Genomic DNA, 57,671 nt, shown 5'->3' with positions numbered 1-57,671 from the left:
GGTCATGCGGTTGCGAACACCGTCCACTTCCACCGCCTCGCCATCAATCACCCGAGGTTTGTATTTAAACTTCAGTACGGCATCCATCGCGGCCTGATCGAAAATTCCTTCGGGGTCAGCTTCGACCACGATAGGATCACGTACCGAGCCCTGTTTTGTTACGGTAAACTCCACCACCACGTAACCTTCTATACCACGCTGCAATGCCCGGCGAGGATACGCAGCCTGAACTTTCACAATAGGCAGATACTCGCCGTCGCTTGCCTGCAACGACATGCCACTGCCAATGTCGGCACCGCTGTCCATATTCGCTGAAAAGTCATAACCCGCCCCAGCATCAGTTTCCGCAATATCATTGTTCATCTGCGGCTGAGGTAAGTCCTCCGGTGGCTGCTCGGGTTCCGGAGGGCGTTCAGGTTTGCGCTCCTTTTCCTGCACTTCTTCAGGCTCAGGCGTGCGCACAAAGTCCAGCACGCTGCCTCGCGGCGGTTCGTTCATTGCCCCTTCGCCACCACTGATCAAAGACTGCATCAGGTAAAACAAACCAATGGTGACAAAAGCTGCAACCAGTAATGCTGCCAGGAATCTCATCATTTACTCTTCATCCGTTGCTACAGAAACGTCGTAAACCCCTGCCGAGCGGGCTGCATCCATTACCTTAATTAACACCCGGGTGTTTGACTCCTGATCCGCCTGAATCACCACCGACCCCTGCGGGTTTTCCGCGTACAGACGTTCGATATTAGCCTGCACAGCCCGTACATCGACCTGGCGCTTATCAATCCAAATTTCGTTGTTTTCACTTATCGCGATTAAGATATTGGCGCGGTCTTTCTGCACTGCGGTGGCCGCATCAGGGCGGTTCACATCAATACCCGCTTCTTTGACGAAAGAAGCCGTGACAATGAAGAAAATCAACATAATGAACACCACGTCCAGCATCGGTGTCATATCGATAGCACTTTCTTCTTCTTCAACTAAATTGGCAAAATGCTGCTTCATAATCCTGTCCTCGACATCACCTTAGTGACGTTCCAATAAAATTTTATCTTCCAGCTTCATGCGTTCACGACGTGTGGTGCGTTGTAGCCAGGTTGCGGCAAACACTCCCGACAAGGCACCAACCATACCCGCCATAGTCGGAATGGTGGCTTTAGAAACACCCGACGCCATGGAGCGGGCACTGCCAGTTCCGGTCACAGCCATCACATCAAACACTTCGATCATGCCGGTTACGGTACCCATCAGACCCAGCAGAGGGCACAGTGCAACTAACGCTTTTATCACCGGTAGGTTTCCACCTAATGCCAGACTCACGCGGGAAATCATTGCCTGCCGAATTTGCTCTGCGTTCCAGGACGACTTGTCTTCACGCTGCTGCCAACGTTGCCGCGTTTCTTTTACATTTGTACGGTGCCCGTTGAGATAATAAAAAATGCGTTCAAGAATCATCAGCCACATAGTAAAAATGAGGATTCCGATGACCAGCAGAACTTGTCCGCCGGCCTCGATGAAGTCTCTAATTGCATTACTGAATTCAATGAGGAATAACACGGTTACTCTCCTCGCTCAGACCGCTCCGCGATAATGCCGGATGCTTGTTCCTGCAGTATATGAATCAGGTTTTTGCTACGCGTATGCAAAGTCGCGAACAGTAACGTCATTGGAATCGCAACCACCAGACCCAGCACCGTTGTTACCAATGCCTGCGAAATACCGCCAGCCATTAGTTTCGGGTCGCCCGTACCAAATAAGGTAATAGCCTGGAAGGTATTGATCATACCGGTTACGGTTCCCAGCAGACCCATCAGCGGTGCGACTACTGAAATAATCTTAATAAACGTCAGGTTGCGGGTGATTTTAGGCACTTCGCGTAAAATACCTTCGCTAAGCTTCAATTCCAGGGTTTCAGTGTCAGCCTGCGGATACTTGTCTTTCAGCAACATCACCCGGCCCAGCGGGTTATCATCGCTCGGCTTATCTTTTTTCAACTGACGCTTCACTTTATTACCCAGCAGCATCAGCGAGACAAAGCGTTCCAGTGCAAACAGCAGACCAATAGCACCCAGAGCTAAAATGATGTAACCAACGGTTCCACCCTGATCAATACGTTCACCCAAACTTGGCGCCTGAACTAACAGACTCAGAATTGAACCACCGGTGGGGTCAAGACCAAAAGTCACAACGCCGCTGTCAGTTTGCTGAATTTCTTCTGCGGTACTGAGGTAACGTCCTGATGGCTGACGAACCAGCTCAGCAACAGAGCCGGTAGAACTCATGCGCTCCAGGTATTTGCCGTCTGACACTAAGTTAAACGAACCAACACGAACCACTTGTTGCTCTTCTTTGTCACCATCGGCCTCAGTTACCTGAGTGGTAAATTCCGCAATTTTACCTGACTCGGTCATTTCCTGTTGCAACGCGAACCAGACACTTTCAATGTCTTCAATAGAGGCCAGCTTAGACGAAGACCCCATACGTTCAGCAAGTTCGGATAACCGCTCGGCACGGTTAGGGAACTGAGCAGAAATAACTGAGTTTTCAAAGTTACTGGAGGCATCGTTAGCTACCTGCTGCAGCACACCGAATAGCTCTTTTAGTGAGCCCATACGCTGCGTTAAAGTATCGCTCAGGTTGCCCAAATCAACTTCGTTCTGCTCGAACTGAGTTTCCAGTTGTTCCGCTCGTTGTTCCAGACGATTGCGCTCGGCAATAGCGGCCTCAAGCATGGCCTTTTGTTCTTGCTCTCTTTCACGAAAACGCTGTTCACGTTCTTTATTGTTCTGCGACTGAGAAAACTTTCCCTGTTGCAGTTGCTGCAAAAGCTCATCCAGGTTAATTGGGTCTTGCGGAGCTGGTGCTGCTAAGGCGGTAACAGAAGTGACTGCCAATACCGTCGCTGAAAACCATTTTGCAATATGCTTACTTAATCTCATGGCTATCACCCCTTATTGCCCGGCGCTGTTGTTAGTGGAACTGGTCGATTTATTTGCGAACAAAGGCATCATCAGTAAATCTGGTGCCAGTTGTTTTCTGGCAATACGAATAGCTTCTTCAACTGCAGGTAAGTGCTTACTATCAAGCTCTTCCCAACTGCGCGTTTCCTGATTCCACAATCCAAGATGTTCACCGTCGCGGGTTTTATAAATTAACGCGACACGACCCACACGCAGGAAGGTGACGTCTTGTTGCTGACCATCAATTTCGTGCTCGGCGGTATAAGCTTCAATGTTGCGACCGTAGTCAGCCTCTATCTGGTAAGCTTCCATAACCCGACGAAACTTCTCAGAAACGTCAACGTTAGCTCTTTCCATCAGGTCGTTCAGCTGCTGTAAGCGTTCACTTCGCTCTATCTGCAAAAACGGCACATCCAATTCAACAAAAGACTCAAGCGAGTCAATCATACGTAACATCAAGGGAGTAATTTGACGCTCAACATAACTGACCTGATCAATAGAGTTATTGATGTCGCTTTTTTCGCTTTCCTGACTATCGATTTGCTGCTCGACTTGTGCGGTATAAACCTTTAACCCATCAATTTCTTTCATGATGCGTTTATACTGTTGCAGTCGTTCCTGCATATCATCGGAAATTTGGTCTATAGTCAGCTGCGACTGACGAGCAGATTCATTGATAGAGGAAGCCTGCTCAACCACAGGTTCCAGTGTGTCCTGTTGCGAATAAGCCGGAGCCGCGACTAAGGCTGCAACAGCTAAAGCGCCAGCAGAAGTAATTAACTTCATAAGTTATGACCTTTGTGAATTAATTTGTGGCGACTTTAGTGACTTTTCGTGACAGCTTAATGACTGTAATATGTCATTTTTGTGTCAGTGCTTTTTATTGGCCGGATTGCTTTATTGCGTTATTTCAGTCAATGAATTAGTTTATCCCTATCTGTACAACTCGTTGACCTCAGTCTATGGCAATCAAAAGTATTTCATCCTCCTTATTAACTCGTGTGCTTTCCGTCTACTTTTTGTTGACGTTAATTGTGACCGCGATACAAATTGGAGCCGAATACTTTGATACTAAACGGGTACTGATTGCCGAACTGCAAAACCAGCAAAGCACCTTTAATGGCTCTCTTACTCGTTCGCTTTGGGAGTTTAACAGCAATCAAATTGATACCATTGCCGACGGCCTTATTAGTATTCCCGCTATTGCCGGGGTTCTTATCCGCGACGATGCCGGTAATATTTTGGTGCAGCTGGGCGAAACCACAACTATGAGTGACTTGCCTGACGACAATAGCGAAGGTGCTCTTCTGCCGGAACGTAACGGTATTTTTGGCTACTACGATTCACTCATATTTGAATTTTCGGGCCACTCCACCAAAGTGGGTGATGTCAGCCTGTTTTCGACCCGCGACATTGCCATTGACCGTATTAAAGTGAGCCTTGGCTTTATTATCGGTAACGCCATTATTAAAAGTATCTTCCTTATTGTGCTTTTCACTATTGCCTTTAACCGCATGCTGAACCGGCCACTAAGTGACTTAACTCAGCAAATTAAAGGGTTCCGGCTGGATAACTTAGAGCGCTCCAGAATTCGCTTAGACGACCAGCACAACAATGAACTGGTGCTGGTCGAGCAGGCCTATAACCAGCTGCTGGACAATATTGAAGAATATCAGTCGGATCTGGACCGTACCCAAAAGAAACTTAAAGCCGCTAACCGCCAGCTGGATGAACAAAATGCCATACTTGAACAGGAAGTGGCGCGCAAAACATCCAGTTTAAGTCAGGTTATGCTTGACCTTGAGCAACGCAAGAACGAGCTGGAAATGCGCCAGGAAAAACTGGAGCGCGAAGTTGGCCAGCGCCGTGCAATTGAAAACACATTGCGCCAGTCTAACCAGCGGCTGGAGTCCTCCCTTAATAACCTGCGGGAAACTCAGCAACAACTTATTGAATCGGAAAAAATGGCTTCGCTGGGTGGGCTGGTTGCCGGTATTACGCACGACGTGAATACGCCCATAGGTATTAGCGTTACGGCGTCTTCTTACTTACGCGAAAAACTCGACACTCTGGATCAGTCGCTGCTTAATAAAGAACTGACGCAAACGCAACTGAAGAAGTTTATAGAAGAAGGCCGCGAAAGCCTTAACTTACTGGACAGCAACCTGCACCGCGCGTCCGATCTTATTAGCAGCTTTAAACAAGTGGCTGTCGACCAGGCGTCGGACGCTATCCGCGACATTAACCTGAAAAGTTATATCGAAGACTTAGTTCAGTCTTTGCAGCCTCATCTTAAAAAGACCAACCATCAGGTGCGTCTTGAATGTGCCGATGACATTTTCATACGCTGCCCGGCCGGCGCTTTATCGCAAATTTTCACGAATCTGATTCTTAACTCGCTACGCCACGCCTTTGACGGGATTAGTGAAGGCCTTATGATCATTTCTATCCGGCTTGATGGCGAAACTCTTCAGGTGCACTATTCTGACAATGGTAATGGTTTATCCGAAGCTCAACTTAAGCGGTTATTCGACCCCTTCTTTACCACGAAAAGAGACCAGGGTGGCAGCGGCCTGGGTACGCATATTGTCAGAAACCTGGTCACTCAGACACTGTCTGGTGAAATCAGCGCTGAGAGCGAACCCGGTAAAGGTTTAAGCTATTTCTTTTCATTTTCTGTACAGGTTTTAAACTGACAGCTCAGCCCTAACGGGCTACAATCTCTGCCCTTATTTTTGTTTTATTTGTTGCGACAGGAACAGCTTACCTATGTGGTTTAAAAATCTTCGTTTTTATCAATTCAGCGAAACCTTTTCCCTGCCTGATGATTTCTCTGAGCAATTATCTGAGCACAGCTTTCACCCCTGTTCGCGCTCGGACCAAAGCTCATTTGGCTGGTCTTCGCCTTTTGGCGCAGACAATGAAGTACTGACTCACAGCCTGGGTAATTGCTGGTTGCTGTGTGCCAAACGAGAAGAAAAAGTACTTCCCAGCACGGTTGTTAACGCCCAGCTAGATGAAAAGGTACGCCAGATCAGTGAAGCTGAAGGCCGTTCGGTGCCGCGCAAAGAAAAACAAAACTTAAAAGAAGATTTAATACACCAGCTTCTGCCACAGGCATTCAGCCGTTTTCGCCAAAGCTGGGGTTACATCGACCTCGACCGCCAAATTATTGCTATTGATGAATCAGCAGCCAATAAAGCCGAAGACTTTTTAGGTTTGTTGCGTGGTTCGGTCGGCTCGTTACCTGTGCGCCCGGTAAGCCCTAGTGACGCAGTTGAAACTTACCTGACGGCCTGGTTACAAAGTGCTGAATTACCAAACCCATTCGAGTTTGGCGATGAAGCCGAACTGCGTTCGCCACAAGCTGACGGTGGCATTATTCGTTGCAAGCAGGAAGACTTAACCCGTGAGGACATTCAGGCACACTTAGCCGGTGGCAAGCAAGTCACTCGTTTAGGTCTGGTATGGCAGGAAAATTTAGAATTCATTATTGAGTCGGATATGGCGTTGAAACGAGTTAAGCCGACAGACCGTCTGCTCGACGCCAAAGATGATTTGGTTGACCCTAGTCCGGAAGAAAAAATCGACGCCGACTTTGCACTGGTTAGTGCCGAAGTCGGGCTTCTATTTGACGATTTAAAGAGAGCTTTTGGCTAAGAGAGCAAGTCCAGCATTTGGCGGTAGGATTTCTGCACAGACTCCTGCTGCCAAAAATCGTCGGTCTTAATTACCCCCAGCATTTGATACTCAACCAAAGTCACACTGTCCTTATTAGGTTTCACGTTTCCGGTTAACAAGCCAGCCAAATGCACAATGTCACAATAGTTCACGGTTATCGCATCGTTTAAGGTCATTCTGCCGTTGTAATAGCACAGCGGTACCTGCACCAGATTTGGCGTAAATTGCCAGTAGCTGAGAATATTACTGCCTAAAGTCGAGCTAAACTGGGTAATACACTCTTTAATAAAAGAAGGGTTGGCGAAACTGTCTTCAAATTCATTCGCCATATGCAAAATTGGGGCAACGCCAATGCGCGACACCATACCAGCTAACAATGCAACGTCCTGATGCAGCCGGTGCCCAATTCCTCTGTGTTGTAAGTCTTCGGTTATAACAACGGCTGCCGCCGCAATTTCTCTGCTTTCAACAATAAACTGCTGAGAAAACATCTGTACTATGTCATTGTCCGGCTTAAACACCTGCTCCATTGCCATTGCCAATGCCAGTGTCCGAATGCGCCGCATACCAATACGAGTTAACGCCTGCATTAAGCTCTCGGCTTTGTTTCTGCCGCCAAGGTACGCACTATTCGCCAGGCGAATAAGCCGTGCTGTCAACGCGGTATCTTGCTGAATAATATGACAGAGATCGTGCAGGTTGCAGTCCGGATCCATGGCTGCGTTGCGCACTTGCTCTGCCGTTTCAGGTAAGCCGGGAAGTTTTAATTCATCACGTCTGAGTCGCTCGTCAATTAGCATGTATAGTGCATTTTGCGATGACATTTTATTTCCTTATTATTATGGTTTTCTTGCTTCTGAAAAAGCTTGGAAGTAGATTAACAGAACTTTACAACAACTCAATTTCTAGAAACGTCATATTATGAAAAAAACACTTTTTAGCTTAGCACCACTAGCACTGGTTTTAATGGGTTGCAGCGAGCCACAAACCACCACACAAAACCCTGATAGCGGACAACAAAATAACTACGAATTAGTTGAGGGGGCAGAACAAAGACTTGATATCTACACACCCTACCAACTAAAAACGGACCTGTCGCATTTATCAAACGAGCAGAAAAAAATGGTCGGTTTACTCATAGACGCGTCAAAAATTATGGACAACCTATTTTGGCAGCAAGCGTTTCCGGGTGATAAACAAAAACTTTTAAACCAGGTTGAAGAAAAAGCCCGGGAGTTTACTGTTATTAACTACGGACCATGGGATAGGCTAAACAATAACCAGCCCTTCTTAACCGGTTTTGAAGACAAACCTGCAGGCGCTAACTTTTACCCTGCCGACATGACCAAAACGGAATTTGAAAACGCCGAGCTTGCGAACAAAGACAGTTTATATACGTTGTTGCGTCGCAACGATGAAGGCGAATTGAAAACAGTAGCCTACTCAGAGGCTTATAAAGAGTCTTTAACTAAAGCCGCTGATTTACTCCGCCAGGCTGCCGATTTAGCAGAAAACAAAGATTTTTCAGAGTACCTGCGTTTGCGCGCCGATGCTTTTTTAAGCAATGAATACCAACCTTCCGATATGGCCTGGATGGACATGACAGGTAACGATATTGATGTGGTTATCGGTCCTATTGAAAATTATGAGGACCATTTATTTGGTTACAAAACCGCTTTTGAGTCTTACGTGTTAATAAAAGATAAGGCCTGGAGCCAGCGTCTGGAAAAGTATGCGGAGTATCTGCCGCAGTTACAGGAAGGTTTACCGGTTGAGCCCGCTTACAAAGCAGAAAAACCCGGCGCTAACGCTCAGCTAAACGCATACGATGTTGTTTACTACGCAGGCCATTCAAATGCTGGCAGCAAAACCATTGCCATTAACCTGCCTAATGACGAAGAAGTTCAGTTAGAAAAAGGCACACGTCGTTTGCAGCTTAAAAATGCCATGCAAGCTAAGTTCGATAAAATACTAGTACCAATTGCCGCGCAACTCATTGTGCCAGAGCAACGTGAAGACATTACCTTTAACGCCTTTTTCGCTAACACCATGTTCCACGAAGTGGCTCACGGCTTAGGCATTAAAAATACCCTGAATGACAAAGGCACCGTACGTTCAGCATTAAAAGAGCACGCTTCTGCTTTAGAAGAAGGAAAAGCGGATATTCTGGGCCTGTACATGGTGACTCAGTTATTTGAGCAAGGCGTTTTAGCCGAAGGCGAACTGAAAGACTACTACACCACCTTTATGGCCAGTATTTTCCGCTCAGTTCGTTTTGGTGCCTCAAGTGCACACGGCAAAGCCAACATGATCCGCTTTAATTACTTCGCCGACGCAGGCGCTTTCGATCGTAACGCCAGCGGTCAATACGCCATTAATATGGACAAAATGCGCGAAGCCATGAACAGCCTGTCAGAAAAAATACTGACACTGCAGGGCGACGGCGACTACAACGGCGTAGCTGAACTGGTTGCAACGCTAGGCGTTGTCAGCCCGCAACTAAAAGCCGACCTGGACAAACTAACCGACGCCGGCATACCGGTTGACGTCACCTTTGACCAGGGCAAAGAGGTGCTTGGGCTTTAACTGGCATCGCGATACGTAGCCTGACATTTATGTCAGGTGGGATGTTGAACCAAGAGCGCTGAGGCTACAGGAGCTACTGTGGAGGACGCCCGTGAATACATCCCTGTAGGGCTTGGGCAGCGCCATCCATGGCGCTGCACACCTCCACAGTAGCTCCCGTAGCCGTCGGGCGCGCTCGTGGCTCAACATCCCACCCAACACCAGTGGCAGATAGGGCCGGTTGCTCACTTGTAAGCGTTATGAGTGTTGAATCTCCTGTGTAGTAGCCTGATGCTATTGCATCAGGTGAGATAGTTGAACACCTCACCTGACGTAAAACGTCAGGCTACTTAGTCTCCGCCACAGGAGGTTCAATGCTCAAGCGAAACAAGTGACAACCGGCCCCTTCTCACTGTTGCACCTTCTACATATTCGATCTACCATATATATGAAATATCGAATATGTGATGATGCCCATGACCAAGAAGGTTCTGTTTCTCTGTACCGCCAACTCGGCTCGCTCTTTAATGGCCGAAGCCATTTTGCGACAGTTTGGTAATGATGAGCTGGAAGTTTACAGTGCAGGCACTGAACCAACCCAGCCTGAACCTAAAGCTCTTGAAGCGCTGCAAGCCCTCGGGGTTAGTACCGAAGGGTTAAGCTCAAAGGCCGTTTCAGATTTAAGCATCGATGAATTTGATTACGTTATCAGCTTATGCGACCGCGCCCGCTCTGAATGCCAGCTACAATACAAAGAGAACCACTTTATAGCCTGGGACTTTCCCGACCCGGTAAGCAGCAAAAAAAACAATGCCTTTAAGAAGACCGCTCATGAGTTAAGTGACCGCATTAAGATGTTTTTGCTCATTTTGCGCAAGAACAGTGACAAGCCACATTTATTTAATGCACCGGAAGACTTCTTCAAGATCATGGCAGACCCGCTACGCTTAACCATGATAAGCCTGTTAGCAAAACACAAAGAGCTTTGTGTATGCGAGTTTGTTGATGCTACCGCCATGTCGCAGCCTAAAGTGTCGCGCCACCTGGCACAGCTGCGCGAATATGGGCTGCTGATTGACCGCAAAGACCAGCGCTGGGTTTACTACCAGCTGAATCCGGCACTACCTGACTGGATGCGTAAAATCATTATTACCACCGCCGACTATAACCCCCAACTGATAAAGGATATCGATAATGGGTGTGTTTGAACGTTTTCTCTCTGCCTGGGTAGCCTTAGCTATTATTGCAGGAACGGCTCTGGGGAGCTTCTTTCCAAGCGCTTTCGAATGGCTTTCAGCTTTTGAGTTTGCTCAGGTTAATTTAATTATCGCAGTACTTATCTGGCTGATGATTTACCCCGTCATGGTGCAGGTTAACTTTGCTGCTATCACGCAAATAGCGAAAGAGCCCAAAGGTTTAATTCTGACGGTTGTCATTAACTGGCTAGTGAAACCTTTTACCATGGCGTTGGTAGGCTGGTTATTCTTCAAAGGTATATTTGCCGACTTTATTGAACCCGAAACCGCAAACGAATACCTGGCCGGAGTCATTTTATTAGGCGTTGCACCCTGTACTGCCATGGTTTTTATCTGGAGCCAGCTGACCAAAGGCGATGCTAACTACACGCTGGTGCAGGTGTCGGTTAACGATATTATTATGATTTTCGCGTTCGCACCCATTGCAGCCTTGTTACTTGGTGTTACCGATATCATTGTGCCCTGGCAAACCCTGCTATTAAGCGTTGGCCTTTACGTTATTGCTCCGCTTATTGCCGGATTTATAACGCGCCGGTACATCACCCGCTCAAATTCAGACAATAATAGTGCACTCGCGAACTTTGATCAGAACATGAAACCCTGGTCAATTGTGGGCCTGCTTCTTACTGTAGTGCTGTTATTTGGTTTTCAGGCTGAGGTTTTGCTGACCCGTCCGCTGGATATCGCCATGATTGCTACGCCATTATTGGTACAGACATACGGCATTTTTGCTATTACCTTTATTATTGCGTTACTAATTAAGCTGCCTCACCGCATAGCGGCTCCGGCCTGCTTAATTGGTACCTCAAACTTTTTCGAGTTAGCAGTAGCCGTAGCTATTTCACTATTTGGTTTGCAGTCCGGCGCAGCGTTAGCCACGGTTGTTGGCGTGCTGGTAGAAGTACCGGTAATGCTCTCATTAGTCTGGTTCGCGAATAAAACCAAACACTGGTTTGCCAGTAATGAGTAATGGCGTAGCCTGACATTTATGTCAGATGAGATGGCTAGAGATCGCACCTGACGTAGTAACAGCAAGTTGAACGCCAGAGGGGATGTTAAACCTTGAGCGCCCTGACGGTTACGGGAGCTACTGCAGAGGTGTGCAGCGCCATGGATGGCGCTGCCCAAGCCCTACAGGGATGTATTCACGGGCGTCCTCCGCAGTAGCTCCCGTAACCTCAGCGCTCTTGGTTCAATATCTCACCTGACGCAATAGCGTCAGGCTACGTCAGAAATACAAAAAGGAGTCTTTTATGACGATTAAGGTTGGAATTAACGGTTTGGGTCGTATTGGTCGTTTGGCGCTTCGCGTGGCATGGGAAAACCCTGACCTGGAAATTGTTCAGGTGAATGACCCGGGTGCTGATGCGGCTACTTTTGCACACTTGCTGAATTTTGACTCGGTGCATGGTCGCTGGGGCTATGAAGCCGAAGGTCAGGACAACGCCATTCAAATTGGTGATGAACGCATAGCTTTCACTCAACACAAAACCATTGCCGAGAACGACTGGAGTGGTTGTGATGTGGTTTTAGAAGCCTCCGGCAAGATGAAAACCGTGAAGGTGCTTAACGACTACCTGTCGCAGGGCGTTAAACGTGTGGTGGTATCAGCTCCGGTCAAAGAGTCCGGCGCGCTGAACATTGTTTTGGGCGTTAATGATCACCTTTACGATCCTGAAAAACATCAAATACTCACCGCCGCGTCCTGCACCACCAACTGTCTGGCACCTGTGGTCAAAGTACTGCAGGACAAAATTGGTATTAAGCATGCGTCTATTACCACCATTCACGATTTAACCAACACACAGACCATTCTGGACGCGCCTCATAAAGACTTACGCCGAGCCCGTGCCTGCGGCATGAGCTTAATTCCTACATCCACCGGTTCAGCAACGGCCATTGTGGAGATTTTCCCAGAGCTGAAGGACAAAATTGACGGCCACGCAGTACGTGTACCTTTAGCCAACGCGTCATTAACCGACTGCGTGTTCGAAGTGAAGAAACCCACCAGCGTGGAGGAAATTAATGGCTGGATGAAAGAGGCCGCCGAAGGCGAACTCAAAGGCATTCTGGGATATGAAGAGCGTCCGTTAGTATCAATAGATTACAAAACCGACCCTCGCTCCAGCATTGTCGATGCCCTCTCCACCAAAGTCATTAACGGCACGCACGTGAAAATTTATGCCTGGTACGACAATGAATGGGGTTATGCAAACCGCGCAGTTGAACTGGTGGAAAAAGTCGGCTAATGCTCAGTCAGCTGTCGCCGGCTATACGCCAATACTTAATTGTTACGGGTAACTACTGGGCTTTTACCCTGACTGATGGCGCGCTGCGCATGCTGGTGGTGCTGCACTTCCACCAGTTGGGTTACAGTGCGCTGGAAGTGGCTATGCTGTTTCTGTTCTACGAGTTTTTCGGCATAGTCACTAACTTATTTGGTGGCTGGCTGGGCGCTCGTTGGGGGCTCAACAGAACCATGAATATTGGGCTTGGCATACAGATTGTGGCGCTTGCCATGCTGCTGGTACCGGGTTCTATGCTCACCGTCATTTGGGTGATGGCCGCCCAGGCGTTGTCCGGTATTGCCAAAGATCTCAATAAAATGAGCGCCAAAAGCACCATTAAGCTACTGGTGCCTGACGACAAACAAGGTCAGCTATATAAGTGGGTCGCCATACTCACTGGCTCAAAAAACACCTTAAAAGGCGTTGGCTTTTTCCTTGGTGGTTTACTGCTCACGTTAATTGGCTTCCAGGGTGCGGTGCTGGCCATGGCGGTTATGCTTAGCCTGGTCTGGGTAGTCAGTTTAATTTTCCTGAAAAAAGAGTCAGGCAAAGCAAAGTTCAAGCCTAAGTTTAAGGACATTTTATCCAAAAGCCGGCCTATCAATATTTTATCGGGGGCTCGTTTCTTACTCTTTGGCGCACGCGACGTCTGGTTTGTGGTGGCCTTACCTGTGTTCTTAGCCAGCCAGCTGGACTGGAACCACTGGCAAGTCGGCAGCTTTTTAGCCTTGTGGGTTATTGGCTATGGCTTTGTACAAAGTGTTGCGCCTAAATTCACAAAAACGGGCAATGACGTACCTAAAACTCAGGCCGTGGTATGGAATGCGTTACTGACTCTGAGTCCACTCGCGCTTGCTCTGGCCCTGTGGCAGGGCTTACCTGTTACCCAGAGCATTATTATTGGTTTAGGCTTGTTCGGCATTCTGTTTGCCATTAATTCGTCGCTGCACAGTTACCTTATTGTCTCTTACTCACGCGCCGACGGGGTGTCTTTGGACGTAGGCTTTTACTACATGGCCAACGCAGCCGGGCGTCTAATGGGTACCGTTTTATCCGGCTGGGTGTATCAGCAATGGGGGCTGGTTGCTTGCCTAATGATATCAACACTGTTATTGCTATTATCCACGGCAGCAATTAGCTTTTTGCCCGAGCGGGAGCAGCATCGCGTCTGATATGTCGTAGCCTGACATTTATGTCAGGTGCGATATCTGACCTGACGTAAATGTCAGGCTACGCCGATGTGGAAATCACTTGTAGTTGGCACATTTTATGCTAAAATTCGCGCTCTTTTTTTGACCAGCCTCAAACCATAAGGAGCCACCTACGTGCTGACGCGTATTACGCCACCCTAGCCGTCACTTTCCTGTCACAGGTGCGCAGTAGGCTGTTCTCTGCTTTTCTGGCCATTCCGGCCGCTTTATATTTACGATTAAAATTTGGTGTTATCTATCTATGTTGAAGTCTATCCAGCAGAACTGGTTTTCTAATATACGTGGTGATTTGTTGTCAGGTATTGTGGTCGCTTTAGCGCTTATTCCTGAAGCCATCGCATTCTCTATCATCGCCGGCGTTGACCCTAAAGTGGGCCTGTATGCCTCTTTCTGTATTGCCGTTGTTATTGCTTTTACCGGCGGTCGTCCGGGGATGATATCTGCCGCAACCGGTGCTATGGCGTTACTTATGGCGTCGCTGGTCAAAGAGCATGGACTTGAGTACTTGCTAGCGGCCACCTTACTGACCGGGTTGCTACAAATTGCTGCCGGCTACCTTAAACTGGACGAGCTGATGCGCTTTGTCTCGCGCTCGGTGGTCACCGGTTTCGTAAATGCTCTGGCCATTCTGATTTTTATGGCGCAGTTGCCCGAGCTAACTGACGTAACCTGGCATGTATACGCAATGACAGCTGCTGGCCTAGCCATTATTTACGGCTTCCCTTACATACCTTTCATTGGGAGAATACTGCCCTCTCCGCTGATTTGTATTGTATCCCTAACTATCGTCGCCGTATTCTTAGGTTTGGATATTCGTACCGTTGGTGATATGGGTAAATTGCCGGACACCCTGCCTATTTTCCTGTGGCCTGACGTTCCGTTAAACTTCGAAACCTTAGCTATTATCTTCCCTTACTCGGCAGCGCTTGCGGTAGTGGGCTTACTTGAGTCCATGATGACAGCGACTATTGTCGACGACCTAACCGATACCCCCAGCGATAAAAACCGCGAATGTAAAGGTCAGGGCGTTGCGAATATCGGCGCAGGTCTGTTAGGCGGAATGGCTGGTTGCGCCATGATTGGTCAGTCTATTATTAATGTGAAATCGGGCGGTCGTACACGGTTGTCTACATTAACTGCCGGTATCTTCCTGCTGATTATGGTTCTGGTTCTGGACAAACTGCTGGTGCAAATTCCTATGGCCGCACTGGTTGCCGTAATGATCATGGTCTCTATTGGTACCTTCAGTTGGAGTTCCATTAAGAACTTAAAGAAACATCCGCTGTCCACCAATATTGTCATGGTTGCAACAGTTGCGGTCGTTGTCGCAACACATAACCTGGCTTATGGTGTATTGGTTGGTGTGCTGTTGGCCGCTATGTTCTTTGCGAACAAAATTGGGCATTACCTGTACATTAAGTCAGAGATTGACTCTGACGGCATAAAACGCACTTATCGGGTCATTGGTCAGGTATTTTTCAGCTCATCTGAAAAGTTTCTTGGCGCATTTGATTTCAAAGAAGGGGTTGAGCAGGTTGTCATCGACCTCAGTCAGGCCCATTTCTGGGATATCACCGCCGTCGATGCACTTGACCGTGCTGTAGTAAAATTCCGCCGTGAAGGTGCTGAAGTGGAAGTTATAGGGCTTAATGAAGCCAGCGCGACCATCGTTGATCGCTTTGGCGTACATGACAAACCCGACGCTGTCGATAAGCTGATGGGCGGGCACTAATGGAAAAGGATTTAATAATGAAACATGTTGTTGCTTGTATTGATGGTTCTGCGTCAACTCAATCTGTCTGTGATTACGCCAGTTGGGCAGCATTACGCTTACAAACGCCATTAACGCTTTTTCATGTTCTGGACGAAGCGCGTTACCCCACCGAGACTAATATGACAGGTAACATCGGCTTAGGTAGCAGAGAGGCTCTGCTCGAGCAGTTAGCCGAGCTTGATCAGCAGCGCAGCAAGTTAGCCTTAGAGCAAGGCCACCACATGCTGGAAAGTGCCAAATTACGCGCGACACAAAGTGGCGTCGAACATATCAACTTACGCCAACGACACGGCGACCTGGCAGAATCCTTATTAGAAGTTGAGGATTCAATGAGACTGCTTGTTATGGGTCTCCACGGCGAAGAGACGACCCGTACGAACCGCGTTGGCAGCCAACTGGAAACCGTTGTAAGAACAATGCACAGACCTATTCTGATTGCGCCTGAAGAGTTTACAGAACCTAAAAATGTGATGTTAGCATTCGACGGCAGTGATTCTTCCCGTAAAGGTATTCGCATGCTTGCGGAAAGCCCTATTTTCAGAGGCCTTCCGTTACATTTGGTTATGGTCGGAGCTGATACCAACGACAGTCGCGCGTCCATCGAAGCAGCATCTAACCACTTGCGGGAGCTGGGACATAATGCGCGATTTGAAATACGCTCAGGCGAAGTTGAGCCTGCACTTCATGCGTACCAGGAAGAGCACAATATTGACCTTCTGGTGATGGGAGCTTATGGTCACTCGCGTATTCGTCAGTTTTTAGTAGGCAGCACCACAACTAGCCTGCTACAGACAACTAACTCCGCTTTATTGCTGCTACGTTAATTGCAGCAAACAAGACGATTTCAAGGAAAATAACATGACGCCAGACTGGGAAGAGTTTGATCTCGATGACCGCTTAATTGCGGTTCTTCGCGATGCTGAACTGAACAAACCAGCAAAAGTACAACAACAGAGTATTCCTGCCGCCCTGGATGGTCGCGACTTACTTATTAGTGCACCGACCGGAACAGGTAAAACTTTGGCTTTCCTGCTGCCGGCACTGCAACATTTGCTGGATTTCCCGCGTCAACAACCGGGACCAGCTCGTATACTGGTGTTGGCTCCAACCCGCGAACTGGCTGAACAAATCCATGAACAGGCTAAACAGTTTGAGGCCAAAACCGGGTTAACCTCTGTGGTTGTCACCGGAGGCATCAACTATGGTTCGCAGCTGTCGGTATTAGAGAAGACACACGACATACTGGTTGCGACACCGGGTCGACTAATGGACTTACTTGAAGCCGAACAGTACAACCTGGAAGGCATTGAGTGGCTGATTATTGATGAAGCCGACCGAATGCTGGATATGGGTTTTGCCGCAACGGTAAAAGAAATGGCTCTGCAGGCACGTCATCGTCAGCAGTCCTTGCTACTGTCAGCAACGCTGAATAGCTCCGGCGTGATTATGTTTTCCCGCGAGTTATTAACCGAACCCGAGTACATTGATGTGCAGCCTCCCAAACGTGAGCGCGGTAAAATTCTTCAGTGGGTTCATTTAGCGGATACCGACGAACATAAGCGTAAACTGTTAATGAGCGTGCTTCAGGCGCACCCCGGGCGGCAGTTTGTCTTTGTCAGAACACGTGAACGCGTAGAGCTTATTGCAAACTTTCTGCGCAGCCAGTTTGGTACCGGCCGTAAAATTGTGACACTGCGGGGCGATATGCCGCAAAGTGATCGTCAGCGCATTATGAACGAGCTTAAACAAACGACGGAAATTACCTTAGTTGCTACTGATATTGCAGCGCGAGGGCTGGATGTAGACGACATCACTTTGGTGGTTAATTATGACCTTCCTAAGCAAGCTGATGTTTATCTGCACCGAATTGGGCGCACAGCCCGCGGCGGACAAAAAGGAACGGCCGTATCGCTGGTAGAAGCACATGATGCTTTATTACTGGGGCGTGTCGAGCGTTACCTGGACGCCAAACTAGACAGACGAACTATTGAAGGGTTAAAACCTCAATATAAGTTTCCGTCGACAGAAAAGTCCCGCTCGAAGAAAAAAGTGAAGAAGAAAACGGATAAAAAGAAGAAGTCGCGTTAACGCGACTTCTTGCTTAGTAAATGGTGCAAAATAAAATAAGCTACAACGCCACTGGCATCCGCTAACCAATCGTAAACATCGGCACTACGGCCAGGCGCATAAGACTGGGCTATTTCTATTAAAAAGCCGTAGCAAACTAAAATCAGTAACGACAGTTTAGCCGACAACGCAAAAGCTCTGTGAAACGTCAGTGCTAAGACAAAAAAGATTCCAAAGTGAACCAACTTATCCAGATGCGGAATGCTCTGAGCTCCGGTACTTGGAAACTGCCACAAAAACAGAAAGGTGGCTGTCGATAACACAACAAAAAATAGGGCTCTTGCCAGCATAGTTTACTTCTCTCTAAATTAGGGCTTATAAACCGATACGTTGTTATAACCATTTTCGTGCAATAACAAAGCCTGCATCCGGCTCATAATTCCTTGATCACAGTACAGCAAGTATTCCCGGCTTTGATCCAGTTCAGCAAACTGAGAGGCTAACTTGAAAAATGGAATTTCAATAACCTCAACTTCTACTGACAAGGGTGCTGCTTCAATTTCTTCATCGTTTCGAATATCTATGATGGTTGTGTCGGTACTGAGTTCCGTCGTGGTATCCGGCAGTGCCAGTTCTGCGTCTGTTTGCGTCGCTATATCCTGCATGCTCAGTACATTTGACGCCCGCACCACCTGATCGAGTAAATCTTTGTTAAGCTTCGCTTCTTCGGCTTCGATAACCGCCGGAATGGCTTTAACTGTGGGCTTATTAGAAATAACGCCACAATATTCAGGAATGGATTTAGCCAATGGTTCGGTGCCAATGCGCTTTGCCTCGTCCACAATTTCCTGTTTGTCTTTGGTTATTAGCGGGCGTAAAACTAATGCCGATGTAGCTTGATCGATCACCCTCAGATTAGACAGGGTCTGACTGGATACCTGCCCCATAGCTTCACCCGTTACCAGCGCCTGCGCTTTCACATAACGAGCGACTTTATCCGCAGCCCGCAGCATTTGCCGTTTTAGCACAACACCCATCTGGCCGTTATCGACGTTTGTCAGAATGTCATCAACAATAGGGGCAAAATCAACACTAATAAACTTAATGGGGTGCGAGGAGCTGTAGCGCTTCCACAAATAATAGGCTATTTGACGCACAGCCACTTCATGGGCGTCGCCGCCTAAATTAAAAAAGCAAAAGTGAGTCCGCGCGCCGCGCCGGATAAAATCATAGGTTGCAACACCAGAATCAAAACCACCACTTAACAATGACAGCACGGTTTCCTGAGTAGGAATAGGAAAACCACCTAAGCCATTCACTCGCTCCCCAACCAAATGAACAATCTGATTAGTAATTTGCAGCGCAATGTCCAGGTCCGGATTAGAAAGGTTTACAGAAGTATCCGGAACACGCTCCAGCAAATAACCACCAACATAGCGTTCTAACTGCTGTGAATTAAATTCGTGGTTACCTTTACGTTTAACCCGCATAGCAAAACTTTTTCCCGGTAAACGCTTTAACCAGTGCTCACCAACTAACTCGGCAATAGCATCAAAATCGGTTAGCGGCCGCTCTATAACTTCGGCAAACCAGGAAATACCGGGGGTGTTTTGCAGAATCTCTTTGATTTCACTACGCACCTGAGAGTCGTCGCCATCAGCAGAAACTTCGATGCGATCCCACAGCCATTTGACGTATATCGAGTCATCGACCGGAGCCAGAATTTTACGCAGGTTATTGGTCAGTACTTTACCGTAACGCTTACGAACAGAACGGCTTTTAATGGTAATTTCAGCGTGCAGGCGAACAACAAACTTCATAGCTAAATCGTCAAGTCTTTAGGAAAGTGGGCAATTATACGTGTCCTGCCCGGCAGAAACCAGCGCTCAGTCTATTACATCAACCGGGTCAGATTCTGCCGCTTTACCCTGCATGACCGATATTTCAACACGACGGTTTCGCTTACGGTTCTCTTCCGAGTTATTCGGCACCAACGGTTTAGTGTCGGAGTAACCCATAACCACCAGCCGATCTTCGCTAAAGCCATCCACTTTCAGCATTTCTTCCGCAACAGCAACGGCACGCTTACTGGAGAGATCCCAGTCTGATGAGTAGATTTCCGATACCAGCTTTTCATTATCACTATGGCCAGAAATAGTGACCTCACCCGGAATATCTTTCAGCGCCCCGGCGACTTGCTGAATAATAGGCCGGAACTGTGGCTGCAAAAATGCAGACCCCTCTGGGAATGAACCTTGTTCACGTATGCGAATAATAATTTGCTGACCGTGTTGCTCAAGCTCAATCGTACCGGCTTTAATCTCATTCTCAAGCTGCTGTTCGATACGACGCATAAGCTCCTTAGATACCTGCGTCATAGCTTCCGTATTTTCTGCCTTCGCCTCTTTTGCGTCTTCTGCGCTGTCAGATTCCTGACCGCCACGCTCGGTTTGCTGGCCACCGGCAAAATCGGACTCACCTTCCTGGAACTCCAGCATCTGCTGTGTCATTTCCACGGTCTGCTGCTGAATAGTTTCAATTGGCGTTGGTTCAGGCCGCCCGGGGCGGAATTCCTGGGCAATAACACTGGTACCCTTAGGAATGTCTTTCACTTCAATTTTATTCTGCACGCCCAAAGCGTACTTCATTGAACCGGCTATTTGCTTAAACTTCAGCACGTCCATTTCGGAGAAAGCCAACAACAGCACGAAGAAGCACATGAGCAAAGTCATGAGGTCGGCAAAGGTTGCCATCCACATGGGCAATCCCGCTGGCGGACAGTTGCAGTCCTCTTCTTCTTCGTCTCTGACTTTCTCTGAGGCCATAACTACTCGTCCTCATCCTCGTTACCAATACGCTTAGATTCAGCTAAGTAATTACGTAAAATACCTTCAATAACGCGAGGGTTCTGACCGTCCTGAATACCTAAAATGGCATCCAGTATCAATTGCCGGTTCAGCTTTTCCTGTTCGGCCCGTAGCACTAACTTATTAGCAATAGGAATGGCAATAACGTTGGCTAAAAAGGCACCATAAAGGGTGGTTAACAAAGCGACGGCCATGGCAGGGCCTATAGCTTTGGGGTCATCCATATTAGATAACATAGCAACCAGGCCAATTAGGGTACCAATCATACCCATAGCCGGTGCTACATCGCTCAGTATTTTGAATACCCGGGCGCCCTCTTCATGGCGGGCAAAGCTCATTTTTATGTCTTTCGACAAGGTTTGGCGGACAACTTCAGCATCGTGACCGTCAACCAGCATGTCTACGCCTTTACGAAAGAATTTGTTCGGAATTTCCGCTTCTTCAAGCGCCAGAAAACCACCTTTACGCGCAGAGTCGGCCATCTCAACAGCAGTATCGATAAGCTCTTGTGGATGTTCAATTTTAAAGAAAAACGCTTTAACGACCACTTTCCCCGTGCCCAGAAACTGGCCCAGAGAAAAGTTCGCTAAGGTTATAAATAATGAACCGCCGAATACGATAAAGAACGATTGGGTATCTAAAAACAGGGTTATGTCCCCACCCAGAACCATAGCAACGACGACAAAGCCGATGGCCCCTATAATTCCTAAGAGCGTTGCTATATCCACTCAGCCTTCCTCCCCGATTTGAGTTTTCATTTATGCTGTTGTGCTCATTCTTAAACAATCGCGTCGCGCTTACAAGCGACATCTGTTCATCTTACACAGGAATAATGAGATCATCGGCTGACATTCCGGATTCTTTATCGGATAATTAACTTTCATTCTATTAGCAATGCGGCTCATCAAAGATTTTAAGGCAGACTTAGCTATGGCAGACGAACAGAAACAGCAATCTTTCGAACAGGCTCTGGAGCAGCTAGAGCAACTGGTTAATGAACTGGAACAAGGCGACTTACCGCTTGAGCAATCGCTGAAAAAATTCGAACAAGCCATTGCCTTGTCACGTTCCAGCCAGCAACAATTGCAGCAGGCTGAGCAAAAAGTGACAACTTTGTTGGCTGAACAGCAATCTGGAAATGATGAAAGCAATGGAGAACTGATGTGACGATTAACTCGTTAACAGCAGCAACACGAGAACAAGTCGATTCATTCTTAAAGCAAGCGCTCGCGCAGTTAACCCTGAACCCGCGTCTGAACCAGGCCATGCAGCACGGAGTGTTAATGGGCGGAAAACGTATTCGCCCCTATCTGCTGGTGACCGTTGCCGATATTTGTGGCGCCAATAAGAATGACGCTCTGCAAGCCGCTGCCGCTGTTGAGTTGATACATGCTTATTCTTTAATTCATGACGACTTGCCAGCAATGGATGATGACGATTTACGCCGTGGTCAGCCGACTTGCCACATTGCTTACGACGAGGCGACAGCGATTTTAGCCGGAGATGCGCTACAGACACTGGCTTTCGAAGTCTTAACCGAAAACCGTATGGAACAATTACCCAGTGAACGACAGCTGCAATTAGTTCAGGTACTGGCTAAAGCCAGCGGTGCCCGCGGCATGTGTGCAGGTCAGGCAATAGACTTACAGGCAACAGCTAAAATCGTCACTGAAGACGCACTAGAGCAAATGCATTTAAGTAAAACCGGCGCGTTGATAACCGCCGCCGCCACTATGGGTGTATTGTGTGGTAATGACAATGCGCAACAATGGCGGGAAAAGTTTGAGCAGTTCGCTCATTATCTGGGGCTGGCATTTCAAGTACAGGATGATATCCTCGACGTAACAGGTAATACTGAAGCTCTGGGCAAACCTCAGGGGTCAGATACCGCGTCTGAAAAATCAACTTACGTGCGTTTGCTCGGTATTGAAGGTGCTCAGCAACGCCTGCAAAACTTACACCATAAAGCACTACAGTCGTTAAGCGATATCCCTTACAATACAGACAGACTTGAACAATTTTCCGACTTGCTGTTAAAGCGGGACCACTAACTGAATGACTCAACAATATCCGTTACTTGATAAAATTAACTCCCCCGCTGACCTGCGCCGTTTACCGCGGACGCAATTGCCGGAACTGTGCGCAGAAATTAGACAGTTTTTATTAACCTCAGTGAGCCAAAGCAGCGGCCACCTCGCGTCAGGTTTAGGCACCGTAGAGCTTACGGTTGCCCTGCATTATGTGTATCACACACCAGAAGATAAGCTGGTTTGGGACGTTGGCCATCAGGCTTACCCACATAAAATTCTGACCGGGCGTAAACAACGGTTGCACTCTATTCGTCAAAAAGACGGGCTTCACCCTTTTCCCTGGCGCGAAGAGAGTGAATACGATGTGCTCTCAGTCGGGCATTCAAGTACGTCTATATCAGCAGCGTTAGGCATGGCGGTAGCAGCGCAAAGGCAAAGTCTACGACAAAAAGTCGTCTCTATTATCGGCGACGGTGCAATGACCGCCGGTATGGCATTTGAAGCCATGAATCATGCTGGTGATATAAAACCAGATATGTTGGTGGTGCTGAACGACAATGACATGTCTATTTCAGAAAACGTTGGTGCTCTGAACCATCATTTCGCGCGCTTATTGTCTGGTCGTTTTTATACCTCGCTGCGGGAAGGCAGCAAAAAATTACTCAGCCCGCTGCCTCATATTCGTCATTTTGCCAGCCGTGCCGAAGAACATATGAAGGGCATGATGGCACCGGGCACTATTTTTGAAGAGCTGGGGTTCAATTACATAGGCCCGATAGACGGCCATGATGTTGATACTCTGGTTGATACGTTATCGAACATGCGCAGTTTAGGCGGCCCGCAGTTGCTGCACATTGTGACGCAAAAAGGCAAAGGTTACCGACCTGCAGAGAAAGATCCTATTGGTTACCATGGCGTGCCAAAGTTTGATCCCAAAGAGTCCAGCCTGCCTGAGAAAGCACCGGGTATTCCCAGCTATTCTGAAATTTTTGGCCAATGGCTGTGCGATACCGCAAGTAATGACAAGTCGCTAATGGCAATAACACCGGCGATGCGTGAAGGTTCCGGTATGGTGACGTTTTCACAGCAATATCCACAACAGTACTTTGACGTGGCTATAGCTGAACAGCACAGTGTGACTTACGCAGCGGGCCTGGCTATTTCAGGACTGAAACCGGTTGTCGCCATTTACTCCACCTTTTTACAGCGCGGTTATGATCAGCTCATTCACGATGTCGCTCTGCAAAACCTTGATGTGCTCTTCGCCATTGACCGTGCCGGTATTGTCGGTGCCGATGGCCCCACTCACCAGGGCGCATTTGACTTAAGTTACCTTCGTTGCATACCTAATATGGTGGTAATGGCTCCCAGTAATGAACAAGAGTGTCTGGACATGCTAACCACCGGGTATCAGTACAAAGGTCCGGCAGCAGTTCGTTATCCCCGTGGAGCCGGTGTTGGTCTGGAGCTTCGTAAGGGTAAAGTTATTGATATAGGAAAAGCTCAAACCCTTACTGAGGGGCAGAATATTGCTTTCCTTAATTTTGGTACCCTGCTGCCGGAAGTGGAAGCAGCGGCAGCCAAATTTAATGCCACCGTTGTCGATATGCGTTTCATAAAACCTCTGGACACAGCTTGTCTGGACCAGTTAATGACAACCCATTCAGTGCTGGTAACTGTAGAGGAAAATGTCATAGCAGGCGGCGCAGGCAGTGCCGTGAGCGAATACGTAGCCCAACACAAAGCAAGCCCGCAAGTGTTAACAATAGGCTTACCGGACGAGTTTATTAAACATGGTTCGCAAGGTGAAGTTCGTGCCGAACTGGGTCTGGATGCCGCAGGTATTGAGCGGCAGGTGAATGACTTTATAAAAAAAAGCTGAAGTATATGGCAAGGTCAGGTTTGCTTTAGCCCAGCAGACCTGACAACCACCAACCTAAATGCAGTAATACTGCCGAGAAAATCCCCGCCAGCACGTCATCCATCATAATACCATTGCCGCCGCTTAGCTTTTTATCTGCCCAGCCAATTGGGCCTGGTTTCCATATATCAAAAATGCGGAACAACACAAAGGCCGCCAGCAACCAAAATGGCTCTACAGGCAGTGCGAACATGGCAACGGCATAGCCAACTATTTCATCCCAGACAATTGAAGGGTGGTCGTGCTCACCCATTGCCTTAGCGGTATACTGGCATATCCAAATACCGGCCAGCGTCATTACCACCAGAGCCAGCAAATATTCCCACCAATTAAGTGGAGCTAATAAAAAAACGGCCGGAATACCAATAAGTGTTCCAAAGGTACCCGGCGCTTTAGGAGCAAGACCGGAGCCAAAACCCAACGCAAGCCAATGTATGGGGTTAAACCATGAAAGTTTCGCATGAGACATGGACTTGTGGCTCCTTAAATCTCTTATTTAGTGGCTTCGTTCTGCGGAAAGTGATTAAAGCTACTATAACCCTCAGCCAGCAACCAGTCTTCGCCATTATAGCGCAACTGAATGTCACCGGATTCACCGTTCGCTACACGACCAATACATACCGGTCGGGTCTTAAGGTGCGTGGTTAAGGTTTCCATACGCCCCCGATGTTCCTCGGGCAAGGTAAAGCAAAGCTCGTAGTCGTCTCCGGCGGTCAAAGCCAAAGCAAGTGCGTCATCCACCTGAAGTGTTTCGGTTAACGCCAGTGACAGCGGCAGCTTTTCCAGTTCCAGTTGCGCCTGAGTGCCTGCTTCTGTCATTAAATGCCGTAAATCGGCCAGCAGACCGTCAGAAATATCAATGCAGGAACTTGCTACGCCTCGCAGACTTTGCCCTAAAGCGACTCTGGGGGTGGGGTAATGCAGGCGCTCTATCACCTGCTGCAAATGTCGTCCGGTTGTGCTCACTTTATTTTGCGTAACCTGCAAGCCTAGGCCAGCATCACCTAAAGAGCCGCTGACATAAATCCAGTCGCCCGCCTTTGCCCCGGAACGCGGTATCGCGCTGCCCGAAGGCAGTTGTCCATGAGCTGTAATAGTTATTGTCAGCGGGCCTTTGGTTGTGTCGCCGCCAATTAACTGGCAATCGTAATAACTGCAAATTTCATCCAGGCCACCACTAAATTCCTGTAGCCAGTCTTCGTCCATACGAGGAAGCGTCAAAGCCAGACTGATCCAGCACGGCTGAGCGCCCATAGCCGCTAAGTCGCTTAAGTTCACGGCAACACTTTTATGACCAATAGCACGGGGTGGTGTGGTCATATCAAAATGCACACCTTCAACCAGAGTATCGGTAACAATGACCAGGTCATGCTCAGGCATTGGCCGGACAACAGCGCCGTCATCTCCAATGCCCATAGCAACATCGCCCCGTTTTGCGGAGCGATGAGTGAAGTATTCATTAATTAGCGAAAATTCATCGCGGGGCATAAGTTACTGCCTGGTTGGGCGGAAAGTGTCTACTGCTTTATCGAGTACGCCGTTGACAAAACGATGGCTTTCATCGGCACCAAAAGATTTAGCCAGCTCTATTGCTTCGTTGATAGCCACTTTATAGGGTACATCAACGCGTTCACGCAACTCATAAGCCGCCAGTCGAAGAACAGCCAGTTCAATAGGGTCAAGCTCTTTAATCGGTCTGTCTAAAAACGGTTCCAGCGCTTCATCCAGTGTCCGGTAATGCCCGCCAACACCACGGACTAACTCTAAAAAGTAGTCAACGTCCACTTTGCTGGTGTCATTTTCCGTTAAAAATTGAGCCTCAATATCGCTAAAGCTGTTTTGCGATAGCTGCCATGAGTAAATTGCTTGCACGGCCAACTTGCGGGCCTTTCTTCTTGCTGCGGGTTTCATTTGAAGTATCTCAGAGTTGTTTCAGTACATTGACCATTTCAAGCGCGCTTAATGCGGCTTCCGAGCCTTTATTTCCGGCTTTAGAACCACTGCGCTCAATGGCTTGTTCCAGCGTATCGGTAGTGATAACACCAAATGCGACAGGTAAATCAAACTCGGTCGCAACCCGGCCTAAACCACTATTACATTCACCGGCAACAAACTCGAAGTGTGGTGTTCCACCGCGAATAACCGCACCGACCGCAATAATTGCGTCATACTTACCAGAGCTGGCCAGACGTTTCGCCGTTACCGGCATTTCATAAGCACCGGGAACACGCACAACGGTTATATCGTCGTCCGCTACTTCGCCATAATGCTTTAATGTCTGCACAGCACCGTCTAATAAGCTTTCAACCATAAAATGGTTAAAGCGAGAAACGATAATGGCAAACTTTTTACCAGCCGCGTTTATTCCACCTTCAATTACCTGCATGAGTTTTCCTTATTAACCGTTCGTTAATTGCGCGCGATCATAGCACAATGTGGGGCTATTTGCGTGAAATTGAGTAGGAGAAATACCTTTCCTGGGCATCTAAGTCACGACCCAGCGAGCGGGCACTACTGCTTTCCAGTAGCTGCAACGCTGTTTCGTTATTTTCTGATACCGGAAGCAGCACTTGCCGCCAGGGCCAACTTGCTTCCAGCCAGTCTTTTAAAAGCACAAAAAAATCGTTATGCAAGTTATCGTCAATGGCAGATTCTAAAAGCCACCAACTGACCTCAGCATTATAAGCACTGCGTGAAATGCCGTTTTTTTCTTGTCTACTGGCAGCCACCGGTACCATATAAACGGCTCCAATAATGGACTTATCTGCCTTATCAATCACCAAATAAGTAAAAGCTGTTTGCGCTTTTGCCTGCTCCAAGTGGTAATTCACCATGGTTTCGTTTTGCTGAAGAGTGCTTTTTTCAGATGGCCAGGACCATCCCAGTCGCTTATAAAGCCACTTCTGCGACGTCATATAGCTGTGAAAGAAACGCTCGGCATCAGAGCTTTTAAGAGGACGAATAATTAAGCTATTACCTTCGGCATATTCGGGGACAACCCATTCTTTTTGCCAGAAGTCTGCGGCTACTGCCACATTAAATAGCGGCAGTATTAACAGGAGCAGAAAACTACGAAAAAGCGTTCTCAACACGCTTCTCCATGCTTACCGTGCGCATGCTCAAAATAAGATTTAACCCGGGCGAGCTCTTTTTCCAGTTCATCGCCAATCATCAGCGCGGGGCCTATATCGATAGCTTTACGTGCATAGTCAAAAGCTATGGGGACAACAGGGACACGAGCTTGCTGTGCCATATGTAAAAAGCCTTTTTTCCACTCTTTTACACGCTTTCTTGTGCCTTCAGGAGTTATCACTAGAATCAGTTCATTTTTCTCCCGAAACTCCCTCACCATATTTCCAACAACACCATTTGCGCTGCTTCTGTCTATGGGGAGACCGCCCAGTTTGGTTAACAAACCTTTCAGCGGAAAACGGAACAGACTGCTCTTAGCTAAATAATTCAGCTTTAACCCCATAGCTAGCATGACGCAGGCTCCAACCGGGAAGTCCCAGTTAGATGTGTGCGGCGCAACCGGAAGAATCGCTTTTCTCACGTGAGGCATTTCGCCATTAATTTTCCAGCCGCCCAGTACACGTAAGCCCAAACGACCTACCCAGCGCAAAAACCGGTTATGGCTAACAGGGAATTCGCCTTTAACAAATTCCGGAATTACTTGTTTATCGGTCATAAAATTACTGTAGTACCCGTCTTATCTCGCGTAATTTTTCTTTCACTCGCTTAATGTTTTCAGGGCCCATGCGAATCAGTTGTTTCTGCGCTGCAGGCAATGACTCATAAGACTCGTTAGCAAAAGTATACATAACGCTGTCGTCTTTTACCTGAACCAATCCCTCCGGAACCGGAGTATCAAGCATAACATTAATGGCTTCTATCAAGGTGTCATCAAAGTCTGACTCCGGATAGCCAATTTCTGCGTAGGCTTCTTGCACTAAAGGCTTAAATAACTCATAGTTTTCTGCCAGTGCGTCAGGTTGCAAACTTACAAACCAGTCAACTAAAGCGTCGTATCGGCGATAGCTGCTTTCATCAATATAAAGTTCACCATCTACCTCCAGCACACTAAAACGACCGTCGGGACGCTGAACAATAGTCCGTTCACGAACAATGCTGCCGTTGCTGATATTGTCCATCAGCACAACTGCGTCACGAATAATCTGAGAGCTTTTTAATGGACGAATGTTAACGTCGGTTGAGTCAAGATTCTGAAGCACCGTTGGTGTGCTATTGTCCAGCTCTGGCAAGGCAATAGGTTCGGGCTCAGGTTCAGCAGGCTCTTGTTCCGGTTCAGATTCTGGTTCGGTTGGAATCGGTTCTGGCTCAATTTCAGGCTCAGGTTCTTCAGACTCTTGTTCATAACCCTCAACCTGAACTTCTGTTGATTGCTGCTGATCAACCTCTACCGTTTCGGTTTGTTGCTTCTTGTCTTCAGAAGCCGGCAGCCACCACCATACTATGGCAGCGATAACCGCCAGCACAATAAGCGTAACAACAACCCAAGTCGTTTTGCGACTCGCTTCTTCTGTTGCCGTTGATGTTTCAACCTGATCGTCACTCATTGTGCGCTCCTTTATTTTTGCTCAGCACGACAAAAAACCAATTGTTTATCGCTGGACATAGCTTCATTGAAACTATAGCCATTTGCATCGAATTCTTTTAGATCAGACACGGATTTTGGCTTTTGGTTCAGGATAAATCGCGCCATTAGTCCCCGCGCCTTCTTGGCATAGAAACTGATGACTTTATATTGACCATTTTTTTCATCTTTAAACACTGGAGTAATAATATCCGCATTAAGCACTTTTGGCTTGACCGCCGAGAAATACTCATTAGAAGCTAAGTTCACTAAAGTTGAGCTACCCAGCTCAGCCAAGTCTTTATTGAGCATCTGCGTAATGCTATCGCCCCAGTATTCATATAGGTTTTTGCCTTTTGGATTATCCAGCTTGGTACCCATTTCTAATCGGTAAGGCTGCATCAAATCCAGTGGTCTTAAAACACCATAAAGACCAGACAAAATCCGCAATTGTTTTTGTGCCGTACCTATGGCCTCTGAATTCAGGCTGGCAGCATCTAATCCGGTATAAACATCACCGTTAAATGCATACATAGCCGGGCGTGCATTGTTTTCATTAAAAGGCCGTTGCCATTCCTCAAAGCGAGCCGCATTCAAACCCGCCAGCTTGTCGCTAATCTTCATTAGCGACCCGAGTTGTTGCGGGCTTAATTGCCGACAAACCTCAACCAGTTCTTCGGCGTTATCCAGCAACCGTGGCTGAGTAACATTCAGTTCCGGTAAATCACTTTCGTAATCCAGGTTTTTAGCAGGTGAAACAACGGCCAACATGTCTATGCACTCCATTCAAATTATACCGTAAGACTAACCCAGCGGATCTTGATCCGCGCCTTCTTTTTCCACTTCTGGCGGCATTAAGTCGTCTCGGCTAACACCAAATTTCAGGGCTACAGAACTTGCGATATAAATGGATGAATAAGTACCAATAACCACACCAAATAATAACGCTGTAGCAAAACCATGAATTAATGGCCCACCCAGGAAGAACAAGGTCAATAACACGAGTATCGTTGTTATTGAAGTAATTAGCGTTCGACTCAACGTATCGGTTAATGCCCGGTTAACAGTTTGCACTGGGGTTAACTTAGCAAACTTACGGAAAGTTTCCCTAATTCGGTCGCAAACCACCACCGTATCGTTAATTGAGTAACCAATAACTGCCAGCAAGGCCGCTAAAACCGTTAGGTCAAACTCTAACTGCAATATGGAGAACAGCCCTAAGGTTAAAATAACATCGTGCGCTAACGCTGCCACAGCACCTACCGCTAAACGCCATTCAAAGCGCATCGCAATGTAAAGCAAAATACAGATTAAAGCGGTTAGCATAGCCAACCCGCCCTGCTCTATAAATTCGTCGCCCACATTTGGGCCAACAAATTCGATACGACGCATTTCAACGGTTTGGTCAAACTCGGTACGCAGAGACTCAAGTATTGTGGTACCCAGTTGCTCCGCTTTTACTCCTTCCCGAGGCTCCAGACGAATCAGTATCTCTTCCTGCGAGCCGTAGTTTTGAACTACTGCGTCACTGAATCCTTCTTCATCTAATGCGCCGCGAACACGACTTAAATCTGCCGCGCTATCAAAGCCAACTTCAAGTAAGGTTCCGCCAGTAAAGTCCAACCCAAAGTTGAGCTTATTGACTGACAACGAAACTATGGAAGCCACTACCAGTACTGCACTGATAATGCCCATAATTCCGCGGAAGCGCATGAAGGGAAGTCGTTCATCGGTTTTAATTATCTCTTGCATGGCTCCCCCTAAATAGACAGTTTAGACAGCTTTTTGCCGCCCCAAACTGAGTTAACAATGGCACGGGTTCCGACTATCGCAGTAAACATGGACGTTATAATCCCGATAGCAAGAGTGATAGCAAAGCCTTTAATAGGGCCGTTACCAATAGCAAACAAGATAAGCGCCGCAATCAGCGTGGTTACGTTTGCATCGGCAATGGTCGACAAGGCGCTGTCATAGCCGTGATGAATTGCCTGTTGAGGGCTTCGTTTGGCTTTTATTTCTTCGCGTATGCGCTCGAAAATAAGCACATTAGCATCTACTGCCATACCAACTGTCAGTACAATACCGGCCATACCCGGTAAGGTCAGCGTTGCGCCCGGAATCATCGACATCACGCCAATAATAAGCACCAGGTTTGCTGCCAGAGCACAGTTGGCAACCAGACCAAACTTTTTGTAGTACAACAACATGAAGGCAAGAACTAAAACAAAGCCCCAAAAAATAGCCTGAGTACCAGCATCAATGTTCTGCTGACCTAAGCTTGGCCCTACGGTACGTTCTTCGACAATTTGAATAGGGGCAATCAATGCGCCAGCGCGAAGTAACAAAGTAAGGCTTTTAGCTTCCTGAGCGCCGACGCCGGTTATACGGAAGCTACTAGGCAAACGTGATTGAATAGTCGCCACGTTAATAACTTCCGCGTTCTTTGTGAACTGTAAGTTACCCTCTTCATCGCGCTCGTCTGTGGCTTTATACTCAATAAAGACTGTCGCCATTGCTTTACCGACATTGTCTTTAGTTGCTAAGGACATTTTGTTACCGCCAGCACCATCCAGGGTAATATTAACCTGCGGGCGGTTGTACTCGTCGTAACCAACGCTGGCGTTCACTATGTGATCACCCGTAACAATAACTTCTTCTTTCAGCAATTGAGCAGGACCATCGCGCATTGGCATTAACTCGCTACCAAAAGGTACCCGACCGTTCTGGGCGTCACGCACATCGTTCTCGGAATCAACCATACGGAACTCCAGCGTTGCTGTAGCCCCTAAAATCTCTTTCGCTCTTGCTGTATCCTGTACACCAGGTAATTCCACCACAATGCGGTTTGAACCCTGACGCTGGATAACCGGCTCGGCAACACCTAATTCGTTAACCCGGTTACGCATAATGGTAATATTTTGAGATACTGCGTAATCGCGTGTTTCAGCAAGCTTTTGCTCGCTCATCTGTAGTTGCAGCAGTTGGTTTTCATCGTCTTCCAGAAGCGTATACCCCTGATAACGACCATCCAGATACTCAGCAGCTTCGGCGTAAGCTTCTTCATTACGAAGTTCAATTTCAACCGTCGTGTCATTAACGCGAACAGCACTGTAACGAATACGCTCTTCACGAAGTTCGGCACGAATCGTGTCCTTCATACCATCGACAATTTTATGGACGGCTTCGTCCATGTCGATTTCCATCAAGAAGTGCACACCACCGCGTAAATCCAGCCCTAACTTCATTGGCTGAGCGCCAACACTTTTCAACCACTCGGGTGTTGCTGGAGCAAGGTTTAAAGCGACTATGTAGTTGTCACCTAAACTCCCCATGATAGCTTCACGAGCTTCTAATTGCTCATCATCGGAGTTAAGTCGAACTAAAAGCTGCTCTTCTTCTAGAGCAATGCTTTTGGGTTGTATGCCAACGTTTTCCAGACTGCTCTTTACGCGATCCATGGTGCTGGTATCGATGGTCGCATTTCGGTTTGCGGAAATTTGAACTGCTGGATCTTCACCGTAAATGTTTGGCAGCGCATAAAGCGCTGCCACCAATACGACAAAAATAACCAGCAGATTTTTCCACAACGGGTATTTATTTAACACGTCGTGCCCCTGTTTCTAATGTCAGAGATTAGAGAGACTTCATTGTTCCTTTCGGAAGAACGGAAGTCACAGAACCTTTCTGAATGGTTACTTCAAGCTCGTCAGTTAAAGCAATAACGAGAAAGTCTTTGTCTTCGCTTACTTTAGTGATTTTACCGACCAAACCACCTTGAGTCAGCACTTCATCACCCTTGCTCAAAGCACCCATCAGCTCTTTATGCTGCTTGACACGTTTTGCTTGTGGACGATAAATCATGAAGTAAAAAATTAACGCAAACATGACCAGCATGAAAATCAGTTCCATACCACCACTGCCTTGGCCGCCAGCGTCTTGCGCGTATGCTGAGCTAATAAAAAAGTCCATAAAATTCCCTCAGTTAATTTAAATTTATTATTAAATTTCGGATAACCATCTCACGATATGGGGACAGTTACTCCAGAATGCAATTCAATTTTTCTAAGGCGGCTATACTATCAGAAAGTTTAACGCCGCTCAGTATTATCAAATATCATATCCCAAACTTTTAAGCCGACGCCGTAAACCTATTTGAGATACCTGTAAATCCCACATCATTTTTTCAGTATCGGAACGGTTCTGCTCATAACTCTTTTTAATCTCTTCTTCGGATAAATCCTGCGCGGTACGAACCCCTTCAAAACGCTGAATAAGCTGATATACCGATGCCCGTGAGATGCCCAGAGCTTTTGCTGTGGCCTGAAGCTCAAACCGGCAGCTGCGCAAGGTTTCCAGTAACTCATCTCGACTAACACTGTTGGGCTTACGATGAACGCTGGTTTCATCTTCCCAATGCCCGGGGTTGCTCGGCTTAAGCATAGATAAAAGTTGTGGATCAAGGTGCAGTTGCTCTTGCTCACGGCTATCAATAACGACCTGCCGCGCTACGTTGCGCAACTGTCGTACATTACCCGGCCAATGAAAGGTCAGCAGTTGGCTCATCAATTCACCAGGAATTTTGACATCATGTGAGCGGTCAGCGTAGAGCTTACGCCACTGCTCACGTACAAAATAGTCGAATAACAAACCGATATCTTCACGGCGCTCGGTTAATGGCGGGATGAACAACTGATAAGCTGAAAGCTTTTCAATTAGCATGGACAGCGTTGAATTCTCTTCAAAGCCACGAGAGTCCTGATGACTGGTCAGCATAATACGGCAAGTAATTGGCAGCGTTTCCTCTGTACCAACAGGTACTACAGATTTGCTTTGTAGAACGGTATAAAGCAAACGGTGTAAGCCCGGCGAGGCATCCTCGATGTCTTCCAGCACAATAGTACCGCCACCGGCTTGCTCAAAATAGCCAGGTTGCCGGCTACCGCCTCGATAGCTACCAAATAATTCAGCTTCTGCAACTGCATCGTGTATGGCAGCCAGATTAACACTAATAAAAGGTTGTTCCCGACGTTCGCTGGCCTGATGAATCGCGTAGGCCGCCTGTTGTTTACCCACTCCGGCAGCACCTCTAATCATAACCGGCAAGTCCATCCCAGCCAGTTGAGCAACGCGATTCCGAATGGCACGAATATCCGAGCTAATACCAAACAGCACATCATTGTCATCTACCGAGGAGTCTTGCAGCGGCAATAATTTTAAAAGTAAAACGATGCGGTGGTTTAAGCCAATAACGACACCGTTATCCAAGTCACTTTCTTTCAGAATATATTCGTCCTGAGCACCACGTCCGGCAATAGTAACTGTTGTTTTGGTGCTATGCGCCTTTAGCTTAATACGGCCACCTGATTCGCGCTGAAAAATGATTGGAGAACGACTGATAAATTCATCAAGCAATGCTCTGCCAGCATTACCATTTTTGGCAAACTCAGGCTTTATCCGGCTTAGGTAGTCACTACCTTCGCTGTACAAATCCATTAACGCTGCGCGTTCACCAATCCGCGACCGGTCAGGATGCGCTGCGATCACTAACATTGGAACTCGTTGATAGCTACTAACGAGATCGTCAACTACATGTTTTGTCGTGTACTCGGTTGCACTCATTTTCGCTATTCCTTAGCCCAACAACAGCTTTTAAATTGATGCCATCATAAAATTATGACGTCTAAATAGCCAATCAATTTGTGCTGGGAATCCATAAAGGTTAATGACAAACTAAGCCATACCATTGCTACTTTTTGATGACTCATGGAATTAATATTTTACTGGACAGACCATGCCGGTGTCGCGGTTTTTGCGGTAGCCGGTACGTTATTAGCGTTTCGCAAAAAGATGGATGGTTTTGGTGTGCTCGTTTTAGCCTCAGCAACAGCAATTGGCGGCGGTACAACGCGCGATCTCATTCTTGGTTTACCGGTTTTCTGGACACATGACCCTGTCTACCTCTACACCATAATTGTCGCCGCGCTGCTCACCATTATATGGCTGCGGTTCAGAGCCTATATTCCTATGAACACACTCATGGTTGCAGATGCTATTGGTCTGTCGTTTTTTGCGACTATGGGCGCGGAGAAAACTCTATCAGCGGGGTTTCCGCCCTTTATCGCTATCATCATGGGCACTATATCGGCCTGTTTTGGCGGCATGCTGCGTGATGTTCTGGCGCGCGATATTCCAATGGTCTTAAAAAGCGAACTGTACGCCACCACCTGTATTATCGGCGCTACCGTTTATGTCCTGATTGTGCCCTATCAACCTTTAATAGCATTAGCTGCGGGCATGACCTCAACTTTGCTCATTAGACTTGGAGCAATCAAGTTTAACTGGTCACTGCCCGTGTTCCGGGATCATCAGGATCATTAGCTATGTTGAGCATGTTTTGTTTCTTTAATCCGCGGGGTAACTCATGTTAAGTATGATTGGTCTGGTTGGCGGCCTTGTGTTGCTTATCGTACTCACTTTAAAAGGAGTAAACCTGTTTATCAGTGCCCCTCTGTGCGCTGTTATAGTCGCGTTGTGTAGTGGAGTGCCGCTACTGACCGGCGAGGTCAATTTCGTTAGTGCTTATATGGATGGTTTTGCCAGCTTTGTTGCCGCCTGGTTCTTTATGTTTCTACTCGGTTCTCTATTTGGTAAGTTCATGGAGGATACCGGAGCAGCCGACAGTGTCGCGAGTTGGATCATCAATAAACTCGGTCGCAAGCAGGCAGTTCTGGCGGTGGTACTGGCCTGTGCCATTTTAACCTATGGCGGTGTCAGCGTTTTTGTTGTCGCTTTTTCGGTTTACCCAATGGCGCTCAGTTTATTTAAAGATGCCAACCTGCCTCGACGTTTTATTCCGGCAGCACTGGCTTTTGGCTCCGTCACTTTTACCATGACCTCAGCCGGCTCACCGGAAATCCAGAACTGGATACCCGTAAAATACCTCGGCACTTCGCCTTATGCTGCCTGGGAAGTCAGTTTGGTAGTCGCAGTATTAATGGCAACCTTTGGCTACTGGTGGTTAAGAAAGATTATTAACCGCGCCATAGCTAATGGTGAGAAGTTTGAAGCACGTGAAGGCGACCCGATATTGCTGGAGCGGAAACTGCCCTCACCCATTAGTGGCTTAATTCCACTGTTAGTTGTTCTGGGGCTATCTTTTACCTTTCACGACACCTTGCAGCAAAACGCCCTGATAGTAGCTTTGCTGGGCGGTGTAATTGCTATTGCCGTTATTAACTTTAAGCATTTTCACAAACCCCAGACCGCCATTCATGAAGCTACCACAGGGGCTTTAGTGGCTATTGGTAATACTGCGGCAGTGGTTGGCTTTGGCAGCATCGCCAAAATAACTCCGGCCTTTGATGCCGCCGTTACTGCCATGACTAGCTTGCCAGGCAATGAGTTGGTGGGCGCAGCGGTTGCAGTAAGTGTTATTGCTGGGTTAACCGGTTCAGCATCCGGTGGGCAGGCTATCGCCTTACCTGAAGTAGGCCCGCACTACATGGCGGCGGGGGTTAACCCCGAGCAATTGCACCGTATTGTTTCGATCTCCTCAGGAGCGCTCGACTCGCTGCCCCACAATGGCTACGTAGTTACCACTATTCGCGCTATTTGTAACGAGAAACACAGCGCCGCTTATTGGGCGGTTGCCGCAGTAACTGTTGTGGTGCCATTAATGGGTTTAGCCGTGGCTATTGGATTGTTTATGCTATAAAAATGGAACTCAAGAGCCGCCCAAAAGGCGGCCCTTGAGCTTATCCTTAAGACTGTCTCCAACTTTGGCTTTTAACAGCTCTTCCAGTTGTTTGCTCTGTTCACCAGATTCATTGTCCCATTGAGTCAGATTTTCCAGCAAGCCTTGCTGACCACCTAATTGCTCTGAAACTTTGGCAGTAAGGTCAGCTTTTATTTCGGCCAGTTTTTCGTCGGCCTCGCCCATCGCGGATTGAGCCAACGCATCGCCTAATTGGTCATCTAAATCGGATTCAAAACTCAGCGATGGCCGTTGAATATCACCGCCAATGTTGGTGGTAATATCTAACCGCTGTAGTTGCTTTAAAGCACCTGCAACCGCAGAAGTCAGTTTGCTGCTGCCCTCGGCTTCTAAGTCAAGATTCAGCATGCGTACCATGGCTTTCCCGTCCAGTTTATTCTCACGAACTAGCACGGTTCCATCACTGTCCATCATGGACGATAAAATATTGGCACTGAGTTCGCTGCTATTACTAAGCTTTAGGTTATTCAGTTTTGCGCCTTTTAACTGCCATTGCTGCTTCGCATCAATGCCCAGGTCAGTCAGCGATAATTCGCCATTCAGGTTAAACGCATTCCACAAGTCGCTGTTATCGGCCCGAGCCTGATACGTCGTCGGCTGACCCAGTAAATTATGCTGGTGGGTAATATTTTGCCAGTCGACATCAATAACCGTACCGCCAACCATAAATTCGGTGCGCGCCTTTTTAATTAAAAACTCCGGTGGTGCGTTGTCATCGGCAAAGGAAATTCTCTGCCCCTCGCCGCGCACCGGCTCTACCGTTGCAGAGTTGTCCGAACGCGCCAGCATAGGCCCCAGCTGTTCATAGGCAAGAAGTACGTACTTACTCCACTCCCGCGCTTTTTCGCCTAATAACAAACCAGTCACGTTCTCTAAACCACTTCCGTCCAGACTGAAAAACGACTTAATTCGGTCAATATCGTTACCCGGCGCGTTCTTAAGGTCGGCTATTTGCTGTTGCACCACCTCTTTCGCCTGCTTCACTTCATCACGAAAGTTGCTGACCGCCTCTTTGTCTGCCCGAATCGAGTCTTTTAACTCATCTAAAGCCTCTTTTCTCGCCGCAATATCAGCCAGGCCTTCTACTTTGCCTTCGGTAATTTGCTTAATTTTCTCTTCGTATTCTTTTATTTTGTCTTTACTCGGCAAAGCTTCTCTAGCTGCTTTAACCTCTTGTTCTTGCTGCTCGTAGGCAGCTTTGGCTTCATCAATCACCGTTTCTGTACGCAAATCAACCTGGCTGACAATATCGTCCACAGAAGGTAAAGACATGGTCAGTTTATCCCAGGACTGACTGGCCCAATTCTGCACGTCTTCCTGATCCGGCATGACATAAACGTCACCCTCGCTTTCCCGTGGCTGATTAACACGAACGCCGGTCATAGTCAGCTGTTCAATTAAGGTTCGGCCAAGCACAATTTCTGTAGGGCTGATGTCCGCTGAAGCTTCACCAACCTGTACCCGGTTATTTTTCGGTGCATTAGGGTCGGTGACCTGGATACCGGCCAAAGTCAGAGATAAAGGTACCCAGCTATGCTCCACTCGCTCAATATTAACTTCAGCGCCGTTCAGTCTTCCCAGCGTGTGCTCTAATGTAACTTTTATAATAGCGTCCAGAAACAACCAGGAAATAGCGACCAACAACAATACGAACCCGGCGAAAACGGCCAGTCCCGGCCAGCGAATGATACTGCGCTTCATACTCACCCCCTCAAGTCCGTATAGATCTGCCAGAAACGGCTACCGCGAATAACCTGCACCACGCGCATTTTCATTATTTGAGCCTGAATTCTTTTACGGTAATTGGCAATAATCCAGTAACTCAACGCAGCTACAACCGGCGCGGCAATCAAAGCGATAACAAAGCTACCCATAGTTATGGTGTGATTAAACATGGACAGACGTCCTAAGGCAGTTGCATACAGTGCTTCATAAATGCCCTGCCAGCCTGACGCTTCTAATAAGCTCAAACCGACACTGTGGAACCAAGGGTCCAGCAGGTAAGCAATACCCGAGAAAATACCAAAAGACACAATGAATAGACTGAGGTTTACGCGGAATATTAATGCCGCCAATAAAATTATTAAGTTATGAATTCGCCATAGCGGGGTTATCCCCATAAACATTCCTAGTACTACAGCTAACGCCAGTGCCCAGGCGCTGGTTTCAGAATTCAAAGCTTTTAACAGCTTTGCCAGAATTGTCAGCATTCACCTGACTCCTTTGAAAAAGATAAAACAGCAAATCTGCTTGTTATCCGTCGTCTTTCTAATATAGTGTGAGTTGCATTTATTACGCAAATAATAAGCAAATAACTTACATTATTTTTAACGACTTCTGAGTACTTTACGACATGCAGCAACACGTTCACCTTATCATAGATAACGCCGCCGACTGGCAGCCTTATTACCCTAGTCAAAGCCTACTCACCGCAAGTGAATACTTACAATCGGCACACTTGCAGAGTCGTTATCATGTTCTAAATTTGTGTAACGACTTATCTTACCTGTCAACCGGCTACTACGTTAGTCTGCTGGCAGAGGCTCGCGGACAAAGAGTTATGCCGTCGGTTGCGACTATTAATGACCTGACCAACTTTTCCCATTATCAGTTACTGATTAATACCGCCGACCGATCACTCACTAAATATTTGCAGAATCGTGACGAAAAGTCGCTGTCGCTACTGATTTGTTTTGGCTTATGCGAACAGCCTGAACTGGCTTCTTTTGCACGCCAAATATTTGAGCGCTACCCATGCCCTATTTTAAAAGTTGAACTGGAATTTAACGGTCGCTGGCATATTAACAAGCTGACATCAGGTGCGTTGAATCAGTTAACTGATGAGCAACAAAGCTTTTTTGGTAACTCACTGGATCATTTCAGTAAACGAGTGTGGCGCAAAGCGCGCACCCGCAAAGAGTACCGTTTTGATTTGGCCATTTTGTATAACCCGGACGAAGCCATTCCGACCAGTGACAAAAAAGCACTGTCATTGTTTATAAAAGCCGCCAAAGAGGCCGATATTGAAGCTGAGCTGATTACCGCAAACGATTTCAATCGTCTGTTGGAGTTCGATGCGCTTTTCATTCGCGAAACCACCCGTATTAATCATTATACCTACCACTTTGCGAAAAAAGCCGAAGCCAACGGTATGGTCGTCATTGACCACCCGGACTCCATTGTTAAATGTGCCAATAAAGTGTTCTTAAAAGAGTTACTGGATAAACATAAGGTAGCGACACCAAAAACAGAACTCTTGTTGAGCCAATCAGATATCGACTACGAAGCAATAGGCGAACGTTTGGGTTACCCGGTTGTGCTGAAAATTCCTGACGGTTCATTTTCTATTGGCGTGGAAAAAGCAGAAGACTTAGCCCAGTTTAAACAAGTGGCAACGGAGCTTTTCGAGCAGTCCACTATACTGCTGGCACAAGAGTATATGAGAACCGACTACGACTGGCGTATTGGTGTACTGAATAACCGACCCATATACGCTTGCCAGTACTTTATGGCGCGTAACCACTGGCAAATTTATAACCACAGCGAGTCGTCCTCACGAGGTAAAAGCGGTTCTTTTGCCACTTTAGGCGTGCATCAGGCTCCTAAAGATGTGGTGCGGCTGGCATTACAGGCAACCCGCTTAATAGGTGACGGCCTGTACGGTGTAGATATTAAACAAACACCGCAAGGCCCTGTTGTTATTGAAATTAATGACAACCCGTCAATTGAATCTGGTGTGGAAGACAAACACTTAGGTTATGAGCTTTACCGGCTAATAATGGCTGACTTTGGACGACGCCTGGATGAATACTGAGTTTCGCATTGAGCGGGCAGACAAGAGTGACCTTGAACAATTAGTTTCTTTAGAACGTGCAACTTTTAATTACAGTTGCATTAGTCGTCGCAGTTTTAAACGAGTAATTGAATCCAGCCATAACTATTGCTGGGTGGCGCGCTCAGGTAACGATTTAGCCGGGTATGCTATTGCCTTTACCCGGCGTAACAGCAAAGTATGGCGCCTGTACTCAATAGCCGTAGCTCAGAGCTTTCGCGGTTTAGGGGTAGGTAATCTGCTTATGAATGAAGTGCTGAATTCGGCGAAAACCGCCGGCGCTAATGCCATGTCGCTGGAAGTGAAAAGCGACAACAAGGCCGCTATTCACTGGTATCAAAGCTGTGGTTTCGAAACCATCGATATTCTGCCGGAATACTACGATGACGGCAGCGACGGTTTCAAAATGCGCTTTACTTTTTATCCGGAAAGTCAGTAAACACGCCCTCTACGCCAGCTTGTTTTAACCACTGGCGTAATTGCGCATGAGACTCCACGCCTTCGGGTAAGTCATCGGCCCGCAAGGTATAAACATGAACATCCAGACCTTTCTCTTCCGCTGACTTTAAAACACTGTCCCATTCAGGCTCACCGTTTTCATTCACTCCGGTCAATACGTGGTTTACCCACAAGCCGACACCTTCAGCGTAGCTTTTTACTGACTCCAGCCCGGCGCCCGTGCGCATGGCGCTGTAATCAATATCGGTCTCTCCCCACTCATTGTCACCCACCAGCTGAATTAACGGAAAGTCCCAGTTAAATTCACGCTTTAAGCGACGTAACACTTCCGGGTCAAAAGACTGCAGATAAACCGGTGTTGGCCGTTTGTCGTGGTATCCGTTGTGAGCCAGGACAGACATCACGGCCGCCGTCGCGTCGTACCCTTGCTGCTGATACCAGCGCGGAGATTTGATCTCGATATAAATGCCTGTCGACATATCCCGAACGCGATTCAGCTCCTGAATCAGTTTGATTTCCTCATCCAGCGTTTGTATAGGAAAGTGAACATCGGGGTGAGAAAATCGCTTAGGGTAAACCAGCTCATAATCTTTATGCCGGGCGACCATAGTTAACTGTTTAAGCTCTTCCAGCGAAAAATCGACCACATAGTATTTACCATCGGGACGATGCTTTTCCGGAAACACTTCGGAGACATTGGTGACATGGTCCAGAATTTCATCATGCAGAACGACCGGAACGCTGTCACGGCTCAGTTGCACGTCTTGCTCTATGAAGTCCGCTCCCAGCCCATGAGCCATAACGGTGCTGGCCTGAGTGTGCTCGGGTAAATAACCGGAAGCACCGCGGTGCGCAATGTCCAGAAACTGCGGAACTTGAAGGTCATGGAACGGCGCATCCGGCGTCTCGTCCTGCGCCTGAACTGCGGTTGCTGATACCAATAAAAACAAACACCCAAAAATACGTTTAGTCATTGTTCCAGTTAACCTCTAGTACCTTATCGCCAAGCTCGCGATAACGCGTCATTAATACGTCAATGGGTTCCGGGTCAGGGTTTAACCCGCGTCCGCGCAAATATTCCGGGTTGTACAGCTTACTCACCGAACGTTCACCCAAGTCACAGGAAAAGGTCACAATGCGGTGTCCCGGACCTTTTCGTAAAGCTGCGGCCAACGCACCAGCCACGTTTAGCGCCGAGCTACTCCCCAGAACAATACCATCTTCGTCTCGGATATAACGTGACAACGTCACTAAATCTTGATCGGGCAAATTAACCGCGTGATCAATACGTGCCTGGCGGAAATTATCCACTAGCCGCATAATACCAATGCCCTCCGTCATAGAGCCGCCATTCGACACATATTCGCCGCTGCGTAAAAACTCATAGATACCGGAACCATCCGGGTCAACCACCCAAACATCCAGTTCCGGGTTCTGCTCTTTTAAGAAGCGAGAGTTACCACCAATGGTGCCACCGGTTCCAGCCACAGACACCAGAGCGTCAATTCTCCCTTCGGTTTGTTCCCATATTTCCGGGCCAGTATGAAGGTAATGCGCACGAGCATTACTGGTGTTTTCAAATTGGTTAGCCCACCAGCAATCATCGCGTTCTTCCGCTAAACGGCGCGCCGTATGGTAGAAGTGGTTTTCGTTCTTAAAAGGAACCGGATCAACCGCCATCAGTTCACCGCCATGCAAGCGGATCATGCGCTCTTTCTCCGGTGTCTGGTCATTGGGCATGACCGCTAACATACGCAAGCCGTAAGACTTTGCCACAACAGCCAGGCCAATACCGGTATTACCGGCGGTACCTTCAACCACCGTCATACCCGGCTTTAACTCGCCGCGTTCCATAGCGTCATCAATCAGTTGCTTAGCCGCGCGATCCTTAATGGAGCCGCCCGGATTCTGGAACTCGCATTTAATAAAGATATCGCATCCGGTTAAATCAGACAGCGACGGTATACGAAGTAAATCCGTCTGCCCGATAAGATCGCTCTGCCGCGCGCCAACTCTCATGCCACTGCACCCTTAATCATTCGCTACTGTAGGTAAATAGTATCTCCCCTGTACCCTTTTGGTTCAATAGCACTTTTGGTGCAATGCACAGAAGGGGCGCACGTTTTTTGTGCAGAAAAATTACGTAAATATTATTTATTCATAAATATCAGCTAGTTAAATTCTGGCACGCTTCGTGAAGTTAAAGGGTTGCTTAACAATATTTTAATAAGGAAAGCACCATGAAAATGCTCGTTGCGTTAATCAAACCCTTCAAGCTGGAGGATGTGAAGCAAGCGCTGTTTGAAATTGGCTGTAAAGGCCTGACAGTAACCGAAGTCCGGGGAGTAGGACGTCAAAAGGGGCATACCGAACTGTACCGGGGCGCCGAATATCAAGTCGACTTCCTGCCCAAAATGAAAATTGAACTGGCGGTTCCCGACGAAACCGTCGAACGAGCTCTGGAAGTAGTCATTGCCGCGGCTCATACCGGCAATATCGGCGACGGAAAAATATTCGTTATGCCGCTGGAGCAATGCGTTCGCATACGCACTGGCGAAACCGACCAAGACGCCCTTTAAGGAGCCCATCATGGAAGCACAAAACTTACAACAACTCACTTTCGCGGTAGACACCTTTTACTTACTCATATCCGGGGCGCTGGTTATGTGGATGGCGGCTGGTTTTTCCATGCTGGAGGCGGGTCTGGTCAGAAGCAAAAACACCACCGAAATTCTGACCAAAAACATCGTGCTCTACGCCATCGCCTGTATTGTTTACCTGGTTATCGGCTACAAAGTCATGTACCCCGATCCTTCAACCTCAGCTTACGCGGCTGACGCTAATTTCTTTTTTCAGATGGTGTTCGTTGCTACTGCTATGTCGATAGTCTCAGGTGCCGTTGCCGAGCGTATGAAGCTAATGAGCTTTCTGCTGTTCTGTGTCGTGCTTAGTGCGGTCATTTATCCGGTACAGGGCTTATGGACCTGGGGCGGTGGAATGCTGACGGAATGGGGCTTTGTCGATTTTGCCGGCTCCAGCATTGTGCATTTAACCGGTGCATCAGCGGCACTTGCTGCGGTTCTTTTACTTGGCCCGCGCTCCGGTAAATACCTGAGTGATGGCAGTATCAACGCTTTACCCGGCTCTAATATGCCACTGGCCGCGCTGGGTACCTTCATTCTCTGGTTTGGCTGGTTTGGTTTTAACGGCGGTTCACAGTTAGCGCTAAGCACCGTTGACGATGCCAATGCCATAGCCCGCGCCATGGTAAACACTAATACCTCGGCCGCAGCTGGCACTATCGCCACGCTGCTATTTACTAAGCTGTTGTGGAAAAAAGCCGATTTAACCATGATTTTAAACGGTGCCTTAGCCGGTCTGGTTGCCATTACCGCACAACCTGTTACCCCAGAACCCTGGCTTGCCGGCGTTATCGGCTTTATTGCGGGGCTTATTGTCGTGCTCTCCATTATTGGGCTGGATAAGCTCCACATTGACGATCCGGTCGGTGCTATTTCGGTACACGGTGTGGTCGGTATTTTCGGTACCCTTGTGGTGCCGCTCAGCGATGACGGTGCCAGCTTTGTTATTCAGTTAGCCGGTGTCGGTACCATTTTCTGCTGGGTGTTTTTCAGTAGTCTTATTGTCTGGGCTATACTGAAGCTAATATTGGGCATTCGTGTAACTAAAGAGCAGGAATATATCGGCTTAGATCAAGTCGATTGCGGCGTTGAAGCTTACCCTGAGTTTACGTCGAAAAAAGACGGGTAAAAGGCTTTTTATTGCCAGTTTCGCCCATTCTTGATAACGTTTTTAACCATCATTTTCCGGAATGGGCGAACAAATATGTCGACATCACGAGAGTATGTTGAAGAGCTTTTAGCAAAAGCAGATATCCGCATTAACGGTGACAGAGCCTGGGATATGCAGGTTCACGATGAAACCGTATTTGATCAGGCACTGTCGCGCGGTAATCTTGGCTTGGGTGAATCTTATATGGCTCGTTTGTGGGACGCCGAATCGCTTGACCAGTTTTTCTTCCAGCTACTGCGCTCCGGCATTCAGGATGAAGTTAACCCCGCCCGCCTTATTTTCCATTCCTTAAAAAGCCGAGTCTTCAACTTACAAAGTAAATCCAAAGCCTGGGAGGTTGGTCAGCATCATTACGACATGGGCAATGACCTTTATCAGTCTATGCTCGATGAGCGTATGGTTTACACCTGTGGTTACTGGGAAAAAGCCAAAGACGTTGACGAAGCACAACGGCATAAACTTGAACTGTGCTGTAAAAAGCTGGGATTGAAGCCAGGCATGCGCGTTCTTGATATTGGTTGTGGCTGGGGCAGCTTCATGCAGTATGCCGCTGAAAACTACGGTGTCGAATGTGTTGGTGTCACTATATCCAAAGAGCAGGTAGCCCTTGGCAAAGAGCGCTGCAAAGGTCTTCCGGTAGAATTCCGGCTACAGGACTACCGCGAGCTGGACGAACAGTTTGACCGCGTTATCAGCTTAGGAATGTTTGAGCATGTCGGTCAGAAGAACTACGACGACTATATGGATGTCGCTCTGCGCTGCACCAAAGAAGACGGCCTGTTCCTGCTGCACACTATTGGTAAAAACGTCAGTGATACCGCAGCCGACCCGTGGATCAGCAAGTACATTTTCCCGAATGGCGAAATTCCGTCTATTTCACAAATAGGAACGGCACTGGAAGAAAAGTTTGTCTGCGAAGACCTGCACAACTTTGGTGCCGATTACGATAAAACCTTAATGGCCTGGTTTGAAAACTTCGATAAAGCCTGGCCATCTATTAAGTCACAGTTTGATGACGAATTTTATCGTATGTGGAAATACTATTTGCTGTCCTGTGCTGGTGCATTCCGTGCGCGCGACATCCAGTTGTGGCAATGGGTGTTATCCCCCAACGGCAGTGTTGGGGGATACTCGCGCCCACAACTTTAAGAAACGCTATTAAACTCGTTCATAAAGATATCCCAGAACACCAAAAACAGGGCCGCAACCAGCGGCCCTAAAACAAACCCGGTAATACCAAACAGCGATAAACCGCCTAAGGTAGAAAACAGCACCAGATAATCCGGTAATTTCGTATCACGCCCTACCAAAACCGGGCGCAGTACGTTGTCGGCCAAACCAATAACTATTGCCCCGTAAGCCACCAGAATGGTGCCGGCTATCCAGTTACCTGTCGCATACAAATAAATAGATACAGGTAGCCATACCAGACTCGCGCCAACCGCCGGGATTAACGACAAAAAGGCCATGACGACACCCCACAGCAGGGCTCCGGGAATACCCAGTAACGCGAAAATTATGCCACCCAATGTGCCCTGAACTATTGCCACAACAATGTTTCCTTTCACTGTTGCCCGAGTTACCTCTGCAAATTTAGTAAACAGCTTACGTTCTCGTTCATCGCCCAAAGGCAGCGCTTTTACTAAAAGGTCAATCAGCAAGTGACCGTCCCGCAAAAGGAAAAAGGTCAAATAAATCATTAGCGAAAGGCTAATGATAAAAGAGAATGTATTTTGACCGATGCTTAACGCTTCTTCTGCCAAAAATTTACTACCACTAACGGCTCCTGATGATATTTTCTCCCGTACATCGCTGGCTTTAATATCAAACTGAGCAAGCAAGTCACTAATAACCGGAAACGCCTTTTGAATATCATCAAAGAGCTTACCGGGGTTAATTTTGCCTTCGTCCAGCCGCTGATAAAAACTAACCCCCTCCTGCACAAAGGAATATGAAATACCCAGCGCCGGAATCACCACAATAACCAATGCAATCAGCAAGGTTACAAGAGCTGCCCGGTTGGGCTTGTCTCCAAACGTCTTTTTCAGTTTTTGTTGTAGCGGGTAAAAAATAACAGTCACCACACAAGCCCAAAAAATAGCTCCCCAAAACGGTATAAGTACCCAGGCGAAGGCGATACTGACTAAAATCAATGTCAGTAAAAATGACCGCCGTTCTAAAGATTCCCGCATAGCTGGTTCCTTGATGTTAATGATTCTCGGCTTAAATACTTGACAGAAGTTAAGATTGATAACAACCTCAAGATAGCTAACTGCCTAATTTATCACAACTGATAAGAATAAATGCCTAAATTGGAAGACCCAAACAGCTTTACCAGCTGGCTCAAAGAAAGTGTCGTCAACTTCACCGAGATGAACGCCGAAAAACAGGTGTTCATGGGCTTCGTGTTGGCGATACTGATTGCGGCTATTATCAGGGTCATTGAGATAACGGGCGGGCTTCCGAGCCTTTACGAGCACCTACTTTACTTTCCATTGATTTTTGCCGGTTTACTGCTGGGGTCACGCATTGGTGCCCTGGCTGGTTTCATGTGTGGCCTATTACTCAGCCCCTTTTCTTTTTCCGAGTCGCTGATAAGCGGCAACGAAATTGTCGGCGGCTGGATGCTTCGCATGGTTGCTTATACTCTTGTGGCCACTATGGCGGGAATGGTTGCCAAAGTCATAAAAGAATTAAGTGGTGCCGAACAAACGGCCAAATTCAAATACCAGGGAACCGACCTTCCCAATATCAACGCCCTGCTAAGACAGTTAGAAAGCATTGGCCATGGAAAAGGCAGTTCACCCGATGACCTGGTCGATATTTTCAACTTCCGCTTACAGAATATGGACAAAATTCAGCAGCAAGTAGGAACTGAAAAAGCCAACGAACTTGTTAAGCAAATGGCTGTTCAACTAAAAAAACTCCTGGGGGATCAGGTTCACGTCGGTCAGACGTCAAGAAACGAATTGGTTGGGGTTCGCTCTGAAGCTGAAGAAAACTCAAAAGAACTTCAACAAAAAATAGAGAGCTTTTTGGAGCAACCCATAGTCATTGACGGTGTTTCTTATCAAATGGACAGCACCGCTGGTGTGCTTCGGGTTAAAAAAGAACAGCTGAAAGAAGATCACCAAAAAGTTTTTGACGAAGCCCAGTCACACGCCTTTAACGCTTTCCAAAAGAAACAACAGTTCTCGTTTCTGGAACAAGACGAGGCCATCGACCAGATTGAAGAAGTCACTTTTTCGCGTCAGTTTAACGAAGCAATGAAGAATAACGACATTCAGCTTTACTACCAGCCTCGGCTCAATACTAATTCCGGCTACTTCTCTGTACTGGAAGTGTCTGCGAAATGGGTACACCCTAAACGCGGTAGCATGAGTGTGGAAGAGTTTAAGCCAATGATAGAAGAGGCTTCTTTAACTCAGCAATTTACGTCATGGATTATTCAACGCACATTTAAAGACCTGCGGGTATGGCAAAAACAAAAAGTGACTGTACGCGTCGCTATTAACGTGACCATTAATGACATTGTCGACCCGCTTGTACTTAATGTGTTAGCGCACGAGCTGCAGGAAACCAAATTTCCAGCACAAAATATTAATATCGAGGTCAGTGAACGAGCCTTAATGTCACTTTCCGACAAATCGAAACGCTATCTGGAACGTCTACGCAGCATTGGCTGTAATGTTATTGCCTCGCATTTTGGGGAAGGCCGCTCCACTATACAGTCACTTTTTGTGCTGCCTGTAGATGCGGTAAAACTGTCTGAGGAATTAGTGCAAAAAGCCACGTCTCACAGCGATCAAAAACGAGAGTTAGCCTCTATGGTCAAAATGGCCAGAGCGCGAGGTTTAACAACCATAGCTACGGGCATCAATGATCGCGCTAAGCTACTACTGTTAAAGCAAATAGGGTGTGAAGAATTACAAGGCTCTATTCTCAGTAAGTCATTGAAGAAATCAGAAATACCCTGGGCACGGATACGATAATGAGAAATGAAAGAGAGTTAACACTGCATAGAGCATCGCGTAAACGATTTTTCAAACGACCGGAAGTTATTCTGGCGCTCAGCTATATAATAGCCGCTATCATCTGGGAAATAGGCGCTAACGCCTTAATTCCTAAGTTACCGGTGGAAGCCGACACGAAAAGCACCTTAATTCAATGGGAGCCCTGGGCGTTTGTCGCACTATCCATCATTTTTCTGTTTTTCTTTATTCGCCGCATTTGGTTTTTACGGTTTAAAAAGTCTCGTGAGTTACTGCATAGCTATCTCGGTAACAGCCCAACCGTACACTACGAGCTTAGGGCTCTCGATTCCGGCTTCTGCGTCGACTGGGTAAGCACAAACTGCGAACGCATTCTGGGATACTCAACAGAAGAGGTAATGGCACCGGGCTGGTGGCTGAACAACATTCATCCTAACGACGTAAAAACAGTAAAGAAAACAGCTCTACGCGGCTTTGAAGAAGAACAATTTGTTTGTGAATATCGCTTTCGTCACCAACAGGGGCATTACGTTTGGGTTAGAGACGAGGTTCGCCGTAGCAGTCAGAAACCGCTGCGCTTTCAGGGATCCTGGACGAATATTTCTGCCGACTACTATGATACCACCAGCATTAATTCCGGGAAGAACTCAGAGCATGACGTGTTGTCAGGCATTGCGCTTTTGGACGGGCGCCGTCGGGTAATAGCGATTGATACACCATTTACCGACATTTCCGGCTTGAACGAATCAGCCTGTCTGAATTCAAGACTCGAGGAACTCCTATCAGCAACGGAAATTGATGATATTGACGGAGGCTTCCCCTGTAACCAGAGTATTTTGATAGTGGGTCGCGATATAGATAATCAGCGTTACTCTGCCATTTTAACCGTTCGTGAAGCCCCGGCTAGTTTCCCCGGGGAAGCGGCCTACATTGCGACCTTAAGCGATGTCACCCGAATGAAATTGCAGCAGCGGCAATTGCAGAAGCTGGCCTTTTTTAACGACTTAACTGGCTTACCTAACAGCAACTCGCTGGCACTGGATTTAACCCGGTTATTAGATGAATTGCCCAGCGACAGATTGGCTGCCGTCATTGTAATGAACGTTAATCATTTCCATCAGGTGAATGACCAGTATGGCCATCATATTGGCGATAAAATTTTACAGCGCCTGGCGCTTAGACTGAAAAAAGCCGTTCCCTTCGGTACCAAACTTTATAACCTCGGTGGTGATGAATTTGCCGTCGTTTTGAATCATATTGTTGAATACATCGATATTCAGAACATTATTCTGGAAATTCAGGCCGCGTACGAACCGCCATTCATATTGTCGGACAGCCAGCGGCAGGTGCAACTGGCAGCCAGCATTGGCGCCAGCGTTTACCCACTCGACGGCTACGATGCCGAAAAGCTTCTGGCTCAGGCCAATTTGGCAATGAACTCTGCTAAAGACGAGCACAATGAGAGCAGCACTTACTTTAAACAAGAGCTGGAAACCCGCTCTTACGATGAAATTCAATTAGAAGAAGACGTCCGCAGTGTGTTGCAAACCGGGCAAATGCAGTTGGTGTATCAACCCGTTCTTAATATGCAGCATCAGGTGGTCGGCGTTGAGGCTCTGCTGCGCTGGGAGCACCCCGACCTTGGCTCATTAAAACCCGACCAGTTCCTGCCACAATTTGATGCCAATGGCATGCTGGACACCCTGGGAGTATGGGTGGTTGAACAGGTTATCGAGCAAATTGATCTCTGGCAGGAGCAAAACACCGTTCCGGGAAAAATCGGTATTAATTTGGCAACCGAGCAAATTTCACAGAAGCTTTATCAGACAGTCAGCCAGTTTGTTAAAAAGACCCCAAAGCTAGCGGCAAAACTGGAATTTGATTTAAGTGAAAGCAGCTTACAAGAACCCCTGCCGCACACTCTGGAAATTATTGAGAAGTTACATCAGCTTGGTATAACTCTGGTTATTGACCGGTTCGGTAAAGGCGTTGCCAGCATGCTGCATTTGAAAACCATGCCGGTGAGCAAAATTAAAATAGAAAGAGAGTTTATTCGCGATCTTGATACTAACGAACGCTCGCGCAATTTGGTGCGTGCGGTTATTCGCATGACCTCAGAGCTGGGGTTGGAAGTACAAGCGGTAGGCGTAGAAAACCAAGCACAGTTAGATACACTCGCCGAATTTGGTTGCCACTACTGGCAGGGTAAGCTTTACATGTTACCGCAAACCGCCGACACCGTATTTACTCAGGACACTAACTAGCCCGGTTTGCCATTAAGGCCTCATAAACCTCAGTAATATGAGGGTCGTTGACGCCCAGTTGCTGTAGCGCCAACTGCAACTTGACCAGGTATTCGGCATTGGGCCCGCTGGGGCCGGACGAACGAGCGATATGGCTGGCAATTTCCGACGCCGTAGCCTCGCCAAGAAACGCTTCATTGTCTTCTGTCGCAATATAAACAAGGCCTTCTTGTTGGCTGCCGTCACGAAAACTCATCGGCGTAGTAAATCTTAAATAACCGTTTTTTTCACGATGATCTAAATGCTCGAACACATCGGGTGAGACTTTGTAGGCCATTCCCGTGCATTCTTCACCCGGAGTTTCTGTTAAAGTCAGTACCCTGCCCGGAGCTTCTGGTGTGCCTCTATGGTCGTGCGACCCTTGCCAGAAACGTCGTGACCAACCTTGTATTGAGGCAGCCGCCCGTTCCAGATACGGAAAGTCGACTTTATAAATCAGTGAGCCATAACCAAATAACCAGACAGCCTCCAGGCCACTTAAGTCCTGCCGCTCTTTATTCATTGCAATGGTATCGTGTGACATACTGCTCAGTTGCCTATTCTCGCTTGGTGCTTTGTAGCCTGACGTTTACGTCAGGAACTATATCTCACCTGACATGAATGTCAGGCTACAGCGGCTTGTAGCCGATACGGAAGCCGCCCCAATGTTTTCCATTTACATAAACGGGTACCGATAAGTCGTGCATAACCTCGCCGGTATCGCGTTTGTAGGTCTGTAACAATAACGTTTGCGTGTGAGCTCCGCAACGTGCCCCGGTTTTGTCATTAAATAGCCGACGCGAGCGGTTGCCGACCAGGTCTTTCTTCGGATCACCTGTTAACGGCTTATTAAACGCATCGTTGTGCCGCGCTACATAGCCTTTCGGGTCAGTGGCTATAGCGTAAATAATGTGTTCATGTCGTTTCAGAGTAGGCTCCTGAATAGCGGGTAATATACTCTCGAAAAACTCCGTGTATGGTGTCTTGTATTTTACCGGCTCGGTTCCGGGAACCGCTTGATAATCCCGGGAGAACAGTTGAGAGGACGTCAGCTCGCCTTGCTCAATAGCCTGATCTAAACGTTGCCCAATTTGTTTAGCGGCGTCGGTTGCGGCCTGGTAAATCACTTTATGTTCAGCATCGGCATCATTTTCAACCAAGTGCGCGAACAATTGCTCCGACTGCAATTCCAGTTGCTCGGCCTGCCCGCTTACGTCATCCAGTTGCTGGTATTGTTCAGATAAGTCTGAGTTTACAGAATGCAGAAGCTCACCATTACGGGAAAGATCCTCTGCGTTCTCACCCATTAACCCGGTAATTTTTTGCAGTTGCTGCTCCACGGTTTCGGCTTGTTCTACAATGCTGGCCAGTTGTTCAATAATGCCCTCGGTTGTTTCCGACTGCTGTTCAATGTGCTTTGACAGTTGCTCAATATTATTGACCGCAACCGTGGTTTCATTATGAATCGCTTCCACCAAATTACTCACTTCTACGGTTGCATCCGAAGTTCGTCCGGCCAGCGTTCTGACTTCATCGGCTACAACCGCAAAGCCACGACCATGTTCACCGGCACGCGCCGACTCTATCGATGCATTCAGCGCCAGCAAGTTGGTTTGCTCTGCAATACTGTCAATAACCTGGGTCACTTTACGAATATCATCGGCTTTAGCCTGCAGACCTCTGACCGCTTCCGCACTTTCTCGGCTGTCCGCCACTACCAGAGCTATCTTCTGAGTGAGTTGCTTTATTCTCTCGCGGCCTTCGTGGCTTATCTGCTTGGTTTGCTCTGCAGCAACAGCCACTTCCGATGAAAAGCTTTCTATTCCCTTCGCCCGTTCGCTCACTCGTGACGAGTTATCCACACTTTCTTTCAAACGCTCGACAATATCTGCCAAAACGGATTTAAAACGGCTTATCGCAAAACTAAGCTCTGCCGTTGCTATTGCATTTTTACCGGAGTTTTCGGCCAGCTGATCCGTGCCGTCTCCCTCAGAGGGCTCTTCATCATCCGCTATTCCGGCGGCGCTAAAATAACGGGCATAAAACCAGCTCAGGGCAATAAATAATAAGCTTTGCAGACATAACTGCAGCCACAACCAGGGCACAAAAGCAAGGACAAGGACACCGGCGGCTATTGCCAAAGCCGTTATCAATAAAGGAGGTTTCACATCAACTGTGGACATTTATCTGCTTCCGTAAGGCGTAAAAAACGCAACGTACCATGTATAATTATCGAACAGTTTCCATGAAACTTTATGCTGCTGCACTACGACCTTGGTAGCAGGTGCAGACGGGCAACGCACCCGCCTGCGGTTTTTAAGGTTGGAAATTAACGATTTTTGTCGGTATCAGAGTCGTTGTCTGAGCCCAATTCTTCCTGCTGACGAAGGTAACCAGCGGCCTCTTCATCAGAAGTCTTCGACTGCGATTGCTGCAATCTGTCCTGGTCTGTTGGAATGGCGCGGGTCTGCTCATTTAACTGATGTATCTGTGAGGCATTGCCCAAATCGCGATTACTGGTTATAGAAGCAATAGACTCGCGGTCTTTCAGGAAGTCGATAACATCCTTACGGATAGACGCCATTTCGTCATCCGATTTATGCATTTCCAGAATATGTCGCGGATGCTCCAGATTTTTCATTCCGGTTGCAGCAAAAGTTGTCGACACAATACGTGACACGATAACCCAGGGGGTAATACTACTGCGAACCAGCGTATTTTCTGAGCGAGTACTGTCGTGAATACCGGTACCGGTTGAAATTTTAGACTCAGTAAAGGTTCCTTCGCACTTAAAGTAAATAAGCATGGATTCAAACTGAATTTCCGCATAAAACAGATGCGCGATATTAGCGGCTAAACCCGCAAATGCCCGCAGGACATAGCCAATAAGATAAAAATGAACGGCAGTCATGACTACGCCTGCTAAGGTCATTAAGTCGCTATAGGGAGTCTCTTCAGTCAGCCTATAGTTCATGCTATCAAGAAGTTTGACCACATCGACTGTTGCATAGGCTAAGAAAAACGTAAAAACCACACCGATAATGAACAAGCTATTACCCAGCAACAAGCTGACCAAGCGCGATTTATCAAATAACCCGCCCAGTCCCATAGGTTTTACCTGAGGCTGAATTTCCTGAATCATCTCCCCGCTAAAGGCTCCTTTGCCGTCAACGTGTTCCTGCAAGTTAGGATCCAATTCACGATACACACGGTTTGGCACTTCGCGATAACGACGGTTTGCCATGACCAGATTGTCCAGGTTGATAAAAATCTCTTTAGGGTGCACCGACTCCTGCCAGTTTTCCCGTAATTCAGAGACTTCAGAAACCGGATTCGCATGGGCTAAACGTCTTTTCAGCAACACCACAGTGACAGCCGTGCAAACTAAAGCGCCAACAAAAATGCCAAATAAGTACCAACCTGCATGAAAGTCCGGCAAAGCGGCATAATACTGCTCAACCGTTGCCGCCGTTACGTCTGTTGCAGCCATCCACCAGCTCACTACCAGCCCTACCACAACAGGCAATAACAAGGCGAAAGCAATAATCTTGACCAAATCACCACTGCCCATAGAGTCAATAGTCTGCTCTGCCCCGCGGGATATCGCCTTACCAGCGGCCTTCCATACGTGCATGATGTAAAGCGTCAATAAAACAGTGTAGACAGGGAAAGCCAGCACGCCTGCATCTCCGGCAAAACCAGCCAGGGACACAAAGGCAGCAAAGCCAAACGCAACCATTGCCGTAAGAGTACGCACCCAGGCGCCTAACAGGCGTTGCGCCATATTACGAATGGGATAAGGCATAAACAGTAATTTTGGAAATACCGTGTGAGCTATTCGCGCCAGTAAGCCTTTGGGCTCTATAAAGGTGCTGTTTTTACGGCCCATAAGCATTTCTTCCAGAGCCTGATCGTTATAAGCAACATAACGCGACTCTTCCTGCGCGGTACTGCGCTCAGACTTACTAAAGTTAGGAGCCAGTGACGTAGGGTGATTACGGCCAACAAAGTAACGCAGCATTGCCATAATGCCGCCGCTCAGTACTTTAATGCCGACTGCCAGAAGCGAAATACCGAAAATAGCCAGCACCCACCCCATAATCGGATCTTGCTTTACGGAACCAGCACCTGCTACCAGCAAATATACACCAAACAGCGATTGCACAACCCCACGAATACTGGTTACCAAGCCCTCTGTTTTAAACGGATTTTTTAATCCAAGATCAATCGAACCGTAATCAAACGCCACCGAACTTCCCCTACTCTATATGCCTATAAAAAATAAAGGCTTTAGGTTAGCGGTAAGTTAACTGCTGAGCAATAGAAAAATAAAAGCCTGAAAGCATTGAGCTCCATTGACATCAAGCCATGTGCGTAGCAATCTAAGCCTCTATTTTGCTATCAAGCGGCACAGACTATGAAAACCATCGTTGATCACCTGGCACAGTATGCGGCTTATCATCGGAACCGTAAGAATGTCATGACTCATCTTGTCGGTATTCCACTGATTGTTGTCGGCATCATTAGTTTATTATCACGGCCTGCGCTACCCTTGGACTACTTTTTGATTACCCCCGCCAACTTAGTTGTTCTGGCGGCGGTTATTTTTTATATCCGTCTGGATATCAAGTTAGGTTTGCTCATGACCATTTTGCTATGGCTGTCGCTGTCAGTTGGCCGCGACATAGCCGCATTACCAACCAGCTTATGGCTTAGCTGGAGCATTGGTCTGTTTGTTGTCGGCTGGGTATTTCAATTTATCGGCCATTATTTTGAAGGCCGCAAACCGGCTTTTGTTGATGATATTATGGGCTTAGCCATTGGCCCCTTATTCGTCGTAGCAGAAGTCGTATTTATGTTGGGCTTTAGAAAGGACTTAAAAGCAGCGGTGGAACAAAAATTATGATGGAACTGGATTACCCGCAGTGGTTTCATGATTGGGCGGCAACCCAACCCTGGGCCTATACAATTGGAGCCTGCTTTTTCCTTGTTATAGCGGTTTGGTTGTCTCAGCTTGTGACCAAACACGTTTTACTGCGTGGTATTTCCCGTCTGCTGTCTCAAACCCAGTTAGGCAGTGACCCGGGTATAGGCATTCGCGTTATTGTCAGCCGCCTGGCTCAGGTTGTTCCTGCGTTAGTGCTGTCCGGCGGTATTTATCTGGTACCGGATTTACCGGAAACCGCCACCACCATCATACGCAACATCAGTATTGCATACCTCATCCTGACTCTGGCGCGTTCGTTTAGCGCGGCCATGACTAGCGTTAACGAAATATACAGTCGGCAGCCTGACGCGCATACAAAGCCAATAAAGGGTTATCTGCAAATTGCGAAAATAGTGGTCTATGTGGTAGCGACTATTCTCATTATTGCCTCATTGCTGGACCGCTCTCCGGTTATTCTCCTGTCCGGTATTGGTGCCATGGGTGCGGTTGCCATGCTGGTATTTCAGGACACCATTCTGTCACTGGTCGCCAGTATTCAGCTCTCATCTAATGACATGCTTCGTGTCGGCGACTGGATTGAAATGCCCCAGTTAAACGCTGACGGCGATGTCATTGATGTGGCACTGCATACGGTTAGGGTTCAAAACTGGGATAAAACCATTACGAACATTCCCACCAAACGTCTTATTTCCGAGTCGTTTAAAAACTGGCGGGGCATGCAGGAAAGCGGTGGACGCCGTATAAAACGAGCGTTATACATTGACCAGAACAGTATTCACTTTTTGTCCGCTGAGCAGAAGAAAAAGCTGAAACGTTTCTCGCTACTTAGCGATTATCTGGAACAAAAAGAAAAAGATATATCTGAATGGAACGCGGGTCTGGAAAAGAAAGGCTTCGACCCTATAAACGGACGTCAGGTAACCAATATTGGTACCTTTCGCGCCTACGTGAAACAGTACCTCAAGCAGCGACCCGACATACACGAAGGAATGACACTGATGGTTCGTCAGTTAAACCCGGGGCCTCAGGGTTTGCCCATTGAAGTGTACTGCTTTAGTAACGATACCGCGTGGGAAATCTACGAAGGTATTCAGTCCGACATTTTTGATCACTTGTTTGCCATACTGCCACAATTTGACTTACAGGTTTTTCAGGAAACCTCAGGGCAGGACGTTCGTTCGGCGGTACAAGCGCTGGAGCTTAAACCCAAAAGTGATGATGAATAAGTTAAGACTGAACTAACACTTTACTGTCATTAAGTCTTCATGTTTACGGAGTAATTTCTTTTACTCTGGGAAAAATGCATGGAGTAAAACAGTGAAGCAATTTAACCGACGTGACTTTTTAAAGCTATTTGCAG

55 protein-coding genes (2 of these 55 cut by a window edge) are annotated in these 57,671 nt (G+C 47.5%); 25 read left to right on the top strand and 30 right to left on the bottom strand.

Going from position 1 to position 57,671, the window contains the following annotated elements:
• The 5 genes in view from DEU30_RS05925 to DEU30_RS05905 are tightly spaced (at most 21 nt apart) and all read right to left on the bottom strand, a layout consistent with a single transcriptional unit that may run on beyond the window.
• Window positions 1–594 carry the 5' portion of an energy transducer TonB gene (locus DEU30_RS05925; RefSeq protein ID WP_114981710.1) on the bottom strand. It extends 15 nt beyond the left edge of the window, so the window shows 594 of its 609 coding nt (coding positions 1–594); its start codon is at window positions 592–594; the stop codon falls past the left edge of the window.
• Window positions 595–1,002 (bottom strand): biopolymer transporter ExbD, encoded by a 408-nt coding sequence (locus DEU30_RS05920; RefSeq protein ID WP_110014115.1) that lies wholly within the window; start codon window positions 1,000–1,002, stop codon window positions 595–597. It abuts the gene before it with no gap.
• 21 nt (window positions 1,003–1,023) lie between these two features.
• Window positions 1,024–1,554, bottom strand: coding sequence for a MotA/TolQ/ExbB proton channel family protein (locus DEU30_RS05915; RefSeq protein ID WP_114981709.1), 531 nt, complete (start codon window positions 1,552–1,554; stop codon window positions 1,024–1,026).
• Between the two features lie 2 nt (window positions 1,555–1,556).
• Window positions 1,557–2,936 carry a MotA/TolQ/ExbB proton channel family protein gene (locus DEU30_RS05910; RefSeq protein WP_114981708.1) on the bottom strand — a complete coding sequence of 460 codons (1,380 nt, stop codon included), beginning with the start codon at window positions 2,934–2,936 and terminating at the stop codon, window positions 1,557–1,559.
• A 12-nt stretch (window positions 2,937–2,948) separates the two neighbouring features.
• Window positions 2,949–3,743, bottom strand: a complete 795-nt coding sequence (locus DEU30_RS05905) for a DUF3450 domain-containing protein (RefSeq protein ID WP_110014118.1) — start codon at window positions 3,741–3,743, stop codon at window positions 2,949–2,951.
• A gap of 176 nt (window positions 3,744–3,919) precedes the next feature.
• Here DEU30_RS05905 and DEU30_RS05900 point away from each other — a divergent pair, with 176 nt between their 5' ends.
• Both DEU30_RS05900 and rdgC read left to right on the top strand, forming a co-directional pair.
• On the top strand, window positions 3,920–5,653 hold the full coding sequence (locus tag DEU30_RS05900; protein ID WP_114981707.1) for an ATP-binding protein: 1,734 nt from the start codon (window positions 3,920–3,922) through the stop codon (window positions 5,651–5,653).
• A 73-nt stretch (window positions 5,654–5,726) separates the two neighbouring features.
• Complete coding sequence (gene rdgC / locus DEU30_RS05895) at window positions 5,727–6,617, top strand: recombination-associated protein RdgC (protein ID WP_011235349.1); 891 nt, start codon at window positions 5,727–5,729, stop codon at window positions 6,615–6,617.
• On the opposite strand, the gene DEU30_RS05890 is transcribed toward rdgC, so the two are convergent.
• Entirely contained in the window at window positions 6,614–7,462 is an 849-nt protein-coding gene (locus DEU30_RS05890; protein WP_011235350.1) for an HDOD domain-containing protein, read from the bottom strand. The two genes, rdgC and DEU30_RS05890, sit on opposite strands and share 4 nt — an antisense overlap.
• Window positions 7,463–7,559: 97 nt before the next feature.
• Between DEU30_RS05890 and DEU30_RS05885 the strand changes: the two genes are divergently transcribed.
• The 8 genes from DEU30_RS05885 (at window position 7,560) to srmB (ending at window position 17,820) form a co-directional block, all read left to right on the top strand.
• On the top strand, window positions 7,560–9,224 hold the full coding sequence (locus DEU30_RS05885) for a Zn-dependent hydrolase (protein ID WP_011235351.1): 1,665 nt from the start codon (window positions 7,560–7,562) through the stop codon (window positions 9,222–9,224).
• Between the two features lie 455 nt (window positions 9,225–9,679).
• Window positions 9,680–10,411, top strand: a complete 732-nt coding sequence (locus tag DEU30_RS05880; RefSeq protein ID WP_227016323.1) for a metalloregulator ArsR/SmtB family transcription factor — start codon at window positions 9,680–9,682, stop codon at window positions 10,409–10,411.
• On the top strand, window positions 10,398–11,429 hold the full coding sequence (gene arsB / locus DEU30_RS05875) for an ACR3 family arsenite efflux transporter (RefSeq protein WP_114981705.1): 1,032 nt from the start codon (window positions 10,398–10,400) through the stop codon (window positions 11,427–11,429). The genes DEU30_RS05880 and arsB overlap by 14 nt, the downstream gene beginning before the upstream one ends.
• A 283-nt stretch (window positions 11,430–11,712) precedes the next feature.
• Window positions 11,713–12,708: an ArsJ-associated glyceraldehyde-3-phosphate dehydrogenase gene (locus DEU30_RS05870; RefSeq protein ID WP_114981704.1), complete on the top strand. Its 996-nt coding sequence runs from the start codon at window positions 11,713–11,715 to the stop codon at window positions 12,706–12,708.
• Complete coding sequence (gene arsJ / locus DEU30_RS05865; RefSeq protein ID WP_110014123.1) at window positions 12,708–13,919, top strand: organoarsenical effux MFS transporter ArsJ; 1,212 nt, start codon at window positions 12,708–12,710, stop codon at window positions 13,917–13,919. The genes DEU30_RS05870 and arsJ overlap by 1 nt, the downstream gene beginning before the upstream one ends.
• A 280-nt stretch (window positions 13,920–14,199) precedes the next feature.
• Window positions 14,200–15,690 carry a SulP family inorganic anion transporter gene (locus DEU30_RS05860; RefSeq protein WP_114981703.1) on the top strand — a complete coding sequence of 497 codons (1,491 nt, stop codon included), beginning with the start codon at window positions 14,200–14,202 and terminating at the stop codon, window positions 15,688–15,690.
• A gap of 17 nt (window positions 15,691–15,707) precedes the next feature.
• Window positions 15,708–16,556 carry a universal stress protein gene (locus DEU30_RS05855; protein ID WP_011235358.1) on the top strand — a complete coding sequence of 283 codons (849 nt, stop codon included), beginning with the start codon at window positions 15,708–15,710 and terminating at the stop codon, window positions 16,554–16,556.
• Window positions 16,557–16,590: 34 nt separating this feature from the next.
• Window positions 16,591–17,820, top strand: a complete 1,230-nt coding sequence (srmB, locus tag DEU30_RS05850; RefSeq protein ID WP_114981702.1) for an ATP-dependent RNA helicase SrmB — start codon at window positions 16,591–16,593, stop codon at window positions 17,818–17,820.
• Here srmB and DEU30_RS05845 read toward each other — a convergent pair.
• From DEU30_RS05845 to pomA, 4 genes are all read right to left on the bottom strand, one after another.
• Window positions 17,817–18,149 carry a VanZ family protein gene (locus tag DEU30_RS05845; protein WP_011235360.1) on the bottom strand — a complete coding sequence of 111 codons (333 nt, stop codon included), beginning with the start codon at window positions 18,147–18,149 and terminating at the stop codon, window positions 17,817–17,819. The two genes, srmB and DEU30_RS05845, sit on opposite strands and share 4 nt — an antisense overlap.
• A gap of 18 nt (window positions 18,150–18,167) precedes the next feature.
• The gene (gene thiI, locus DEU30_RS05840; protein WP_114981701.1) at window positions 18,168–19,619 is read right to left on the bottom strand and encodes a tRNA uracil 4-sulfurtransferase ThiI; all 1,452 of its coding nucleotides are present in this window, start codon (window positions 19,617–19,619) and stop codon (window positions 18,168–18,170) included.
• Between the two features lie 66 nt (window positions 19,620–19,685).
• Window positions 19,686–20,624: a flagellar motor protein MotB gene (locus tag DEU30_RS05835; protein WP_110014127.1), complete on the bottom strand. Its 939-nt coding sequence runs from the start codon at window positions 20,622–20,624 to the stop codon at window positions 19,686–19,688.
• 2 nt (window positions 20,625–20,626) lie between these two features.
• A complete protein-coding gene (pomA, locus tag DEU30_RS05830) occupies window positions 20,627–21,394 on the bottom strand; it encodes a flagellar motor protein PomA (protein ID WP_114981700.1) in 768 nt (255 codons plus the stop codon).
• Window positions 21,395–21,596: 202 nt separating this feature from the next.
• On the opposite strand from pomA, the gene DEU30_RS05825 reads away from it, so the two are divergent.
• From DEU30_RS05825 to dxs, 3 genes are read left to right on the top strand one after another with little or no spacing between them, the layout of a single operon-like run.
• Window positions 21,597–21,833 carry an exodeoxyribonuclease VII small subunit gene (locus DEU30_RS05825; RefSeq protein WP_011235364.1) on the top strand — a complete coding sequence of 79 codons (237 nt, stop codon included), beginning with the start codon at window positions 21,597–21,599 and terminating at the stop codon, window positions 21,831–21,833.
• A complete protein-coding gene (locus tag DEU30_RS05820; RefSeq protein WP_011235365.1) occupies window positions 21,830–22,717 on the top strand; it encodes a farnesyl diphosphate synthase in 888 nt (295 codons plus the stop codon). The genes DEU30_RS05825 and DEU30_RS05820 overlap by 4 nt, the downstream gene beginning before the upstream one ends.
• Before the next feature lie 4 nt (window positions 22,718–22,721).
• Window positions 22,722–24,578 (top strand): 1-deoxy-D-xylulose-5-phosphate synthase, encoded by a 1,857-nt coding sequence (dxs, locus tag DEU30_RS05815; protein ID WP_114981699.1) that lies wholly within the window; start codon window positions 22,722–22,724, stop codon window positions 24,576–24,578.
• Between the two features lie 25 nt (window positions 24,579–24,603).
• On the opposite strand, the gene DEU30_RS05810 is transcribed toward dxs, so the two are convergent.
• From DEU30_RS05810 to DEU30_RS05755, 12 genes are all read right to left on the bottom strand, one after another.
• The gene (locus DEU30_RS05810; RefSeq protein WP_011235367.1) at window positions 24,604–25,086 is read right to left on the bottom strand and encodes a phosphatidylglycerophosphatase A; all 483 of its coding nucleotides are present in this window, start codon (window positions 25,084–25,086) and stop codon (window positions 24,604–24,606) included.
• A gap of 23 nt (window positions 25,087–25,109) precedes the next feature.
• Complete coding sequence (gene thiL, locus DEU30_RS05805) at window positions 25,110–26,105, bottom strand: thiamine-phosphate kinase (RefSeq protein ID WP_114981698.1); 996 nt, start codon at window positions 26,103–26,105, stop codon at window positions 25,110–25,112.
• 3 nt (window positions 26,106–26,108) lie between these two features.
• On the bottom strand, window positions 26,109–26,528 hold the full coding sequence (gene nusB, locus DEU30_RS05800) for a transcription antitermination factor NusB (RefSeq protein ID WP_011235369.1): 420 nt from the start codon (window positions 26,526–26,528) through the stop codon (window positions 26,109–26,111).
• Between the two features lie 10 nt (window positions 26,529–26,538).
• Complete coding sequence (gene ribE / locus DEU30_RS05795) at window positions 26,539–27,003, bottom strand: 6,7-dimethyl-8-ribityllumazine synthase (RefSeq protein WP_011235370.1); 465 nt, start codon at window positions 27,001–27,003, stop codon at window positions 26,539–26,541.
• A 55-nt stretch (window positions 27,004–27,058) separates the two neighbouring features.
• On the bottom strand, window positions 27,059–27,709 hold the full coding sequence (locus DEU30_RS05790; RefSeq protein ID WP_227016322.1) for a GNAT family N-acetyltransferase: 651 nt from the start codon (window positions 27,707–27,709) through the stop codon (window positions 27,059–27,061).
• The gene (locus tag DEU30_RS05785; protein ID WP_011235372.1) at window positions 27,703–28,305 is read right to left on the bottom strand and encodes a 1-acyl-sn-glycerol-3-phosphate acyltransferase; all 603 of its coding nucleotides are present in this window, start codon (window positions 28,303–28,305) and stop codon (window positions 27,703–27,705) included. Before DEU30_RS05785 ends, DEU30_RS05790 begins: the two co-directional genes overlap by 7 nt.
• 4 nt (window positions 28,306–28,309) lie before the next feature.
• Window positions 28,310–29,194, bottom strand: a complete 885-nt coding sequence (locus tag DEU30_RS05780; RefSeq protein WP_011235373.1) for a DUF3014 domain-containing protein — start codon at window positions 29,192–29,194, stop codon at window positions 28,310–28,312.
• 11 nt (window positions 29,195–29,205) lie between these two features.
• Complete coding sequence (yaaA, locus tag DEU30_RS05775) at window positions 29,206–29,982, bottom strand: peroxide stress protein YaaA (protein WP_011235374.1); 777 nt, start codon at window positions 29,980–29,982, stop codon at window positions 29,206–29,208.
• A gap of 33 nt (window positions 29,983–30,015) precedes the next feature.
• The gene (secF, locus tag DEU30_RS05770) at window positions 30,016–30,963 is read right to left on the bottom strand and encodes a protein translocase subunit SecF (RefSeq protein WP_011235375.1); all 948 of its coding nucleotides are present in this window, start codon (window positions 30,961–30,963) and stop codon (window positions 30,016–30,018) included.
• Window positions 30,964–30,971: 8 nt separating this feature from the next.
• Entirely contained in the window at window positions 30,972–32,816 is a 1,845-nt protein-coding gene (gene secD, locus DEU30_RS05765) for a protein translocase subunit SecD (protein ID WP_114981697.1), read from the bottom strand.
• Window positions 32,817–32,844: 28 nt separating this feature from the next.
• Complete coding sequence (yajC, locus tag DEU30_RS05760) at window positions 32,845–33,180, bottom strand: preprotein translocase subunit YajC (RefSeq protein WP_011235377.1); 336 nt, start codon at window positions 33,178–33,180, stop codon at window positions 32,845–32,847.
• 138 nt (window positions 33,181–33,318) lie between these two features.
• Window positions 33,319–34,830 (bottom strand): sigma 54-interacting transcriptional regulator, encoded by a 1,512-nt coding sequence (locus DEU30_RS05755; RefSeq protein WP_114981696.1) that lies wholly within the window; start codon window positions 34,828–34,830, stop codon window positions 33,319–33,321.
• A 144-nt stretch (window positions 34,831–34,974) separates the two neighbouring features.
• Here DEU30_RS05755 and DEU30_RS05750 point away from each other — a divergent pair, with 144 nt between their 5' ends.
• Together DEU30_RS05750 and DEU30_RS05745 are read left to right on the top strand one after the other, a co-directional pair.
• Window positions 34,975–35,589 carry a trimeric intracellular cation channel family protein gene (locus tag DEU30_RS05750; protein WP_011235379.1) on the top strand — a complete coding sequence of 205 codons (615 nt, stop codon included), beginning with the start codon at window positions 34,975–34,977 and terminating at the stop codon, window positions 35,587–35,589.
• A gap of 43 nt (window positions 35,590–35,632) precedes the next feature.
• Window positions 35,633–36,925, top strand: a complete 1,293-nt coding sequence (locus tag DEU30_RS05745; RefSeq protein ID WP_034822225.1) for an SLC13 family permease — start codon at window positions 35,633–35,635, stop codon at window positions 36,923–36,925.
• Window positions 36,926–36,934: 9 nt separating this feature from the next.
• Here DEU30_RS05745 and DEU30_RS05740 read toward each other — a convergent pair whose 3' ends face one another.
• Window positions 36,935–38,686 (bottom strand): TIGR03545 family protein, encoded by a 1,752-nt coding sequence (locus DEU30_RS05740; RefSeq protein WP_034822224.1) that lies wholly within the window; start codon window positions 38,684–38,686, stop codon window positions 36,935–36,937.
• Window positions 38,687–38,688: 2 nt separating this feature from the next.
• Window positions 38,689–39,195, bottom strand: coding sequence for a DUF2062 domain-containing protein (locus DEU30_RS05735; protein WP_110014140.1), 507 nt, complete (start codon window positions 39,193–39,195; stop codon window positions 38,689–38,691).
• Window positions 39,196–39,338: 143 nt separating this feature from the next.
• Here DEU30_RS05735 and DEU30_RS05730 point away from each other — a divergent pair, with 143 nt between their 5' ends.
• Together DEU30_RS05730 and DEU30_RS05725 are read left to right on the top strand one after the other, a co-directional pair.
• Window positions 39,339–40,799 carry a RimK family protein gene (locus DEU30_RS05730; RefSeq protein ID WP_034822220.1) on the top strand — a complete coding sequence of 487 codons (1,461 nt, stop codon included), beginning with the start codon at window positions 39,339–39,341 and terminating at the stop codon, window positions 40,797–40,799.
• Window positions 40,789–41,256: an N-acetyltransferase gene (locus DEU30_RS05725; RefSeq protein WP_114981695.1), complete on the top strand. Its 468-nt coding sequence runs from the start codon at window positions 40,789–40,791 to the stop codon at window positions 41,254–41,256. Before DEU30_RS05730 ends, DEU30_RS05725 begins: the two co-directional genes overlap by 11 nt.
• Here the strand turns inward: DEU30_RS05725 and glpQ are convergent.
• Window positions 41,231–42,250 carry a glycerophosphodiester phosphodiesterase gene (gene glpQ, locus DEU30_RS05720; RefSeq protein ID WP_011235390.1) on the bottom strand — a complete coding sequence of 340 codons (1,020 nt, stop codon included), beginning with the start codon at window positions 42,248–42,250 and terminating at the stop codon, window positions 41,231–41,233. The genes DEU30_RS05725 and glpQ overlap by 26 nt on opposite strands.
• Window positions 42,243–43,295, bottom strand: coding sequence for a cysteine synthase A (locus DEU30_RS05715; RefSeq protein WP_011235391.1), 1,053 nt, complete (start codon window positions 43,293–43,295; stop codon window positions 42,243–42,245). Before DEU30_RS05715 ends, glpQ begins: the two co-directional genes overlap by 8 nt.
• A 221-nt stretch (window positions 43,296–43,516) precedes the next feature.
• Between DEU30_RS05715 and DEU30_RS05710 the strand changes: the two genes are divergently transcribed.
• From DEU30_RS05710 to cfa, 3 genes are all read left to right on the top strand, one after another.
• Window positions 43,517–43,855 (top strand): P-II family nitrogen regulator, encoded by a 339-nt coding sequence (locus tag DEU30_RS05710; RefSeq protein ID WP_011235392.1) that lies wholly within the window; start codon window positions 43,517–43,519, stop codon window positions 43,853–43,855.
• 10 nt (window positions 43,856–43,865) lie between these two features.
• A complete protein-coding gene (locus DEU30_RS05705) occupies window positions 43,866–45,047 on the top strand; it encodes an ammonium transporter (RefSeq protein ID WP_034822216.1) in 1,182 nt (393 codons plus the stop codon).
• A gap of 75 nt (window positions 45,048–45,122) precedes the next feature.
• Window positions 45,123–46,238 carry a cyclopropane fatty acyl phospholipid synthase gene (gene cfa, locus DEU30_RS05700; RefSeq protein ID WP_114981694.1) on the top strand — a complete coding sequence of 372 codons (1,116 nt, stop codon included), beginning with the start codon at window positions 45,123–45,125 and terminating at the stop codon, window positions 46,236–46,238.
• On the opposite strand, the gene DEU30_RS05695 is transcribed toward cfa, so the two are convergent.
• Window positions 46,235–47,281: an AI-2E family transporter gene (locus DEU30_RS05695; RefSeq protein WP_011235395.1), complete on the bottom strand. Its 1,047-nt coding sequence runs from the start codon at window positions 47,279–47,281 to the stop codon at window positions 46,235–46,237. The genes cfa and DEU30_RS05695 overlap by 4 nt on opposite strands.
• Before the next feature lie 111 nt (window positions 47,282–47,392).
• Here DEU30_RS05695 and DEU30_RS05690 point away from each other — a divergent pair, with 111 nt between their 5' ends.
• The gene (locus DEU30_RS05690; RefSeq protein WP_114981693.1) at window positions 47,393–49,081 is read left to right on the top strand and encodes an EAL domain-containing protein; all 1,689 of its coding nucleotides are present in this window, start codon (window positions 47,393–47,395) and stop codon (window positions 49,079–49,081) included.
• Complete coding sequence (locus DEU30_RS05685; protein WP_034822209.1) at window positions 49,081–51,345, top strand: EAL domain-containing protein; 2,265 nt, start codon at window positions 49,081–49,083, stop codon at window positions 51,343–51,345. The genes DEU30_RS05690 and DEU30_RS05685 overlap by 1 nt, the downstream gene beginning before the upstream one ends.
• Here DEU30_RS05685 and DEU30_RS05680 read toward each other — a convergent pair.
• From DEU30_RS05680 to DEU30_RS05670, 3 genes are all read right to left on the bottom strand, one after another.
• On the bottom strand, window positions 51,338–51,907 hold the full coding sequence (locus tag DEU30_RS05680; RefSeq protein WP_114981692.1) for a gamma-glutamylcyclotransferase: 570 nt from the start codon (window positions 51,905–51,907) through the stop codon (window positions 51,338–51,340). The two genes, DEU30_RS05685 and DEU30_RS05680, sit on opposite strands and share 8 nt — an antisense overlap.
• Window positions 51,908–51,992: 85 nt before the next feature.
• On the bottom strand, window positions 51,993–53,546 hold the full coding sequence (locus DEU30_RS13725) for a methyl-accepting chemotaxis protein (protein ID WP_114981691.1): 1,554 nt from the start codon (window positions 53,544–53,546) through the stop codon (window positions 51,993–51,995).
• A gap of 146 nt (window positions 53,547–53,692) precedes the next feature.
• Window positions 53,693–55,612, bottom strand: coding sequence for a hypothetical protein (locus tag DEU30_RS05670; RefSeq protein ID WP_114981690.1), 1,920 nt, complete (start codon window positions 55,610–55,612; stop codon window positions 53,693–53,695).
• Window positions 55,613–55,780: 168 nt separating this feature from the next.
• Here DEU30_RS05670 and DEU30_RS05665 point away from each other — a divergent pair, with 168 nt between their 5' ends.
• From DEU30_RS05665 to DEU30_RS05655, 3 genes are all read left to right on the top strand, one after another.
• A complete protein-coding gene (locus DEU30_RS05665) occupies window positions 55,781–56,269 on the top strand; it encodes an Mpo1-like protein (protein ID WP_034822170.1) in 489 nt (162 codons plus the stop codon).
• Window positions 56,266–57,537 carry a mechanosensitive ion channel family protein gene (locus tag DEU30_RS05660; RefSeq protein WP_011235402.1) on the top strand — a complete coding sequence of 424 codons (1,272 nt, stop codon included), beginning with the start codon at window positions 56,266–56,268 and terminating at the stop codon, window positions 57,535–57,537. Before DEU30_RS05665 ends, DEU30_RS05660 begins: the two co-directional genes overlap by 4 nt.
• Window positions 57,538–57,628: 91 nt before the next feature.
• Window positions 57,629–57,671: the start of an alkaline phosphatase D family protein gene (locus DEU30_RS05655; protein ID WP_114981689.1), read on the top strand. The gene runs 1,652 nt beyond the window's last position; the window shows 43 of its 1,695 coding nt (coding positions 1–43); its start codon is at window positions 57,629–57,631; its stop codon lies off the right edge, out of view.

This window comes from Idiomarina sp. 017G (genome assembly GCF_004362265.1).
In the GTDB taxonomy this organism is placed as follows: domain Bacteria; phylum Pseudomonadota; class Gammaproteobacteria; order Enterobacterales; family Alteromonadaceae; genus Idiomarina; species Idiomarina loihiensis.
Note: the sequence above shows the minus strand (reverse complement) of the source record. Positions and strands in the feature narration are given on the sequence as shown.

What these genes read in the sequence shown, in the direction of transcription:
- DEU30_RS05740 (WP_034822224.1), bottom strand. Translation starts at nt 38,686, where the DNA reads ATGAAGCGCAGTATCATTCGCTGGCCGGGACTGGCCGTTTTCGCCGGG.
- DEU30_RS05750 (WP_011235379.1), top strand. Translation starts at nt 34,975, where the DNA reads ATGGAATTAATATTTTACTGGACAGACCATGCCGGTGTCGCGGTTTTT.
- DEU30_RS05870 (WP_114981704.1), top strand. Translation starts at nt 11,713, where the DNA reads ATGACGATTAAGGTTGGAATTAACGGTTTGGGTCGTATTGGTCGTTTG.
- ribE (WP_011235370.1), bottom strand. Translation starts at nt 27,003, where the DNA reads ATGCAGGTAATTGAAGGTGGAATAAACGCGGCTGGTAAAAAGTTTGCC.
- DEU30_RS05665 (WP_034822170.1), top strand. Translation starts at nt 55,781, where the DNA reads ATGAAAACCATCGTTGATCACCTGGCACAGTATGCGGCTTATCATCGG.
- DEU30_RS05785 (WP_011235372.1), bottom strand. Translation starts at nt 28,305, where the DNA reads ATGACCGATAAACAAGTAATTCCGGAATTTGTTAAAGGCGAATTCCCT.
- DEU30_RS05860 (WP_114981703.1), top strand. Translation starts at nt 14,200, where the DNA reads ATGTTGAAGTCTATCCAGCAGAACTGGTTTTCTAATATACGTGGTGAT.
- DEU30_RS05810 (WP_011235367.1), bottom strand. Translation starts at nt 25,086, where the DNA reads ATGTCTCATGCGAAACTTTCATGGTTTAACCCCATACATTGGCTTGCG.
- DEU30_RS05715 (WP_011235391.1), bottom strand. Translation starts at nt 43,295, where the DNA reads ATGAGAGTTGGCGCGCGGCAGAGCGATCTTATCGGGCAGACGGATTTA.
- thiL (WP_114981698.1), bottom strand. Translation starts at nt 26,105, where the DNA reads ATGCCCCGCGATGAATTTTCGCTAATTAATGAATACTTCACTCATCGC.
- DEU30_RS05905 (WP_110014118.1), bottom strand. Translation starts at nt 3,743, where the DNA reads ATGAAGTTAATTACTTCTGCTGGCGCTTTAGCTGTTGCAGCCTTAGTC.
- DEU30_RS05680 (WP_114981692.1), bottom strand. Translation starts at nt 51,907, where the DNA reads ATGTCACACGATACCATTGCAATGAATAAAGAGCGGCAGGACTTAAGT.
- DEU30_RS05825 (WP_011235364.1), top strand. Translation starts at nt 21,597, where the DNA reads ATGGCAGACGAACAGAAACAGCAATCTTTCGAACAGGCTCTGGAGCAG.
- DEU30_RS05745 (WP_034822225.1), top strand. Translation starts at nt 35,633, where the DNA reads ATGTTAAGTATGATTGGTCTGGTTGGCGGCCTTGTGTTGCTTATCGTA.
- DEU30_RS05780 (WP_011235373.1), bottom strand. Translation starts at nt 29,194, where the DNA reads ATGAGTGACGATCAGGTTGAAACATCAACGGCAACAGAAGAAGCGAGT.
- arsB (WP_114981705.1), top strand. Translation starts at nt 10,398, where the DNA reads ATGGGTGTGTTTGAACGTTTTCTCTCTGCCTGGGTAGCCTTAGCTATT.
- DEU30_RS05900 (WP_114981707.1), top strand. Translation starts at nt 3,920, where the DNA reads ATGGCAATCAAAAGTATTTCATCCTCCTTATTAACTCGTGTGCTTTCC.
- DEU30_RS05660 (WP_011235402.1), top strand. Translation starts at nt 56,266, where the DNA reads ATGATGGAACTGGATTACCCGCAGTGGTTTCATGATTGGGCGGCAACC.
- DEU30_RS05690 (WP_114981693.1), top strand. Translation starts at nt 47,393, where the DNA reads ATGCCTAAATTGGAAGACCCAAACAGCTTTACCAGCTGGCTCAAAGAA.
- DEU30_RS05835 (WP_110014127.1), bottom strand. Translation starts at nt 20,624, where the DNA reads ATGGCCTCAGAGAAAGTCAGAGACGAAGAAGAAGAGGACTGCAACTGT.
- cfa (WP_114981694.1), top strand. Translation starts at nt 45,123, where the DNA reads ATGTCGACATCACGAGAGTATGTTGAAGAGCTTTTAGCAAAAGCAGAT.
- yajC (WP_011235377.1), bottom strand. Translation starts at nt 33,180, where the DNA reads ATGGACTTTTTTATTAGCTCAGCATACGCGCAAGACGCTGGCGGCCAA.
- DEU30_RS05845 (WP_011235360.1), bottom strand. Translation starts at nt 18,149, where the DNA reads ATGCTGGCAAGAGCCCTATTTTTTGTTGTGTTATCGACAGCCACCTTT.
- srmB (WP_114981702.1), top strand. Translation starts at nt 16,591, where the DNA reads ATGACGCCAGACTGGGAAGAGTTTGATCTCGATGACCGCTTAATTGCG.
- secF (WP_011235375.1), bottom strand. Translation starts at nt 30,963, where the DNA reads ATGCAAGAGATAATTAAAACCGATGAACGACTTCCCTTCATGCGCTTC.
- DEU30_RS05695 (WP_011235395.1), bottom strand. Translation starts at nt 47,281, where the DNA reads ATGCGGGAATCTTTAGAACGGCGGTCATTTTTACTGACATTGATTTTA.
- rdgC (WP_011235349.1), top strand. Translation starts at nt 5,727, where the DNA reads ATGTGGTTTAAAAATCTTCGTTTTTATCAATTCAGCGAAACCTTTTCC.
- dxs (WP_114981699.1), top strand. Translation starts at nt 22,722, where the DNA reads ATGACTCAACAATATCCGTTACTTGATAAAATTAACTCCCCCGCTGAC.
- DEU30_RS05755 (WP_114981696.1), bottom strand. Translation starts at nt 34,830, where the DNA reads ATGAGTGCAACCGAGTACACGACAAAACATGTAGTTGACGATCTCGTT.
- nusB (WP_011235369.1), bottom strand. Translation starts at nt 26,528, where the DNA reads ATGAAACCCGCAGCAAGAAGAAAGGCCCGCAAGTTGGCCGTGCAAGCA.
- DEU30_RS13725 (WP_114981691.1), bottom strand. Translation starts at nt 53,546, where the DNA reads ATGTCCACAGTTGATGTGAAACCTCCTTTATTGATAACGGCTTTGGCA.
- thiI (WP_114981701.1), bottom strand. Translation starts at nt 19,619, where the DNA reads ATGAAGTTTGTTGTTCGCCTGCACGCTGAAATTACCATTAAAAGCCGT.
- DEU30_RS05730 (WP_034822220.1), top strand. Translation starts at nt 39,339, where the DNA reads ATGCAGCAACACGTTCACCTTATCATAGATAACGCCGCCGACTGGCAG.
- DEU30_RS05890 (WP_011235350.1), bottom strand. Translation starts at nt 7,462, where the DNA reads ATGTCATCGCAAAATGCACTATACATGCTAATTGACGAGCGACTCAGA.
- yaaA (WP_011235374.1), bottom strand. Translation starts at nt 29,982, where the DNA reads ATGTTGGCCGTTGTTTCACCTGCTAAAAACCTGGATTACGAAAGTGAT.
- DEU30_RS05735 (WP_110014140.1), bottom strand. Translation starts at nt 39,195, where the DNA reads ATGCTGACAATTCTGGCAAAGCTGTTAAAAGCTTTGAATTCTGAAACC.
- DEU30_RS05725 (WP_114981695.1), top strand. Translation starts at nt 40,789, where the DNA reads ATGAATACTGAGTTTCGCATTGAGCGGGCAGACAAGAGTGACCTTGAA.
- DEU30_RS05920 (WP_110014115.1), bottom strand. Translation starts at nt 1,002, where the DNA reads ATGAAGCAGCATTTTGCCAATTTAGTTGAAGAAGAAGAAAGTGCTATC.
- DEU30_RS05685 (WP_034822209.1), top strand. Translation starts at nt 49,081, where the DNA reads ATGAGAAATGAAAGAGAGTTAACACTGCATAGAGCATCGCGTAAACGA.
- DEU30_RS05885 (WP_011235351.1), top strand. Translation starts at nt 7,560, where the DNA reads ATGAAAAAAACACTTTTTAGCTTAGCACCACTAGCACTGGTTTTAATG.
- DEU30_RS05910 (WP_114981708.1), bottom strand. Translation starts at nt 2,936, where the DNA reads ATGAGATTAAGTAAGCATATTGCAAAATGGTTTTCAGCGACGGTATTG.
- arsJ (WP_110014123.1), top strand. Translation starts at nt 12,708, where the DNA reads ATGCTCAGTCAGCTGTCGCCGGCTATACGCCAATACTTAATTGTTACG.
- glpQ (WP_011235390.1), bottom strand. Translation starts at nt 42,250, where the DNA reads ATGACTAAACGTATTTTTGGGTGTTTGTTTTTATTGGTATCAGCAACC.
- DEU30_RS05710 (WP_011235392.1), top strand. Translation starts at nt 43,517, where the DNA reads ATGAAAATGCTCGTTGCGTTAATCAAACCCTTCAAGCTGGAGGATGTG.
- DEU30_RS05855 (WP_011235358.1), top strand. Translation starts at nt 15,708, where the DNA reads ATGAAACATGTTGTTGCTTGTATTGATGGTTCTGCGTCAACTCAATCT.
- DEU30_RS05880 (WP_227016323.1), top strand. Translation starts at nt 9,680, where the DNA reads ATGACCAAGAAGGTTCTGTTTCTCTGTACCGCCAACTCGGCTCGCTCT.
- DEU30_RS05705 (WP_034822216.1), top strand. Translation starts at nt 43,866, where the DNA reads ATGGAAGCACAAAACTTACAACAACTCACTTTCGCGGTAGACACCTTT.